The following is a 57,671-nucleotide window of genomic DNA, read 5'->3' on the forward strand; positions in this document are numbered from 1 at the left end:
TTACTTCGACCGGCGGCCGCGGCCGGCCCGGCAGCGTGCTGATCATGCCAAGCGTCTGCTTGAGGAGTTGTCTCAGGAAGGTTACGACGTTACTCGGCTCTTGCCTTCCCCGGCAGCGTAATCCCAGTTCAGCGGTGACGTACAGGCCATTTTGGGAATAGATCAACGGTGATAGTGCCTGGCACGCGAGGAAGGCGGGGCCGGGCAGTGCCCGACCCCGCCTGCGTCCGCTGCTGCGGCCGCCGGAACCGCGCCGCTAGACCACGGCGCCGTCACTCTGCTCGCGGGCCGTGCGCAGCTCCTTGCGCTGCTTGGTGCGCTTCTCGCGGATGACGTGCGGCGGTGGCGTCTTGTCCCACCGCTGCAGCCACGCCGCCAGCGGCGCGGCGACGAACACCGTCGAGAAGACACCCGATATCAGGCCGACCAGCATCGCCACCGAGAAGTCCCGCAGCGACGCTCCGCCGAAGACGGCGAGCGTGGCCAGGATGAACACGCCGCCGATGGTGGTGTTCACCGTTCGCGGGATCGTGTGCAGGATCGCCGTGTTGGCGATCTTCTTGAAGCCCGACTTGCTGTCATTGGCCCATTCGTCGCGCACCCGGTCGAACACCACCACCGAGTCGTTCACCGAGAATCCGATGACGCTCAGGATGGCGGCGAGGAACACGCCGTCGATGGGCCTGCCCAGCCAGCAGAACAGGCCGATCACCAGGGTGATGTCGAAGGCCAGCGCCAGCATCGTCGACAGGCCGAAGGACCAGCGGAACCGCCAGGCCAGGTAGACCATCTGCAGGGCCAGCGCCGCCACGAGGGCGATCAGCGCCCGGTTGCGGAGCTCGTCGCCCATACTCGGGCCGATCTTCTCGTCGGAGAGCCGTTCGACGCCGCCTGCCTGCTCGGCCAGGGCGTCCTGGATGGAAGCGGCCTCCGCGTCGCTGATCGGTCCGGTGCGCACCGCGACGTCGCCGTCGCCCGACTCCTGCACCACCGCGTTGGGGAAGCCGGCGTCGGTGACGGTGTCGCGGGCGGCGGAGACGCTGACATCCTGCTGGGTGGTGAAGTCCATGACCCGGCCGCCGGTGAACTCCACACCGAAGTTGGGCGTGCGGATCAGCACACCGGCCACCGCCACGACGACGATCGCGCCGCCGATGCCCAGCCACAGCTTGGACCGCGACATCAGGTCGGGGTTGCGCCTGGTGAGCCACTCGCGCACCGCGCTGATCCTGGAGATGCCGGTGACGGCGGGGTGGCGGCGGACGACCTTGCGGCGCACCGCCCACTCGACCAGCACGCGGGCGATGACCAGCGCCGAGACCATCGAGGCGATGGTGCCCAGCCCCAGCGTCACACCGAAGCCGCGCACCGTGCCCGAGGCGAAGAAGAACAGCAGCGCCGCGGCGATGAGCGTGGTGATGTTGGTGTCCAGCACCGCGCTCCAGGCCTTCTGCGTGCCGGAGACGAACGCCTTCTGCAGGTTCGGCGGGATGGCCCTGCGGCGCCGGCGCGAGAGGACGCCGGACTCGGCCTGCTCGCTCTCGGCCTCTGTGGCGTCGACCATCCCCGCCGACTTGTTGGCCTGGTAGATCTTCTCCTGGTTCTGGTACTCCTCGCGCGCTCGTTCGAATATCAGCACGTTGGCGTCGATCGCCATGCCGATCGCGAGCACGAACCCGGCCAGGCCGGGCAGGGTGAGCGTCGCGCTCAGCGCCACCAGCGCCGCGTAGGCGATCAGCGTGTAGCAGGCCAGCGCAACGGCGGCCAGGAAGCCGACGAGGCGGTAGGCGACGCAGATGTAGACGCCGGTCAGCAGGATGCCGATTGCGCCGGCGATGAAGCTGGCCTGGATGGCGTCCTCGCCCAGCGTGGGGCCGACGGTCTGGCGCTGCACCTCGGTGACCGGCAGGGGCAGCGAACCGCCCTCGATCAGCACGGCCAGGTCCTGCGCGCTCTCCTGGTCGAAGGAGCTGCTGGTGATGGTCGTGGAGCCGCCCGTCTGGCCGACGTCGCAGGCGGTGTCCTGGTTGACCTCGGGCGAGGAGATGACCTCGTCGTCCAGCACGATGGCGACGCGCCGCTGGGGCTGGCCGGGGTCGTTGCAGGCGGCCTGGCCGGTCAGCTTGGCCCAGGCGTCGGTTCCGCTTCCGCGGAAGTCGACGTTGACCTGCCACTGGGTGTTGGTGGTGGGGTCGAGCACGGCCTCGGCGCTGGCGACCTGGTCGCCCTGGATCCGGGATTCGCCCAACTGGAGCTGGTTGCCCTGTTCGTCGGCCAGCGTGCGAGCGACCTTGCTGGGGTCGGCGGCCTGCTGGCCGGCGCCGGCACCCGCGCCCGCGCCGCCCTGGCCCTGCAGGAGCTGCTGGAGCTCCTCCTGGCTCATGTCGCCCATGCCGCCGCCTCCGGAACCGCCTCCGGAGCCCGAGCCGCCTCCGGAACCGCCCTGTCCGTCGGTCGGTGCGCGGGCCTCGTCGGCCGGCGCGTTGGCGGAGTCGCCCATGGGCGCCTGCACGCCGCTGCCCTGCGAGGGCGCGATGCCCAGTACCGGGTGGAAGGAGAGCTGCGCGGTCTGGCCCAGGATCTCCGCCGCCTCGGTGGGGTCCTGCACGCCGGGCAGTTCGACGATGACGCGGTTCTCGCCGGAGCGCGACATCGTGGCCTCGCTGACGCCGAGGCTGTCGATGCGCTCGCGCAGCACCTGGATCACCTTGTCGGTGTTCTCGGCGTTGGCCTCGGTGCCGTCGCGGCCGTCCTGGGTCTCCAGGATGATCTGTGTGCCTCCGCTGAGGTCGAGCCCCAGCTTCGGCGGGATGAACCATGCGGCGCCGAATGCGCCTATGACGATGGCTAGGGAGAGGATGCCGCGCAGCCAGCGCGTTCCGGCTCCCGTCTGGGTGGACATTGGACTACCTCTTCACGAACGGTCATGCGGCCTCTGCGGCAGGGCGGGGCGCCCTGCCGCGGGTGGACTGGTTCACATGCGTCCGGGGAGCGGCGGCGCCCGGCCGAAGGGCAGCGCGAAGGCCTCGTCCAGACGGGGAGCCTCGACCGAGCCCGGCGGCGGCACCAGCGTCCAGTGGCCGGCGAAGTCGCCGGCCCACGGGAGCACGGGGCTGTAGGCCTCGGGGAGGTCGCGCACCACCGGGCGGTGATCGGCCTTCCACCCCGGAAGGGCGACGGACACCGCGCCCGAGTCGCGTTCGACCAGGAGCGCCCCGTCGGACCCGGAGTCCTTCCCGCCTGCGGCGCTTCGGGAGTCGGCACGGGAGCCGGCGTCCGCGGCGGTGGCGACGGCCAGGGGCGCGTGGCCGGCGGTCCGGGCGGCCAGCGCCGAAGCGCCCGGCGAGAGCGGGGCGCCCACCAGCAGGAGGGCGACGACCGCAAGCGAGGCCAAGACACGGGAAACCGTGGTGACCACCGCCTTAGTCGCACCTGGGTCGCTTGCGGCCGCCAGCGGGCCCGTTGCGGGAATCCGGGCGGAGCACGTGCTCGGGCAGACGACCTTAAACGCCAACACTACCGATGTGCGAGGCCGCCGCTGCAGCCCTGCCCGCAGGCCGCAGACCGAACGCCCGCCGGTGGCCGCGTGCGCTGGATCGGAGCGTGGCAGGGCGCTCGCAGGCGCCCGTCCACAGGTGGTGGGAAAGCGGGTGAATCGGCGCCGCCGCCCCCTTAGGCTTGTGGCATGTCGTCGAAACGCCACATCCTGACCGCGGTGGCCTGGCCCTATGCCAACGGCCCCCGCCACATCGGGCACGTATCCGGGTTCGGTGTCCCCTCCGACGTCTTCGCGCGCTTCCAGCGAATGTCCGGGCACGAGGTCCTGATGGTCAGCGGCACCGACGAGCACGGTACGCCGGTGCAGGTCCTGGCCGACCAGGAGGGTGTCGGCCCGCGCGAGCTCGCCGACCGCTACAACCGGGTCATCGTCGAGGACCTGGTCGCGCTGGGCCTGTCCTACGACCTCTTCACCCGCACCACCACGGGCAACCACTACGCCGTCGCGCAGGAGCTGTTCGCCGGGCTCTACGAGAACGGCTACATCTTCACCCGCACCACCAAGGGCGCCGTCTCGCCCTCGACCGGGCGTACGCTTCCCGACCGCTACATCGAGGGCACCTGCCCCATCTGCGGCTACGGCAACGCGCGCGGCGACCAGTGCGACAACTGCGGCAACCAGCTCGACCCCGTCGACCTGATCGACCCGCGCTCCAAGGTCGACGGCGAGACGCCGGAGTTCGTCGACACCGAGCACTTCATGCTCGACCTGCCGGCCTTCACCCGGGTGCTCGGCGACTGGCTGAAGTCCAAGGGCGGCCAGTGGCGGCCCAACGTACTGAAGTTCTCGCTGAACCTGCTCGACGACCTCCAGCCGCGCGCGGTCACCCGCGACCTCAACTGGGGCGTGCCCATCCCGCTGGAGGACTGGCGCGACAACCCCAACAAGCGGCTCTACGTCTGGTTCGACGCGGTCATCGGCTACCTGTCGGCAGCGGTGGAGTGGGCCCGGCGCACCGGGTCGCCCGAGGCCTGGCGCCGCTGGTGGCAGGAGCCCGACGCCGAGGGCTACTACTTCATGGGCAAGGACAACATCGTCTTCCACTCCGAGATCTGGCCGGCCATGCTCATGGGCTACAGCGGCCAGGGCGACCGCGGCGGCGAGCCCGGCTCGCTCGGTGCGCTGAACCTCCCGACCGAGGTGGTCTCCAGCGAGTTCCTGACCATGGAGGGCCGCAAGTTCTCCTCGTCGCGGCGCGTGGCCGTCTACGTCCGCGACTTCCTGGAGCGCTACTCCGCCGACGCGCTGCGCTACTACATCATCGCGGCCGGGCCCGAGACCCAGGACACCGACTTCACCTGGGCCGAGTTCGTGCGGCGCAACAACGACGAACTGGTCGCCGCCTGGGGCAACCTCGTCAACCGCTCCATTTCCATGGCGGCCAAGTACCTCGGTGAGATCCCCGCAGCCGGCGAGTTCACCGACGACGACCGCCGCGTGCTGGTCGGCTCCGCCGCCGCCTTCGACGCGGTCGGCGAGCACCTGAACCGGTCGCGGTTCAAGGCCGGGCTGCAGGAGACCATGCGCACGATCGCCGAGGCCAACAAGTACATCTCCGAGCAGGCCCCCTGGGCGCTGCGCAAGACCGACCCCGAGCGCATGGCTACTGTGCTGCATGTCGCGCTTCAGCTGGTCAGCGACGCCAAGACGCTGATGACGCCGTTCCTGCCGGGGTCCTCGAACAAGGTCGACGCCATGCTCGGCGGCACCGGGGTCTGGTCGGCCATGCCGCGCATCGAGACCGCCGTCGACACCATCGGCGGCTCCGGCGAGCCCACCGAGTACCCGGTCATCACCGGTGACTACGCCGGCAACCGGGCCGTCTGGACGTCGGTGCCGATCGAACCGGGCACACCGCTGTCGCCGCCGACGCCGCTGTTCACCAAGCTCGACCCCAGCGTGGCCGACGAGGAGGTCGCCCGCCTGGAGCAGGAGGCCGCCGAGTAGCGGTCGGAGGCGCCGGGGAGGCGCCGGGCACGTCGGCGGTCCGCTCGCGCATCGACCCGCTGCAGCCGTGCCGTGTGCCCTGCGCCTGGCGCGGTGCCGGCGACGCTCGGTGCCCCCTGGTACCAGCGGGGCCGCACCGCGGGACGAGCGAGCGAAGGAAAGAGGCCCGATGGGCAAGCGAAGCGGCAGCGCCGTGCGCAACCGGAACGCGCAGACGCCGCCCGAACCGCCGGAGCCGCTGCGCGTGGCCGTCGGCGACAGCCACACGCACATGGACATGCAGAACCCGGAGGTCGGCGCGATCGTCGCGGCCGCCGAGGCGGTCGGTGTCACACCGCTGATGCAGGTCGGGGTGGACGTCTCCTCGTCGCGGTGGGCCGCCGCAATCGCCGACGAGTACCCGGCGGTATGGGCCGCGGCGGCCCTGCACCCCAACGAGGCGCCGCGGATCGTGCACGGCGACGGCGCCCCCGGCGTCGAGGCCGACGACACCGACTGGGCCGGCAAGGCGCGCCCCGCCGGCGGGCAGGCGGCGTTGGAGGAAGCCCTGGCCGAGATCGACCGGCTGGCCGCGCTGCCCCAGGTCCGGGCGGTCGGCGAGACCGGGCTGGACTACTACCGCACCGGCTCCGAAGGCGCGGCCGCGCAGCAGGAGTCGTTCCGGCGGCACATCGGCGTCGCCAAGCGCCACGGGCGGGCGCTGATGATCCACGACCGCGATGCGCACGACGACGTGCTGTCGATCCTCGCCGAGGAGGGCGCGCCGGAGGCCGTGGTCTTCCACTGCTTCTCCGGCGACGCCGAGATGGCCAAGATCTGCGCGGACAACGGCTACTTCATGAGTTTCGCGGGCAACGTCACCTTCGCCAGCGCCGAGCAGCTGCGCGAAGCCGCCGCCCTGGCTCCGCCCGAGCTCGTCCTGGTCGAGACCGACGCTCCGTTCCTGACCCCCAAGCCCTACCGCGGCAGGCCCAACGCGCCCTACCTCGTCCCCTACACCCTGCGCGCCCTCGCCGCGGCCAAGGGCATGGCCGAGGACGAGCTGGCCCGCGCCGTCGCCGCCAACGGCCGCCGCGCGTTCGGCCTGGACTGAGTGCGCGCGCGGGCGCGGTCGGGGCCCGCACCTACCCCGGCCCCTCGGCGCCCAGACCCCATTCGGCCAGCGCTTCGGCGAGCGAGGGTGCGGGGAACCCGGGGTCGCGCGTCGCGCGGCCCGGCGTGCGGTCGAACCGGGGCGCCGGTCCGGGGTAGAGGCGGCCGTCCTTGCGAACGACCGATCCCCGGGCGCTGACGTGCGGGTGGTCGGGCGCCTCCGCCATCGACAGCACCGGCTGCACGCAGGCCTCCGATCCGCCGAAGACCTCCGCCCACTCGTCGCGGGTGCGGGTGCGCAGCTCTGCGGCGAACCGCTCGCGCAGCTTCGGCCAGTTCTCCCGGTCCCACTGGTCGGGCAGCTCGGCACCGGCGAGTCCCAGCCCCTCAAGGAAGGCGGCGTAGAACTGCGGCTCGATGCAGCCCACCGAGACGTGGCGCCCGTCGGCGCACTCGTAGACGTCGTACCAGGGGGCGCCGGTGTCCAGGTAGTTGGTGCCCCGCTCGTCCGACCAGGCGCCGCGCTCGCGGTCCTCGTAGACCATGGACATCAGCAGCGCGCTGCCGTCGACCATCGCGGCGTCCACGACCTGGCCGCGCCCCGAGGCCTGCCGTTCCACCAGGGCGCTGAGGATCCCGGTCACCACGAACATGGTGCCGCCTCCGAAGTCGCCGAGAAGGTTGACGGGCGGGACGGGCGGACCGCCCCGGCGGCCGATGCTGTGCAGTGCGCCGTTGAGCGAGATGTAGTTCATGTCGTGGCCGGAGACCTGCGACAGCGGGCCGTCCTGGCCCCACCCGGTCATGCGCGCGTAGACCAGCCGCGGGTTGAGCTCCAGGCAGGTGTCCGGTCCGAGGCCGCGCCGCTCCATGACGCCGGGGCGGAACCCCTCCAGCAGCACGTCGGCCGACGCGACGAGCTCGCGGGCGGCGGCCGTACCCTCCTCGGACTTCAGGTCGATACCCATCACGGGCCGCCCGGCGCTCATGTGCGGGCGGTCGCCGCGTCCGGCCGCCTCGGCGGCCGCAGGCCGGTCCAGTCGGATGACGGACGCTCCGAGATCGGCGAGCAGCATGGCGGCCATCGGTCCGGGGCCGATCCCGGCGAACTCCACGACGCGGATTCCGTGCAGGGGACCCATGGGCGACCTTCCTGGGGATTCGGGCGGCATGCCAACGCGAACACCGTTCGGTTGCAGGGCTCATTCTGGCGGTGAGCCGCGCGTCGGCGCCACCGAGGGTGCCCTCGCGGCCGCGTCCGCGGGCGCGGACGGATTCGGACGGACCCAAAGCGGGGCCCCGGTCGGTGTGGTACTTTCCGGTAGCAGTCGTGGTCGGCTGCGGCGTGACGCCCCCGACCCGTCGCGAGCAGTGCGCCGAGGACCTCCCGCACCCTGGGCCCGCTCGCCGGAAGAGGCAGCCTCCTGCCAACCCCCTTTTCAAGTCCATGCGCGATCGCGAAGGCCGAGAGCAACGTGCGTAGTCCGTCGAACCGCGGCTCCCACCGCGGCAGCCGCAGGGCACCCGGCAGTCCGGGCCGGCCCGATCGGCCGGGTTCCCCCCAGCCTCCCGCCGGCGCCCCCGAGGCCGCCGCATCCCCCGGACCCGGCCCGAACGAGGGCGATTCCCACGGCCGGTACGACCCCTACGGCCCCGCGGGGGGCGGTCCCTACGAGCCCGGACCCGATCAGGGGCAGACCGCCTCCATGCCCGCCGCCGGCAGCGGGAAGGCGGGCGGCGGCCGTGCGCGCCGGGCCGCGCTGCCCGCCGTGCTGCGCAAGCGCGGTGTGGTGATCGGCGCGGTCGCCGCAGCGGTGCTGCTCGTCGCAGGCGGCGGCACGGCGTTCGCCATGGACCAGCGAATCAGCCTCAACGTCGACGGCGAGCGCAGCACCGTGCACACCTACGGCGCGACGGTGCAGGACGTGCTCGACTCCGCGGGTGTCGACCTGGGCGAGCACGACGCCGTCGCCCCCTCACTGGACACCGAGCTGGGCCAGGGCGACAACGTGCTGGTGCGGTCCGGCCGCGAGCTGACGCTGACGGTCGACGGCGAGCCCGAGAAGCACTGGGTCACCGCGCTGACAGTCGGCGAGGCCCTGAACCAGATCGGCATGGACCCGGAGTCGGTCAAGCTCTCGGCCGACCCCGACAAGTCGATCCCCGCGTCGGGCCTGGAGGTCGAGGCGGCCGCCGCCCGCCGGGTCGTCATCCTGCGCGACCGCGCGCGGATCGAGACCGCGACCACCGCCGGCACGGTCGAGCAGGTCCTGAAGGACAACGGCATCACTCTGGGCGAGCACGACAAGGTCAAGCCCAAGGCGTCCACCGAGCCCACCGACGGCATGGTCGTCGAAGTGACGCAGCTGCTCACCGAACCCAAGACCGAAGAGGTCCCCATCGAGGCGGAGGTCGAGGAGCGCGAGAACCCCGACCTGCCCGAGGGCGAGGAGAAAGTGGTGAAGAAGCCGAAGGACGGCGTCAAGAAGGTCACCACGGCCAAGATCATGGAAAAGGGCGTGAAGACCGACTACGTCGTCAAGGAAGAGGTCGTCAAGAAGCCGGTCAAAGGCATCACCGAGATCGGCACCAAGTCCGAGCCCGAGATCGACTCCTCCGCTGAGGCCTCCAGCCTGAACTGGGCCGCGCTCGCCGAATGCGAGTCGGGCGGCGACCCCACGGCGACCAACCCGGCCGGCTACTACGGCCTCTACCAGTTCTCCATGTCGACCTGGCAGTCCGCCGGCGGCACCGGCAACCCCGCAGAGGCGAGTGCCAGCGAGCAGACCATGCGCGCGCAGAAGCTCTACGACATGGTCGGCGGCAACTGGCAGGGGCAGTGGCCCGAGTGCGGCGTGCACCTGTTCGACTAGTTCGCCCAGCCGGAACGGGCCCGGCCCGGCTCCCCGCCCGCGGGCGGCGGTGATACGCGTGATATCCGGTACCGCCCCGGATTGTCGTGGGGGTCTGGTGAACTAGGAGGGGTGGACTCATCCCCGTATCGTCTTGTGCGGCGTGTGCACGCAGAGGTGCCGCCGCCGCTCCTGGACGACAACCAGCGCCGGGTCGTCGCGCACAAGGGCGGCCCGCTGCTGGTGCTGGCCGGGCCGGGGACCGGCAAGACCACCACCGTCGTCGAGGCGGTGGTGGACCGCATCGAGAACCGCGGTGTCGACCCCGCCCGGATCCTCGTGCTCACCTTCAGCCGCAAGGCCGCTCAGGAGCTGCGCGAGCGCATCACCGCGCGCCTGCGCCGCACCACGCGCGAGCCCCTCGCCCTCACGTTCCACAGCTACGCCTATGCGCTGATCCGGCGCGAGTTCGGACTCCAGGGCGACCATGCACCGCGGCTGCTCTCCGGCCCCGAGCAGCTGATGGAGGTCCGCGAGCTCCTGGCCGGCGAGTCCGCCGACGGCGCCGCCATGTGGCCCGAGCGGCTGCGGCCCGCGCTGGAGACCCGCGGATTCGCCGAGGAGCTGCGCGACTTCCTGATGCGCGCCCAGGAGCGCGGCATCGACTCCGCCGCCCTCGACCGGCTCGGCCGGGAGTACCGTCGCGACGACTGGGTGGCCGCGGGCGACTTCCTGGACCGCTACACCGGCCGCTTCGACGTCGCCCCGGTGCCGACCTTCAACTACGCCGAGCTCGTGCGGGTGGCGGCCAACCTGCTCAACGACCCCGGGGTCCAGGCGCGCGAACGCGCCGCCCGCGAGGTCGTCTTCGTCGACGAGTACCAGGACACCGACCCCGCCCAGGAGGAGCTGCTGTACGCGCTGGCGGGCGAGGGTCGCGACCTGGTGGCGGTCGGGGACCCCGACCAGTCCGTCTACGGCTTCCGCGGCGCCGACGTGCGCAACATCCTCGAGTTCCCGCGGCGCTTCCCCTCGCCCGGCGGCGAGCCCGCCCCGGTCGTGGCACTGCGCACGTGCCGGCGCAGCGGAGCGGGGCTGCTCACGGCCTCGCGCGGGGTGGCCCGCCGCCTGCCCGCCGCCCCGGCCCCCGGGGGCGGCCCGGTGAACGCGCACCGCGCGCTGACGCCGGCGGGCTCCGCCCCCGAGGGCGAGGCGCAGGTGCTGTTGGCCGAGAGCCCGGCGCAGGAGGCCGCGGTCATCGCCGACATCCTGCGCCGCGCGCACCTCATCGACGCAGTGCCGTGGTCGCAGATGGCGGTCCTGGTCCGCTCGGCCAGCAAGCAGCTTCCGACACTGCGCCGCGCGCTGTCGGCCGCCGGGGTCCCCGTGGCGGTGGGCGGCGACGAGATGCCGCTGGCCGTCGAGCCCGTCGTGCGCGCGCTGCTGCTCCTCCTCCGCTGCGCGCTGCGTCCCGAGACCATCGACGAGGCCGCGGCGCACGAACTGCTCACCAGCCATTTCGGCGAGGCCGACACGGTACGGCTGCGCCGGCTCGCCCGCGCGCTGCGCCGCCTCGACCTCGACTACCGCGCGGCACAGCGCCGCGCCGGCGAAGCGCCCGCCGACTCCGGCGAGGGCGGGGACGCTCGCGACGGCCCCGGCGGCGAGGAGCAGGGCCCCGACGCCGCCCCGGAGCCCGAGCCCTCGGACGGGGCCGCGCACGCCCACCCGCGCGGCAGCCGCCCCTCCTCCGCGCTGATCGCCGACGCGCTGCGCGACCCGCGCGAGCTCACCCTCGTCGATCCCGAGGTCGCCGCGCCCGCCCGGCGCATCGCCGGCCACCTCCGGCTGATCCGCGACCGCGCCGCGGCCGGGGGATCGGCCGAGGAGGTGCTGTGGGAGGTGTGGCAGGCCAGCGGACTGTCCGAGCGGCTGCTGCGCGCCAGCCAGGCCGGGGGCAGGCGCGGCGCCGCGGCCGACCGCGACCTGGACGCCGTCGTCGCCGTGTTCGAGAGCGCCGCCCGCTACTGCGACCGGCTGCCGCCCGGTCTGCCGCTGGGCTTCCTGGAGGACCTGGAGGCCCAGGAGATCCCCGCCGACAGCCTCGCCGAGCGCGCGCCCGAGGGCGAGGCCGTGCGCATCCTCACCGCGCACCGGTCCAAGGGCCTGGAGTGGGACCTCACCGTGGTCGCCGGCGTCCAGGAGGGCGACTGGCCCGATCTGCGGCTGCGCGGCTCGCTGCTGGGCGTCGAGCAGCTCGTCGACACCTCGGCGGGCTTCGGCGCGCCGCCCGGCGCGGGCCCCGAGTACGCCGCCGGGGCGGCCGGTGCCGCGGCGGCGTCCAAGCTCCTCGACGAAGAGCGGCGGCTGTTCTACGTCGCCTGCACGCGCGCCCGCCGGCGCCTGGTCGTCACCGCCGTCGGCGGCGACGACACCGAGGAGCGCCCGTCGCGGTTCCTCACCGAGCTCGGCATGGGTGAGCCCGAGCGCGTCAGCACGGGGCGCCGCTGGCTGTCGCTGCCCGCGCTGGTCGCCGACCTGCGGTCTGTGGTCTCCGACCCGCAGCGCCCCGATCCGCTGCGCCGCGCCGCTGCCGCCCACCTCGCGCGGCTCGCCGACGAAGGCGTCCGCGGCGCGGACCCCGCCGAGTGGTATGCGCTGACCGCCGTCTCCGACGACCGCCCGCTGGTCGACGGGGCCGACGAGGGAGCCATCCGCGTCTCGCCGTCCCAGGTGGAGCGGTTCACCACCTGCCAGCTGCGCTGGCTGCTGGAGAACGCCGCCGGAGCCTCCTCGATGGAGGTCACCTCCGCGCTGGGGAGTATCGTGCACGCCGTCGCCGTGCTCGTCGCCGACGGCGCCGCAATGGAGGACGTCCGGCGCAGCATGGACGACATCTGGTCCGAACTGGACTTCGGCGGCCCGTGGTTCGCCGGCAAGGAGCGCGAGCGCGCCGACGAGATGGTGCGCAAGCTGATCGCCTGGCACGAGTCCGGCGAGCGCGAGCTCGTGGTGACCGAGGAGGGGTTCAAGGTCGACATCGGCGGCATCGAGATCACCGGGCGCGTCGACCGGCTGGAGAAGGACGCCCAGGGCCGCGCCGTGGTGGTCGACATCAAGACCGGCAACGGGCGGCCCAAGGACGCCGAGCTCGCGCGCCACCCGCAGCTCGGCGTCTACCAGCTGGCCGTGCTGGAGTCGGCGTTCGCCCAGTTCGGGCTGACCGCGCCCGGCGGAGCCGAGCTGGTGCAGGTCGGCACGAAGGCGTCCTTCAAGCACGGCGCCCGCACCCAGGCGCAGGGCCCGCTGGGCGAGGACCCCGAGCCGGGCTGGTCGGCGGAGCTGGTGCGCGGCGTCGCCGAGGGCATGTCCGGCGCCCGGTTCCAGGCGGTGCGCAACGAGTTCTGCGACTCCTGCGCCGTCCGCTCCAGCTGCCCGGCGCACGACGAGGGGAAGCGCGTGTGACGGCCGCGCAGTACGGGTCCGCGGCGGCGCCCGACACGGGTGCGGCCTTTCCCGGGCGCCGGTTCAACCCGACCGAGCTCGCGCGCCTCCTGGGCCGGACCGAGCCCACCGCCGAGCAGGCCGACGTCATCGCCTCGCCGCTGGAGCCGGGCGTGGTCGTGGCCGGCGCGGGCTCCGGCAAGAGCGAGACCATGGCCGGCCGCGTCGTGTGGCTGGTGGCCAACGGCCTGGTGCGACCCGAGCACGTGCTGGGCCTGACGTTCACCCGCAAGGCGGCGGCCGAGCTGGCCGAGCGGGTGCGCACGCGGCTGGACCAGCTGCGCGAGACCGAGCAGGTACCCGAGGAGGTCCTCGACGGCGACCCCGCGGTCTCCACCTACAACTCCTACGCCGCCCGCCTGGTCGGCGACCACGCCCTGCGCGAGGCGGTCGAGCCCTCCGTCCGGCTCCTCAGCCAGGGGCAGGCCTACCAGCTCGCCGCGCGCATCGTCGCCGACTACGACGGGCCGATGGACGCTGTCACGGTCGGCCCGCGCGAGGTCACCGACCGGGTGCTGGCCTTGGCGGGCGAGCTCGCCGACCATCTGCGCACCCCCGACGACGTGCGCGGCATCGGCGCCTGGATCGGGGAGCGGGTCGCGGCGCTGCCCCGCAAGCCCCTCGCGCCCACGCGCGGCCTGCGCGAGGTGCAGCGGCGCCGCGAGCAGCTGCTGCCGCTGGTGGAGCGCTACATCGCGGCCAAGCGCGACCGCGAGGTCTTGGACTACGGCGACCAGGTCGCGCTGGCGGCGCGCATCGCGACCCGGCACGCGGAGGTCGGGCTGATCGAGCAGAGCCGGTTCCGTGTGGTGCTGCTCGACGAGTACCAGGACACCAGCCACGCCCAGCTCCTGCTGCTGCGGGCGCTCTTCGGCGGCGGCCACCCGGTGACGGCGGTTGGCGATCCCTGCCAGTCGATCTACGGGTGGCGCGGCGCCAGTTCGGGCAACCTCACCAGCTTCCCCACCGACTTCCCCGCCGCGCCGGGGCGGCCGGCGCCGGTGCGCAAGCTGGCGACCAGCTTCCGCAACGGCGAGCGCGTGCTCCAGGTCGCGCGGCGGATCGCCGATCCGCTGCGCGAGGAGAGCGGCTACGTGCCGGTCCTCCACCCCGGTGCGGCCCGGCGCGGCCGCGGCGCGGTGGCCGGCGGGCTCTTTCGCACCGAGACGCAGGAGGCGCGCTGGATCGCCGAGACCGTGCGCGCGGCCATCGACCAGCCCTTCCGCCTCGCCCCCGACGGCGCCGAATGGCCCCCCGGCGAAGGGGGCGAGGGACTGCGCTACAGCGACGTGGCGGTGCTGTGCCGCAAGCGCTCGCAGTTCCCGGTGCTGCGCGAGGCGCTGGAGGACGAGGGGATCCCGGTCGAGGTGGTCGGGCTCGGCGGGCTGATGACGGTGCCCGAGGTCCGCGACGTCATCGCCACGCTGCGGGTCCTGCACGACCCCACCGCCGGAAACGAGCTGGCCCGGCTGCTGACCGGCCCCCGCTGGCGCCTGGGGCCGCGCGACCTCGTCGCGCTGGGCGAGCGGGCGGCCGAGCTCGCGAAGGAGACGCGCCGCGACCTGGCGCCGTCCGCGCAGGAGACCGAGGACGACGATGACGAGGACCTGCTGCGCCGTACCGTCCTCGACCTCACCGCCGAGAGCGGCAGCCTCGTCGACGCGCTGGACGACCCCGGTGCGCCCGAGCACTATTCCCAGACCGGCTACCGGCGGCTGGCCGCCCTCGGCGCGGAGATGCGGGCGCTGCGCCGCGCGGCCGCCCAGTCGCTGCCCGACCTGATCGGCGAGGTCGAGCGCACGCTCGGTCTGGACGTCGAGGTGGCGGCGCGGCCCGGCCGCGACCCCGTCGCCGCCCGCGCCGACCTGGACGCGTTCCTGGACGCGGCGGTGCGGTTCGTCGGGAACAGCGATGACCCCACGCTGGGCACCTTCCTGACATACCTGCGCTCGGCCGAGGACGCAGAGAAGGGGCTGGAGCCGGGCGAGCGGGTCGGCGGCAGCGACACCGTCAAGCTGATGACGGTGCACGCCGCGAAAGGGCTGCAGTGGCCGCTGGTCGCGGTGCCGGGAATGTCAGGCGGCACCTCGTCGCCGGTGTTCCCCACCCGGGCGCGCGACGTCGGCGGCTGGGTCAGCAAGGAGCAGAAGCTGCCGTTCCCGCTGCGCGGCGACGCGGCGGGCCTGCCCAAGCTCGCCGACGTGGACAAGGAGAGCATCGAGGCGTTCGTCGCCGCCGACCGCGACCGCCACCTCATGGAGGAGCGCCGGCTGGCCTACGTCGCGGTGACCCGGGCCTCCTTCGGGCTGCTGTGCTCGGGCCACTGGTGGGGACACGCGAGCTCCGCCCAGCGGGGGCCGTCGGTGTTCCTGGAGGAAGTCCGCGAGGCTTGCGAGCAGGGGGCCGGGCGGGTCGCCGCGTGGGCACCGCAACCCGAGGAGGGCGAGTCCAACCCGCAGACCGTCGAGGCCGAGCCGGTGGCCTGGCCGCGCTCGCCCGAGGAGGACGGCGACGCCGCCGCGCGGCGCCACCGCGACATCCTCGCGGGCGCCGAGCTGGTGGCGCGGGCGCGGCGCGCCCCGGCGGAGGAGGACGCAGGGGACGGGCCCGGAGGCGCAGCGTCGGGCGATGCCGCGGACACCGGCGCCGACGCGGCCGGGGGCGGTGCCGCTCCTGACGGTGGTACGGGCGGTCCGGCCGCCGGCCCCGCCGCGCACGAGGAGACCGAGGGTGAGCGATGGCTCGCCCTGCTCGACCGGGCGCGCATGCCGGCGTCCATGCGGCGCAGCCTCGACGGGTGGCGCCGCGACACCGACCTGCTGCTGGCACACCGCGACTCGGCCCCGGCCGATACGGACGGCACGATCCCCGTCGAACTGCCCGCCCACCTCTCCGTGTCGTCCCTGGTGTCGCTGGCCCGCGACCCATCGGCGCTGGCCCGTCGGATCCGACGCCCGCTCCCGCGACCGCCCGCGCCGCACACCCGGCGCGGGACGGCCTTCCACGCCTGGCTGGAGCAGCGGTTCGGCCAGCAGAGCCTCCTGGGCCCCGGGGAGCTGCCCGGGGCGGCCGACGACGGCGCCGGAGGCGACGAGGACCTGGCCGAGCTGCAGCGGCGGTTCGAGGCAGGCGCGTGGGGCGGGCGCGTCCCGCTCGACGTCGAGGTCCCCTTCGAGACGATCATCGGCGACCGCCTCGTGCGCGGGCGGATGGACGCGGTCTTCCACGACGAGGACGGCGGCACCTACGACGTCGTCGACTGGAAGACCGGCCGCCCGCCCCAGACCGCCGCCGAGCGGAAAGCGGTCGCCGTGCAGCTGGCGGCGTACCGGATCGCCTGGGCCGAGCTGGCCGGGGTTCGGTTGGACGATGTGCAGGCGGCCTTCCACTACGTCCGCGCGCAGGAGACCGTCCGCCCGGCGGACCTGCTCGACGCCGAGGGCCTGGCGGCCCTGCTGGAGGACCTGCCCGGCGAGTGAGGCCGCGGCTGAGGGCGGCTGCCAGGGGGCGCCGGGGCAGGTCGGCGGTCGCGACACCGACTGGCTCGCCCCTTCGGGACCGGGGCAGGTGGGTCGGAGGAGTCGGAATGTCGTAGATCGGCGACAACATGTGGTTCGAAGAGCGGTGAGTTTCGCCGCGTCCGCTGGTCTGCACCGGTAGACCGCACCGACGTGAGGAGCAGCGCCATGACGGAACCGACGATCCGCGAGCCCGAGACCCGTACGGTCGACGCCCCCGGCGCGACCATCCGTTTCGATGTGCGGGGTGACCTGGGCGGGGCGACGGCCGAGGCTCCCGTGCTCATGATGGTCGGCTCGCCGATGGAGGCGAGCGGGTTCACCACGCTGGCGGGATACTTCGGCGACCGCCCCGTTGTGACCTACGACCCGCGCGGCGTGGGGCGCAGCCCCCGCACCGACGGCGCGTCCGAGACCACGCCCCAGGAGCACGCAGAAGACCTGCGCCGGGTGATCGGAGCCCTCGGGGTCGACCGGGTGGACCTGTTCGGCAGCAGCGGCGGCGCGCTCAACGGTCTCGTCCTGGTGTCGCGGCACCCCGAGCGGGTGCGCACGCTGGTGGCCCACGAGCCGCCGGTGGCCGAGGTCCTGCCGGACCGCGAGCAGATCACCGCCGTGTGCGAGGACATCTACGACACCTACCACCGCAGCGGGATGGGGCCGGCGATGGCGAAGTTCATCGCCCTCGTGCAGTTCTCGGGACCGCTGCCCGCGGACTACCCGGACCGGCCCGCACCCGATCCGGCGCAGTTCGGGCTGCCCACCGAGGACGACGGTTCCCGCGACGACCCGCTTCTGGGCCAGAACATCCGCAACGGCCCCGCCAACGTGTTCGACTACGACGCCCTGGCCGCCGCGCCGACCCGGATCGTCCTGGCGGCGGGGCGGGAGTCCGCGGCCGCGATGCCCGGTCGCGCCGCGTTCGGCGTCGCCGAGCGCCTTGGCGTCGAGCCGGTCGTGTTCCCCAGCCACCACGGCGGATTCATGTCCGGTGAGTTCGGTATGGAGGGCGAGCCCGAGGCGTTCGCCGCGACACTGCGGGAGGTCCTGTCCCGGGCCTGACCACGCGGTGCGTGACGGCGGGTCCCGGATCGGAGTCGGGGTATCACCGTTGATCTTGTAGCCATCGTCACTGGAAATCGTTTTTCATCACGATAGCTACAAGATCAACGGGGTTTGGGCCCCGCGGACGCGACCGCGGCGCGCTCGCCCACCGCGATGGCGGAGGTGGCGGCCAGGGCGGCGCTGCCGGGCCGGTAGTACTGCGTGTGGCCGCTGATGTCGCCCGGGTCGAAGCGGACGGCGCCGAACCCCGGGTCCATCGGGTCGGCGCCCAGCCCCACGGGCCCCGCGCGCACGCTGGGCACCCAGCGGATCCAGTCGTCGGGTGCGCGCGTGGTCCACACCCGCGCGCGGATCGCGGCGCCGTCGGTCACGCCCATGCCCGGGCAGGCCAGTGCGACGACGTCGTCGGCCACGTTCGCATGCGCGGCGGCCAGCCCGCACACGGCGGTGCCGTAGCTGTGGCAGGTGAGGGTCACGTGCGCGTCGGCGGGCAGCACCTCGCGCGTGAATCGGACCAGGGCATCCGCGCCGCGGCGGGCCCCTACGATGCCGGCGAGCTCCAGGCTGTGGCCCTGCGGCGGCAGGTAGCCCAGCCACACCACCACGGCGGTCTCGCGCATGGATGCCCGGTCGCGCATCGCCGCGTACAGCGCGCGGCCGTTGGCCAGCGGCACCGTGCCCGGTTCGGCGGGGTTTGCGCGGAAGTTGTCCCGGGTCTGCCCCGCCCCGGGGACGACGACGGCGACGTGCTCGGCGCCGTCGAGGTCGCCCAGCACCTCCACCACGCGCCCGGAGCCGGAGGGGTCCTCCGCCAGGATCCGGTGGCCTTCCACCACTGCGTCGCCGTATTCCAGCGGATCCGGGGGCGGAGACTTCGCCGCGGCGCCGGCACGCGCGCCGCAGCCCAGGCCCACGCAGGCCAGCACTGCGCAGAGCAGCAAGGCAGGTAACCGTCGAATCATGGGGCATGACGCTACGAATCCGGATACCGCAGGCGCGTCACCGCTGAGAGCGAACCGGGGCGTGGTCCCTGCGGGTGACGCACCGGCGCCGCCGCGGTCCGCGCGAGGCTTGCGGAGGGTCCGGACCGCCGCCGAGCGCGTGCCCCACTCCGCGCTCCGCGCGGGGCCGGATCACGGGCGGGGCCCGTCCGGCAGTGCGGGGCGGCTGCACGCGCTCCTCCGGCCCCGCCTCTACACGAGGCCGGTCTCGTAGGCGAACACGACGGCCTGGGTGCGGTCGCGCAGGGAGAGCTTGGTGAGGATGCGGCCGACGTGGGTCTTCACGGTCTGCTCGGCGAGGAACAGCTCGGCGGCGATCTCGGCGTTCGACAGGCCGCGGGCGATGTAGCGCAGCACGTCGGCCTCGCGCGGGGTCAGCGTCTCGACGATCTCCGGCCGCGCGTGGACCTTCTCGCGGCGTCCGCGGGCGATGTCGGCGATCAGCCGCCGGGTGATCGAGGGCGCCAGCAGCGCCTCGCCCTCGGCGACGACCCGCACCGCGGCGCGCAGGTCCTCCACCGGCGCGTCCTTGAGCAGGAAGCCGCTGGCGCCCGCGCCGAGGGCCTCGTAGACGTACTCGTCGAGGTCGAAGGTGGTCAGCATCAGCACCCGGGAACCGCCTTCGCCGCTCTCGCCGACGATCTCGCGGGTGGCCGTGAGCCCGTTCGTCGAGGGCATGCGCACGTCCATCACCACCACGTCGGGGCGGTGCTGGCGGGCCAGGGCCACGGCTTCGCCGCCGTCGGCGGCCTGGGCCAGCACGGAGATGTCCTCGGCCGCGTCGAGCAGTGTGGCGATGCCGTCGCGGACCATGTCCTGGTCGTCGGCGACGATCACGGTGATGGGCACGGAGCCGAGCTTAATCCGGATCGGCGGGGGCGGGGTCCGCCGCGGCGTCCAGCGGAAGCTCGGCCACGACGTCGAACCCGCCGCCTTCGGTGGGCGCCGCCCGCAGCTGCCCGCCGAGCATGGCCACCCGCTCGCGCATGCCGATCAGTCCGTGCCCGCCGGAGTCGAACACGGTGGCGGGCACAGACTCGGGGCGCGCGCCGTCCGCCGCCTCTGCGCCGCCGAGGCCGGGCGGCCCGTTGGCCACGCGCACCGTGAGCGCCTCGGCGGTGCGCGACAGCGCGACGGAGACCGGCGCACCCGGAGCGTGCCGTCCTGCGTTGCTCACCGACTCCTGCACGATCCGGTAGGCGGACAGGTCCACCGCGTCGGGGAGGCCGCGGGCGGCGCCGCCCGCCGCCTCCGGGCCGCCTTCCAGCGTGACGTCCATGGCGGCCCTTCGGGCGTTTGCCACCAGCTCGGGAAGCAGTGCGAGCCCCGGCTGCGGAGCACCCTCGGGCACTTCGTCCTCCTCGCGGAGCAGCCCCACCACGCGCCGCATCTCCGCCAAGGCCTCGCGGGCGGCGTCGCGGATGGTGGTGAAGGTCGCGGCGGGCCCCTGGTGCAGATCGGTGAACTTGTAGGGCGCGGCGTCGGCCTGGATGGCGATCATCGACATGTGGTGGGACACAACGTCGTGCAGTTCGCGTGCGATGCGCGAACGCTCCTCCAGTACGGCCTGGCGGGCGCGGTCGCGGCGGCGCAGGGCGCTCTCCTGCGCGAGCTGCCGCTGAGCCGCGCGCCGGCTGCGGACGTTGTAGCCGAACAGCAGCACCACCGGCACGATCGCGGCGATCCAGAGCGCCTGCCCAGCAGGGGTGCCCACGAGAAGGGAGGCGGCGGCGATGTCGGCTGCGGTGACCACGCCGACCCCGGCGGCGGTCCGGCCCGGGTAGGTGACGGCGACCGCGTAGAGCACGACGGGAAGCGACACCAGCGCGGCGATCGGCCACGGCCAGAAGCTCTCCGACACGAAGCTGCCCCCGACCACCGGGGGCGAGAAGAGTGCGACGGCGACCAGCGAGGCGAACATGCCTGCCGCCGTGATACGCCACGCCAGCAGGGGCGCGACCGGAAGGAGCGCGAACGGGAGGCCGAGCGCGAGGCCGAGGGGGACCGCGGCCATCGGGTCGATGCCGTGAAACTGCACCAGCTGCACTGCGGCCAGGGCCGAGATTCCCACGCCGACCCCGAGCAGCAGGAACCACGCCGTCGCCTCGCGGGGCAGTACAGGCGGCAAGGGGCCCTCGCCGTCCTCGTCGGGGACTTCGCCCTCGCGCGGCAGGAGAATCCACAGCAGCAGGTAGACGGGCACGCCCAGCGGGAAGGCGACCGCCGCGAACAGCACGCGCAGGGTGACTGCCATGGGCTGGGAACCGTGCGCGAACGCCGCGCACACGCCCCCGACGATCCGGCCGTCGGAAGGGCGGACCGCCCCGTGCAGTAGCCGCAGCGGGCCGTGGGGCCGCTCCGCGGGTGTGCGCCATAGGGCGTCGGCCACGGCGCGGGCGACCGACGCCGGGCCCGGCACGCCGCCCGAGCGGCGCGCCCGCGCGGCGGCGCCGCCCTCGCCGCCTTCGCGTGCGGGGGAAGCGGGGTCCGCGGGCAGCGCGCCGCGGGCGGCGCCCTGCGGCACGGCGCCGGCGGACCCCGCACCGACGCTGCGCACGGCGCCGGGGGCGTGGCGCAGCCGGCCGGCGTACTCGCGGCGCATCCGCACGTTGTCGCCGAGCAGAAGGGCCGCGGCCGCGACGACCGCCGACCACGGCGCCGCGGCCGGAACCGCCAGCGCGGCCACCACCGCCATCGCCGCCGTGCACATGCCGGCGGCGACCACCACTGGCCGGGCGTACTGGGTTCCCACAAGGAACAGTACGGCCAGGTAGGCCGGAACGGCTGCGGAGGGAAAGGGCACGAAGTCGGCCGTATACGCCGGCGACGCCACGAGCAGCGCCGCCGTCATCCACCGCCAGGCCAGCAGCACGGAGGTCCGCAGAGCGAGCAGCGGCGCGCCGAGCGCGACCCCCAATGCCGCGGCGACGAAGCCGGGGGCGGCGGCGCTCAGCTCCGCAGCGCTCGCCACGGAGACGGCCAGCGCGGCCGCCGCCGCGAAGAGGATCCCGTCGAACCGTTCGCGCCCCTCGGCGTCCGGTCGCTCGGCTATCCGCACCAGCCACAGCAGCGGGTAGGCGAGCAGGGGCGCCACCGGCCGGGCGAAGCGCCGCCGCACCTCCGCGGCCGGGCGGCCGCGCCGCGCGGCGATCCCGGCGCACACCCCGCCGAGCAGCGGAGGTGCGGCGGCCAGGGAGCCGTCGTCGGGCAGCTGCCGCGCGACGTTGCTCGGACGCTGCCACAGCGCGTCCAGGATCCCGGCCAGCAGCGAGGGGCCGCCTCCTGCCGCGCCCGAGCCGCGCTGCCGGGGGTGTGCACCGGCATCAGCCGATCGCTCTTCGTCGGACATTTCCCGCCCACTGTCGAGACCTCGTACCGGGCCGAGCCGCGCCGATCGCGGCGGAGGCCGCGGTCAAGCTCACCGCAACCCTAGGCCGCCGGTCGCGCCCCGGGCATGGTGCCGAGGTATCACGTCGCCGTGGCTCCGGGGTATCGGCCGGCGGAGGAGCGTGACGCCGTCGCCGGGGCGGTCCTTCGCGAGCCCCGGTGCCCCTCCGTCGGCGAGGGGCGGCTGGGGCTAGGCTCGGATCAGCGGTGATCCGCCGCCAAAGCAGGTCGAGGGAAGGGAAGCGGTCGGGCATGGATGTGCGCGGTTACATCGAAGGGCACCGCGGAGAGTTCGTCGCCGCGCTCAAGGAGTGGGTCGCGATCCCGTCCGTCTCCGCCGATCCCGAGCACCACGGCGACGTGCGCCGCTCGGCGGAGTGGCTGCGCGACCGCCTTGCGGCCACCGGGTTCCCCACCGCGGAGATCTGGGAGACCGGCGGAATGCCCGCCGTCTTCGCCGAATGGCCCGCGGCCGACCCGGGCGCGCCCGTCGTCCTGGTCTACGGTCACCACGACGTGCAGCCGGCGCGCGCGGCCGACGGGTGGGACACCGACCCCTTCGCCGCCGAGGAGCACGGCGACCGGCTGACCGGACGCGGCACCTCCGACGACAAAGGGCAGGTCCTCTTCCACGCCCTGGGTGTGGAGGCGGGCCTCGCGGCCTCCGGCACGGGCGCGCCGCCGGTGACGCTGCGGATGCTCGTCGAGGGCGAGGAGGAGTCCGGCTCGCCGCACTTCGCCGCGCTACTCGAACGCAACCGCGACCGCCTGGCCTGCGACGTCGTGGTGATCTCCGACACCACCATGTGGTCGGGCGACGTTCCCTCGATGTGCGTGGGCATGCGCGGGCTCACCGACTGCGAGATCACCGTCACCGGCCCCGACACCGACGTGCACAGCGGCTCCTTCGGCGGCGCGGTCCCCAACCCCGCCCGGGTGCTGTCCGGCCTCCTCGCCGGGCTGCACGACGATCGCGGGCGGGTGGCCGTACCCGGCTTCTACGACGGTGTGGCGGAGATCGGCGACGAGGAGCGCGCCCTCCTCGCCAAGCTGCCCTTCGACGAGGCCGAGTGGCTGCGCACCGCCGGGAGCCCGACCGCATCCGGCGAGAAGGGCTACAGCACTCTGGAGCGCCTCTGGGTGCGGCCCACCGCCGAGATCAACGGGATGTGGAGCGGTCACACCGGTGCGGGCGCCAAGACGATCGTCCCCCGTTCGGCGCACGCCAAGGTCAGCTTCCGGCTGGTGCCCGGCCAGGAGCCCGCCCACGTGCAGGAGCGGGTGCGCGCGTTCGTCGCCGACCGCGTCCCCGCGGGACTCGGCGCCGAGGTGGCGTTCGGCGGTCCGGGCGTGCGCGCCTGCGCCTCCGACATCGGCTCGCCTGCGGTGCAGGCGGCGCGTTCCGCGATGGAAGAGGCGTTCGGCACCGAGGTGCTGTTCACGCGCGAGGGCGGCAGCGGCCCCGAGGCCGACATCGCCGATGTCCTCGGTGCGCCGCTGGTCTTCCTCGCCGTCGGGCTGGACGAGGACCGCATCCACGCGCCCAACGAGAAGGTCGAGATCCCCTTGCTGCTCAAGGGAGCCGAGAGCGCCGCCCGATTGTGGGACCGCCTGGGCGCACAGCAGGAGCAGTGAGCTCCCGCGAGTCCTGCGGGACCGCCGGGCCGCACACCTGCGGCTGAGCGCCCGCTCCCGTCCCGCCCGGGCGGCGCGCGGACCGCGGCGCCGCGGGGACCGGTCCCCGCCTCCCTATGACGAGAAGAGCCGATGCATTCCTTCGATGAGATCCCAGCCCTGTCCCGCGGCACTGTCGATCAGGCCGGCCATCGGCGCGGCGACGAGGAGTGGCTGGACAAGACCTGGGCCGACCCCGAGACACGCGTGCTGGTCCTGCGGGACGGCGACCCGGCCGACGGCGTCCAGGCGCGCACGGCCCGCCGCTCGCGCGCCCTGGTGGCCGCCGGTGCCGACGGGCCGCACCTGGTCTTCGCCTCGCCCGCCGAGGCCCCCGAGGGCGAGCGGTTCCTGCTCGGAGTCGACGAATCACGGCGGGCGTATTTCGCGGTCCTCGCCGAGCCGGACGCGCAGGTGCCGCAGCCGCCCGGCGCCGAACCCGCATCGCTGCGCGAGGCCGGCGCGCTGCTGGGGGACCGCGACTCCGGCCTGTTCACCCGCGCCGTCGCGCTGGCCCACTGGAACGCCACCCACCGCTTCTGCCCGGCCTGCGGGGCCCCCGCCCGCCCTGCCGCCGCCGGCCATCTGCGGGTGTGCACCCGCGAGGGTACGGAGAACTATCCGCGCACGGACCCGGCCGTGATCATGCTGGTGCACCGCGAAACCGGCGGGACCGAGGAGTGCCTGCTCGGCCACAATCCGCGCTGGCCCGAAGGCCGCTACTCGGTGCTCGCCGGGTTCGTCGAGCCGGGGGAGTCCCTGGAGCAGGCCGTGGTGCGCGAGGTCGCCGAGGAGACCGGCGTGGCCGTGTCCGCCCCGCGGTATCAGGCGTCGCAGCCCTGGCCGTTCCCGCGCAGCCTGATGCTGGGCTACACGGCCCGCGCCACGGGGGAGGCCGAGCGTACGGACGACCAGGAGATCTCCGATGTCCGCTGGTTCACCCGCGCGGCCCTGCGCGAGGCGGTGGAGTCGGGCGAGGTTCTGCTGCCGGGCTCGGTCTCGATCGCCCGCAAGCTCATCGAGCAGTGGTACGGCGGTCGACTGCCCGGGGAGTGGTAGGCGCGTCCTGTGCGGCCCCCGCGGCCTCGTGCGGCCCCGGGCGCGAACCGCCCCCCGGCCGAGCGGCGTGCCGCGGTGCCGCCGTGTCAGCCGCTGCGGCGGGGGGCCGCCTGCGCGGCGGCGCCCTCGGCGGCGAGCTCGCCGGGAAGGGCGGTCAGGGGGTTGGTTGAGCTGGCCACCACTTCGCGGGCCATCTCGGCGACTTTGCGGCCGCGCGAGCGCGACGCCGACCGCAGCAGCTCGAAGGCCTTGCGCGGGGTCATCCCGTGGCGCTCGGAGAGGACGCCGATGGCCTGCTCGGTGACGACGCGGGTGTGCAGCGCGTGCTCCAGTTGCGCGACGGTCAGCCTCAGGCGCGCCTGCTCGTCCTCATCCCCGTCGCCGCCGGACCCGCGCGGGGGAGCGGGCGCCGAGCCGCGCGGCTGCTCCTCGGCGGCCAGCAGGTCGGCGAGCACCATGGCGTTGAGCAGCTCGGGCAGCTCCTCGCCGTTGTTCACCCGCCATCCGCCGGAGGTCCGCCGGATCACACCGGCTACGGCTGCCTCGGCGGCCGTCGCGCCGGCGGCGCTGTTCGACGTCACGTCTTTCCCCATATCCTCACTCCCCCGTGCAGGGCGGCGGCCGCCGCCCGCGTTGGCGGCGGCCCGGCGCAGGGCGCCGGTCGGTCACGAGACCGACGCCGCGAGCTTCTCCTTGACTTGGGCCAGCGACGGGTTGGTCATCGCCGAGCCGTCGGCGAAGACCAGCGTCGGAACCGTCTGGTTGCCGCCGTTGACCCGCATGACGTACTCGGCGGCGTCGGGTGTCTGCTCGATGTCCACCTCGTCGACCCCGATGCCCTCACGCGAGAGCTGGCTCTTCAGCCTCTTGCAGAAGCCGCACCAGGGCGTGGTGTACATCGTGATCGGACCGCCGTTCTGGGTGGTCATCGCCATTTCTCCTTCGACCGTAGGGGCAGGTCCCGACAGTTCGGATCTGCGGGACGCGGCGTGGAACGCCGATCCTTTCCAACGCCGCGCGCCCCGTCGAGCTTCCCGGCGCCGCTTCGTGTCAGCTGGTGGGACGCGAGGGGGCACACCCCGGTTCCGAAAGACTCGCGGTCCCCCGCAGGGCAGCGGCGACCTGCGCCGACGCTCTCGCCGCGGCTGAGGGCGCCCGCGATCCCCCTCCACAGCAGGCGGGTCCGGCTTGGTCGTGCGCGCCGGGCCCCTGAGACTTGAGAGACTGAGCGGGCGGATGTGCTCGGCGCGGCCGGATGTGGCCGCAGCCAACGGAGCCGACCCGACCCGAACCCCACGGCCCGCCCGGCGGCTCCGGTGCCGGAGCCGCAGCGGAATGGAGGCGCAAGCATGGACCCGGACCGCGTGCTGGAGGGTCTCGATCCCGAACAGCTTGAGGCGGCACGCGCCCTGCGCGGCCCCGTGTGCATCCTGGCGGGGGCCGGGACCGGCAAGACGCGCGCCATCACCCACCGCATCGCGCACGCGGTGGCCGCCGGAGTGGTTGCCGAGCAGCAGGTCCTCGCGGTGACCTTCACGACCCGCGCCGCCGGCGAGATGCGCGGGCGGCTGCGCGCCCTGGGCGCCCCGCGGGTGCAGGCGCGCACCTTCCACTCCGCCGCGGTGCGCCAGCTCTCCTACTTCTGGCCGCAGGCGATCGGCGGCCCGATGCCGTCCCTGATCGAGAGCAAGATCCAAGAGGTCGCCCGGGCCGCCCACGCCTGCGGGCTGCAGCTGGACCGGACCGGCCTGCGCGACCTCGCCGGCGAGATCGAGTGGTCCAAGTCCACCCAGGTGCGCCCCTTCGACTACGAGAAGTCCATCGCCAAAGCGGGCCGCACCGCGCCCATGCCCGTGCACGACGTAGCCCGGGCCTACGAGGCCTACGAGGAGCGGTGCCGCGACCGCAACCTGCTCGACTTCGAGTCGATGCTGGAGCTGACCGCGGCCATGATCGCCGAGCACCCCCAGATCGCCGACCGCGTCCGCGACCAGTACCGCTACTTCGTCGTCGACGAGTTCCAGGACGTCAATCCGCTGCAGAAGCTCCTGCTGGACGCCTGGCTGGGCGACCGCGACGACGTCTGCGTGGTGGGCGACCCCAACCAGACGATCTACTCCTTCGCCGGTGCCACCCCCGGTTACCTGACGGGCTTCTCCGCCGCCTATCCGCATTCCACCGTCGTGCGTCTGGTGCGCGACTACCGCTCCACCCCCCAGGTGGTGCGGGTGGCCAACGGCGCGCTCAAGCACGCCCGCGGCGCGGCCGCCGAACACCGCCTGGAGCTCCTGGCCCAGCGCCCGGACGGCCCCGACCCCCTCTACACCGAGTACGACGACGAGCCGGCCGAGGCCACGTCCGTGGCGCGCAAGATCGCGGCGCTGATCGACGCCGGCACACCGGCGCGCGAGATCGCGGTGCTCTTCCGAACCAACGCCCAGTCGGCCGCCTACGAGCAGGCGCTCGCCGACGCCGGGGTTGCCTACACCGTGCGCGGCGCCACCCGGTTCTTCGAGCGCCCCGAGATCCGCCAGGCCGTGCACACGCTGCGCGGTGCGCGCCAGGGCGCGGGGTCCGACCCGCTGGTGCAGACGGTGCGCGACATCCTCGCCCCGCTCGGGCTGACCCCAGAGCCGCCCGAGGGCAGGCAGGCGCGCGAGCGCTGGGAGTCGCTGGCGGCGCTGGCCCAGCTGGCCGAGGACGTCGCCGCCGCTCGGCCCGGCGCGACCATGGACGACTTCGCCGAGGAGTTGGACGCCCGTGTCGCCACCGAGCACGCCCCCGAGTACGAGGGCGTGACCTTGGCGAGCCTGCACTCGGCCAAGGGCCTGGAGTGGGACGCGGTCTTCCTGGTCGGCCTGACCGAAGGGCTCATGCCGATCGTCTTCGCCGAGTCCGCCGAGCAGGTCGAGGAGGAGCGCCGGCTGTTCTACGTCGGCGTCACCCGCGCCCGCGAGCACCTGTCGCTGTCGTGGGCGCTGTCGCGCTCGCCCGGCGGCCGCAAGGGCCGCAAGCCCTCGCGCTTCCTCGACGGCCTCCGCCCGGCCTCGCCGTCGCTGGCCGGCCGCGACAACCGCAGGCAGGCCAAGGTGGTGCGGTGCCGGATCTGCGGGAACACCCTCACCGAGGCCGCCGAGCGCAAGCTCGCGCGGTGCGGCGGCTGCCCGGCCGACTACGACGAGGAACTGCTGGAGCGCCTCAAGGCGTGGCGGCGCGAGACGGCCGAGGAGCAGAAGGTCCCGGCATACGTGATCTTCACCGACGCCACCCTGCAGGCCATCGCTGAGCACGTTCCCGACGACATCGCGCGGCTCTCGCGCATATCCGGCGTGGGGGCGGTCAAGCTGGAGCGCTACGGTGAGGCGGTGCTGGCCCTGTGCGCAGGCAAGGAGCCCGCCGCCGAAGACTGAGGAGGGGTGCCCGATGGGTGGGGACGGACAGAGCAGGCCGACCGAAACCGCCGAGCCGCCCGGTCGGCCGGATCAGCCGGAGCAGCCGGCCCAGAGCGTCGCCGGGCTGCTGGAGATCCTCGATCTGGAGCGCATCGAGGACAACATCTTCCGCGGCCGCAGCCCCGACGGCGGGCCGCAGCGCGTCTTCGGCGGACAGGTCGCCGGCCAGGCCCTGGTCGCCGCGGGCCGAACGGTGCCGGCCGACCGCCGCGTGCACTCGCTGCACGCCTACTTCATCCGGCCGGGCGACCCTTCGGTGCCCATCGTCTACGACGTCGACCGGGTGCGCGACGGCCGCTCGTTCACGACCCGGCGCGTCACCGCGATCCAGCACGGCAAGGCGATCTTCACGCTCTCGGCGTCCTTCCACGCCGACGAATCCGGCCTTGAGCACCGGGTCGCCATGCCCGAGGCGCCGGGCCCCGAAGAGCTGCCGACCATGCGCGAGCGGCTGTACAGCGCCTTCGGCCGGGTGCCGCGCTTCGCCAGCTGGCACCCGATCGAGCTGCGGCCGGTCGGTCCGCTGTCGTTCGAGGTCGAGCGCGACCCCAGCCTCAGCACCACCGACAACCTGGTATGGCTGCGCGTGGGCGGCAGCCTGCCCGACGACCCCATGCTGCACGTCTGCCTGATGACCTATGCCTCGGACATGACGCTGCTGGACACCGTGCTGCTGCGGCACGGGCGCACGTTCTCGGGGATCTCCATGGCCAGCCTCGACCACGCCATGTGGTTCCACCGGCCGTTCCGCGCCGACGAGTGGCTGCTCTACGCCCAGGAGACCCCCGCTGCCGGAGGCGCGCGCGGGCTGGCCCGGGGCCTGGTGTTCACCCGCGAGGGCGACCTCGTGTGCTCGGTGGTGCAAGAGGGTCTGCTGCGGGTGGTCGACCCCGAGGCGTCCGGCGGGTCCTGAGTCCCGCGCCGCCCGCGGTGCGCGCGCAGCACTGCGCCTGCGCCTTCGCCGCGCGCGGCCCGCGGGAAGCCGTCCGGTCTCCGCGGCGAGGCGCCCATAACGTTCTCCCGGCCGCCGGGATTCCCGTCCCCGGCTGGCCGAGTCCGGACGAAACACCTGGTCAAAAATAGGTTGCCGGAGTTGTCGGCCCCACCATAGTGTTGACTCCGTCAGCGCCCGCGCAGGCCGTGGACGAGAGTCCGCTGCCCGACCCAAGAGGGAGGTGTCCCATCTAATGATCACGAGCTACGAAGCCGGTTCCTTCGCCGTTTCCGGCGAGTTCGTCGCCAAGTCCTGGGACACCGTGCGCAACGGCGCCGCATGCGGCCAGCCGCGTCCGGTCGGCGTCCAGGGCGTCTCTTCGGCGAGCGCCCGGCTGACGCGTCCCGGTATGCAGCGGGGGCACGGCTATGCCCTCCTCGCGCGCACCGCGGATATCAGCCGACAGGAATCCGAGTTCGCAGCAGCAACCCAGCGCCCCAAGGGCGTAGTGGGGGAGTGTCCACGGGGCATTCCGGCCTAGCAGCACGACGGCCGGGTGTCTTCCCCGTGGCCGCGGACCCCACACAGGGGCCGCGGCCATTTTGATCTTCAGCGGAGACCGCCCCTCTCGAAGGTGGCAGGAGTGTCTTCCGCCGATCGCAGGTCTTGGCCCCGCAGCCGGACACATGTCCGGCCGAACAGCCGCCAACCGCGTTCGACACCACAGATCAGGGAGGACACCGATGCTTGCGTCGGTCCTGGAGACGTCGAGTTTCGGCGAGATCGAGATCCCCTGCAGGCAGGAGCCCGACCTCTTCTTCGCCGAGGCGCCGGCGGAGGTCGAGGCGGCCAAGGCCATCTGTCGGGACTGCCCGGTCCGCGAGCAGTGCCTGGCCGAGGCCCTGGAGCGTAGGGAGCCGTGGGGAGTCTGGGGCGGTGAGCTGCTCGTCTCCGGTGAGGTCGTGGAGCGCAAGCGCCCGCGCGGCCGTCCCCGGAAGAACCCCGAGCCCGTGGCGGCCTGACCGGCCGCCGCGGCCCGCCGCCGCGGCCTTCGAACGAAGCCGACCCCCGATAAGCCGCACCACCCCGGAAGGACACCCCAGCGATGCTGCTCTACGAGCTCGTCAACCTGCAGATGAACGTCGACCAGCGGCGCGAGCGGCAGCGCCGCCTGCTTGCGGCCCGCCGACTGCGCGCCGTCCAGCGCGAGCGCGAGCGTGCCGAACGGCTGCTCATGGAACTGCCGTGGTCGCGCCTGTGTTGATGTGACCTGTGCGGGGCCGGTCCAGCGCGGACCGGCCCCGCGCCGTACACCCGGCGGCCTCCGTGCTGGCCACAACCGGTCACCTGGTTTTGTCGGAGAGTGCCGCAGGTCACCGCTGATTGCGCTACTTTTCGCGCCCGTGCTGGCGGTACAGACTGGGGATCACTTCCGATAAGGAGCAAAAAGTCGCGACTCGGCCCTGTGGCGTCCGGGGCCCTCTGAGCTAACGTGAAGCTGTGCCTCAGAACACCAAGGTCGAGGTACGCCGAAGTCCCCGCCGACGACGGACGGTGTCCGCCTATCGCGACGGGGACAAGACGGTCGTCCTCGTCCCCGCCACGTTCTCCCGCGCCGAAGAGAAGCGCTGGGTCGACCGAATGCTGGAGCGCCTTGAGGCACGCGAGGAGCGCCGCCGTCCCGACGACGATTCGCTCCTGAGCCGCGCACTCGACCTCGCCGACCGCTACCTTGAGGGCCTGGCCCGTCCCGCGAGCGTGCGCTGGGTCGACAACCAGCAGACCCGCTGGGGTTCCTGCACTCCCGAGAACGGCTCCATCCGGCTGTCGCGGCGCCTCTCCGGCATGCCGTCCTGGGTGGTGGACTACGTGCTGCTGCACGAGCTCGTGCACCTGATCATCCCGCACCACGGGCAGGAGTTCTGGGACCTGGTGCACCGCTACCCCAAGGCCGAGCGCGCGCGCGGTTATCTGGAGGGCGTCAGCGCGGCGCCCCGCCTGGACGCCGGCGACAGCGGCGAGATCGGCGAGGAGGACGACGTCGACGAGGTGGGTGAGGTCGGCGACGTCGGTGAGGCCGATGGCGTCGACTCCGACAGCGCCTGAGCTTGACCCCACCGCCGATCTTGTCCATCGCAAATGGAAATCGTTTCCTCCACGATGGCTACACGATCGACGAAGTCTGGTCTATGAGGGAGCGAATCCCGGCTCCGGGCGGGCGCGCGCCGCCTCCGCCGCCGCGCGGACGAGGGTGCGGCAGGCGTCGTCAGTGGGTTCGGGGATGTCCCCGACGGCGAACCAGCCCAGGTCGGACGACTCGCCGGCGTCGATCGACAGCGGCGCCTCCCGCTGCGCGGCCACCGCGGCGTACTGCACGTCGAGATGCCAGGTGCCGCCGCCGCAGCCCACCCGGTGCCGGTCCAGGCGTACCGGCCCGGGCAGCAGCCGCAGGCCCGACAGCCCCGACTCCTCGGCGGCCTCGCGCAGCGCCGCCGCACCCAAGGAGGCGTCGCCCTCCTCGCAGTGGCCGCCGGTCTGCAGCCACTTGCCGATCTTGCGGTGCAGGGTCAGCACGGCACTCGTGCCGCCCGGGTCGACGATGGCGGCGCTGGCGGTCAGGTGCCCGGCGCCACAGGTGCGCGACATCGCATCGGGATGCCGGTCGAGGTGGTCCAGGTAGAGGCGGCGCAGCTCCTCCTGCGCCGCCTCGGGCGCACGCCAGGCCGCGAGGTCGGAGCGGGCCGCCGCGTGCAGTCGGTCCAGGATCACGCGGGGCCCCCGCCGGAGCCGCCCGCGCCGGTGCCGTCGCCGCGGTCCCCCTTCCCTCCGTCGCGGCCGTCGCCGGAGGAGGGCCCGTCAGAGGAGGTCTCGCCGGAGGAGGGCTGGTCGGAGGAAGCCTCGCCGGGGGAGGGCTGGTCGGAGGCGTCGGTGAACTGGCTGATGTCGATCTCGTCGGCCGCCGAGCCGGCGCGGCCGTGCACGAAAGCGTCGGGGTCGTCCAGGTCCTCGCCCGAGGGCATCAGGTCGGGGTGCTCCCACACGGCGTCGCGGCCCTCGATCCCCCGCGCGTCCTCCAGCGCGGTCCACAGTGCCGCCGCCTCGCGCAGCCGGCGCGGCCGGAGCTCCAGCCCGACCAGCGTCGCGAAGGTGTGCTCGGCGGGCCCGCCGGTGGCCCGGCGGCGGCGCGTGGCCTCGGCCAGCGCGGCCGACTGCGGCAGCCGCTCGGCCACCGCGGCGTCCACAACGACCGACAGCCAGCCCTCGACCAGCGCCAGCGTGGTCTCCAGCCGCGCCAGGGACGCCTTCTGCTGCGGGGTGTCCTGCGGCTGGAAGAGGCCTTCGCCCTCGCTTCCCGAGAGCGCCTCCTGCAGGGCCTCGGGGTTGGCGATGTCGATCTGGCCGAGCTTCTCCTCAAGTCCGCTCATGTCGAAGGACATGCCCCGGGCGTAGTCCTCCACCAGGGTGAACACGTGCGCGCGCAGCCACGGCACGTGCCCGAACAGCCGGTGCAGCGCGACCTCGCGCGCGGCCAGGTAGAGCCGGATCTCGTCCTCGGGGATGCCCAGGCCCTCGCCGAAGGCCGCTACGCCGTCGGGCAGCAGCGCCGCGGTTCCCTCGCCGGCCAGCGGCAGGCCGACGTCGGTCGAGCCCACCACCTCGCCGGCGAGCTCACCGATGGCCTGCCCGGCCTGCTGGCCCACGAGCATGCCGCCCATCTGGCGCACCATGCCCATCAGCGGGCCCGCCATCGACTGCATCTCGTCGGGAAGGTTCTGGCCCATGGACTCCACCAGCCGCCGGGTCAGCGGCTCGCACAGCTTCGACCAGGTCGGCATGGTCTTCTCGACCCACTCCGACCGGCTCCACGCCTGCATGGTGTGCACGCCGGACGGCAGCGACGTGGCCTCGTTGGTCCACAGGTCGGCCAGGCGCAGGGCCTCCTGCACCTTGGCGAAGTCGTGCGCGCCGACGCTGGAGTCGCCCTTCTGCGACACCGCGTGCCGGGCGATGTTCTTGGCCATGTCCCAGTTCACCGAACCGGACTCGGCCTGCTGTCCGCCGGATGATGAGGGCTGTGCCGCCATCATGTCGGCGAACTGGCGCAGCATCTGCGCCATCTGCTGGGGATCGCCGAAGGGGAAGCCGCCCGGCATGCCCGGCTCACCACCGCCGGGGCCGCCACCGCCTGGGCCGCCGCTGCCGGCACCCGAGCCGGAGTCGCCCGATCGGCGCCCGGACTCGTCGTCGGGGTCGTTCGGCATGCTGAAACCAAAAGGTAGGTCGCTCACGATTAGACCTCAGGCAGGATTAGGTTTGTCTCCACTGTCACGTTAGCTGGGAGCCGCCCGGAGTGAATACCGAAACGAGCCAGGTTCGCCCACAGCACACCTCACGTCCCGGGGCGCCGGTGATCGCGGTCACCGGCGCCGCCGAAGGCGTCGGCCGTCTCCTTGTGGAACGCCTGGTCACTGCCGCGGGTTCCGGCGCGGTCGCCGAAGTCGTCGCGATCGGAGGCCACGGCGACGACGCGGCGGAGGTGCCGCCGGGCGCCACCCGGCGCACTGCCGACGTCCGCGACCCCCGGCTCGCGGAATGCCTGCCGGGCGTCGACGTGCTCGTGCACACCGACGACGACCGAACCCTGGAGACCCCGGCCACGCAGCGGCGGGCCGACAACCTGCGCGCCGCCCAGACCGTGCTGACCGCGGCGGCCGCTCGGCGCGTCCCCCGTGTCGTCCTGCTCACCAGCACCATGGTCCACGGCGCCGACCCCGAGAACCCGGTCCCGCTGCCGGAGGACTCCGAGGTGCGCACCGAGACCGGGGCAGGCCTCGTCGGCGACTGGGTGGAGATCGAGGATCTGGCCTGCCGCGCCCGGCGCTCCCACCCCGGCCTCTCGGTGACGGTGGTGCGTCCCGCGCCCCTGGTGGGCCCCGGGCTCGACACCGTGCTCACCCGGCACTTCGCCGCGCCGCGGCTGCTGACCGTCCGCGGTCGCGAGCAGAGCTGGCAGTTCTGCCACGTCGAGGACCTCGCCTCAGCGTTGGAGTACGTGGCGGTGCGCGGCGTCGAGGGCGGCGGCGCGGTCGCGGTCGGCTGCGAGGGGGCCCTGCCCCAGGACGAGGCCGAGGAGATCGCCGGACTTCGCCGCTTCGACGTGCCGGCCAACCTGGTCTTCGGCGCCACCCGGCGGCTGCACAGCGTCGGTCTGACCCCCGCGACGGCCGCGGAGCTGAGGTTCCTGGTCTACCCGTGCGTCGTCGACTGCGCGGCGCTGCGCGAAAGCGGATGGCGCCCGGCCTACGACAACGCCGAAGCGCTGCGGGCCCTGCTGGAGGCGCGCAGCGGCAAGTCCGCCGTGGTCGGCCGCAACGTCGGCCGCAAGGAGGTCACCATCACCGCGGCGAGCGCCGCCGGCGCCGCGGCGGCGGCCATCGGCACCGCGGCCGCGGTGCGCCACCTGCGTAGGCGCCGGGGCCGCTGAACACGGTGCGCCCGCGCCCGCGGGCCGCCGTCGCAGGGCGGCCCCGGAACCGCCGCGCCGCCGCGGAATGCGCATTCGCGCACGGCCGCGGGCCCCGGCTGTTGATACCGTCGGCATGTGGATGCCATCAGCCTGGTAGGACTGCGCGAATCCCCGATCTCGGTCGACGAGGTCCTCGCCGCGGTGGGCGACCCCCGGGCAGGGGGCACGGCCTGCTTCATCGGCACCGTCCGCGACCACGACCACGGGCGCGCCGTCGCTCGCCTGGCCTACTCCGCCCACCCGCGCGGGGAGGCCGAGATGCGCGGCGTCATGGAGAAGGTCGTCGCCGACACCTCCGGCGACGGGCGCCCGGTGTGGCGGGTGGCCGCGCTGCACCGTGTGGGTGAGCTGGAGATCGGCGACACCGCCGTCGTCGCCGCCGCCGCTGCCGGGCACCGCGACGAGGCGTTCGACGCCTGCCGGCGGCTGATCGACGACATCAAGGCCCAGGTGCCCATCTGGAAGCACCAGGTGTTCTCCGACGGCGGCACGGAGTGGGTCGGGGCCGAGTAGGTCAGGTCGGCCGAAGAGCCGCCGAGCGCGCGTAGGCGGCCGTCCGCGGCCGCGGCGGGTCCCGGCGGGGGCCGTCCGCGCGCCCTTTAGGGTGTGCAGCATGTTCCGTCGTGCTATGACCCTGATCGTCGCGGTGCTGCTATTGGCGGGATTCGCGGTGGGAGCGGTGTATCTGCCCGTGCCCTATCTCGTCGCCTCCCCCGGCATCGCGCTGGACACGCTCGGCGAGAGCGAGGGCGAGCGGATCATCCGGATCGACGGGACCCGTAGCTACCGCCACGAGGGCGCGCTGTCCATGGTCACCGTGCAGTACACGGGCGGCCCCGACACGCACATGGACCTGTTCACCGTGCTGGGCGCGTGGCTCTCGCCCACCCAGGCGGTGCTGCCGCAGGAGGCGCTCTTCCCGCCCGACCAGAGCGTCGAGGAGATCACCCGGACCCAGACCGTGGAGATGAACAGCTCGCAGCGCACGGCCACGGCGGCGGCGCTCACCCAGCTGGGCGTCGACTACGAGACGGAGGCCTATGTCGCACAGGTGAAGAAGGGCAAGCCGGCCCAGGGGGAGCTGCGCAAGGGCGACGTGATCGCCCGCGTGGACGGCGAGCCGGTGGCCGGCAAGGACGAGGCTGTGGAGCTCGTCGGCGACCGCCGGCCCGGCGCTGCGGTCTCGCTCACCCTCGACCGCGAAGGCGCGGACGAGCCGGTGAAGGCCGAGGTGGAAACCACTGCCGGCGACGAGGGCGACGCCGTCATCGGCATCCTCGTCGCCGACCGGATGGAGTTCCCCTTCGAGGTCGACATCAGCGTCGGCGAGATCGGCGGGCCCAGCGCCGGGATGATGTTCTCCCTCGGCGTCATCGACCGGCTCAGCCCCGAGGGCCTCACCGGCGGGCACCAGATCGCCGGCACCGGCACCATCACCCCCGAGGGGGAGGTCGGAGGCGTCAGCGGCGTGGCGCAGAAGATGGTCAGCGCCGAGCGGCTCGGCGCCGAGTACTTCTTCGTCGCCGCCGACAGCTGCTCGCAGACCTTCGACTCCGCGGCCACCGGCGAGATCGATGTGGTCAAGGTCGGCGAGCTGGCCGACGCCGTCGACGCGCTGAAGAAGATCCGCAACGGCGAGGAGGCCGGCGACCTGCCGCGCTGCCAGCCGGGGTGAGCCGCCGTGTCAGTCCTCCTCATCCTCCAGCGTGAGCGCGAGCGCCGAGGTCAGCGCCGGAACCAGATCCTCGCCGTTGAGCACCTCGTCCTCGGAGTCGTGGTGGCGCATCCGCAGCGCGGAGTGCCGGCTGCCGTCGCGTAGGACGCCCGCCACCATGCGGACCTCCTCGTTGCCCTCCTGGTTCTGCGCCCACGAGCCGGCGTCGGCGTCGCGGGGCGGCTCCAGCGTGGCGTCGGAGCCCTTCAGCACCAGGCGCTCCATCACCAGGGCGCATCCGGTCACCGCCTCGGGCCAGGCCATCCGGCCCAGCGCCTCCTCCAGCGGCACCTCGCCGGGAAGCGGTTCCTGCTCAACGGGGGTGAGGTCGTCGTCGGAGATGTCGCCGGTCAGGCCCAGCATCTCGGCGAGGGCGGGCTCGCGCTCCATCAGGTCGGTGGTGGGTACCAGCGCGTAGATGCGCACCGGCTGGTCCCAGCCCTGGCCGGCGGCATGGCGCTCGAGTTCCAGGACGGCTTCGCGAATGTTGAAAGACACCCACCCATGGTGGCCGACGGCGGCGACCGGAAGGGCGCGTTCCACGGAGTAAAGTCGCACCACGGGTGGTCCGATGCCCGCCCGACTCCCAGTCGATGTCATCTTGTCACCGCCTGGCGCGGGGTTTCGGGAACCCGGGGACCCCGCAATAAGTTGCCGATACCAATGGGATGCGGTTCCCGGACATCGGGACCGAGTCCCGGATACCGACTGCAGTGCCAACTATGAGGGGGAGGCGTGAGCTTCCGATCGCCCGGCGCACCGTCCGCGCGCATGCCCCGTCGATCCCGGCTGCTCGCGCCTGTCGCGGTGGTCGTGGTCGTCGTCATCGCGGGGTTGCTGACCGCCGCGAACTTCTGGACCGACTACCTGTGGTTCGACTCCGTCGGGTATTCGACCGTCTTCCTCACCGAACTGCGCACCCGTTCGCTGCTGTTCGTCGTCGGCGGCCTGCTCATGGCGGTGGTCGTCGGCGCCAGCATGTTCTTCGCCTACCGCTCCCGGCCGCTGGCGCCGCCCATGAGCCCAGAGCAGCAAGGGCTGGCGCGCTACCGCATGTCGATCGACCCGCGGCGCAAGATCTTCTTCTGGGTGATCGTGGCCGGCCTGGGAGTGCTGACCGGTGCCTCGGCCAGCGGTGAGTGGGGCACCTTCCTGCAGTTCGCCAACGGCGCCTCGTTCGGCGTGAACGATCCGCAGTTCGGCCGCGACATCTCCTTCTACACCTTCACCTACCCGTTCATGCGGGTCGTGCTGGGCTACCTGTTCGCCGCCGTGGTGCTGGCGTTCATCGCCGCCGTGGCCGTGCACTACCTCTACGGCGGCGTCCGGCTGCAGAGCCAGGGGCAGCGCGCCACCCCGGCCGCGCGTGTGCACCTGTCGGTGCTGCTGGGCGTCTTCGTACTGCTGCGGGCGGCCGCGTACTGGCTGGACCAGTACGGGCTGGTGTTCTCCAGCCGCGGCTACACCTTCGGCGCCTCCTACACCGACGTCAACGCGGTGCTGTACGCGGTGATCATCCTGTCGGTGATCTCGGTGGTCTGCGCGCTGCTGTTCTTCGCCAACATCTACGTCCGCAACGTGATGATGCCGGTGGCCAGCCTCGGACTCCTGGTCCTCTCTGCCATCCTCATCGGCGGCGTCTACCCCGCCATCGTGCAGCAGTTCCAGGTCAGCCCGAACGAGCAGCGGCTGGAGCGCCCCTTCATCCAGCGCACGATCGAGGCCACGCGCGCCGCCTACGGCATCGGCGACGCCGAGGTCACCGACTACGACGCCCAGACCGAGCTGACGGCGGAGCAGCTGTCCGAGGAGGCCGCCACCATCCCCAGCGTCCGCCTGGTCGACCCCTCGGTCGTCTCGCAGACGTTCCAGCAGATGCAGCAGGTGCGCGGCTTCTACCAGTTCCCCGAGGTCCTCAGCGTCGACCGCTACGAGGACGAAGAGGGCGACAACGTCGACACGATCATCGCCGCGCGCGAGCTGTCCGGACCGCCTGCCGACCAGGACAACTGGCTGACGCGGCACACCGTCTACACTCACGGCTTCGGCATCGTCGCCGCGGCCGGCAACCAGGTCGACGACCAGGGGCGGCCGGTCTTCACCGAGTACAACATCCCGCCCGAGGGCGAGCTGTCGGAGGTCACGGGCGAGTACGAGCCGCGGATCTACTTCGGCCGCGAGGGCGCCGAGTACGTCATCGTCAACGCCGAGCCCGAGTACGACTTCCCGCTGGGCGGCGGCAGCGACGACGTGACCACGAGCGAGGACGCCGGGGACCCCGAGGGCGACCCCTCGCCGGACAACGCCAACGCGCCGGCCGACGCCCAGGCGGACGCCCAGGGCGACGGCCAGGAGGGCCAGGGCGGCGAAGGCGGCGGCCAGGAGGGCCAGGGCCAGGGCGGCGAAGGCGGCGGCCAGAGTCCTGATGCGCAGAGCCAGGAGCAGGGGGGCGGTGGTGCCAGCCAGGGCAGCGGCCAGCGCACCAACCGCTACCAGGGCGACGGCGGTGTCGAACTGGGCAACTTCTTCAAGCGCATCCTCTACGCGCTGCGCTACCAGGAGCCCGACATCCTGCTGAACAGCGCGATCTCCGACGAATCGCGCATCATCTACGAGCGCGACCCGGCCGACCGGGTGGAGCGGGTGGCCCCGTTCCTCACCGCCGACGGCAAGCCCTACCCGACGATCGTCGACGGCCGCGTCCAGTGGGTGGTGGACGCCTACACGACCACCAACATGTACCCCTACTCCGAGCGGATCGACCTCGCCGACGCGACCGAGGACACGTTCACCCAGAGCACCGACACCGTCAACGCGCTGCCGGGCAACCAGGTGAACTACATCCGCAACTCGGTCAAGGCGACCGTCGACGCCTATGACGGCACGGTCACCCTCTACGGCTGGGACAAGAAGGACCCGGTGCTCAAGACCTGGTCCAACGCCTTCCCCGGGGTGATCACCAAGAAGAGCGAGATCGGCGACGAGTTGAAGTCGCACCTGCGCTACCCCGACGACCTGGTGAAGGTGCAGCGGGAGCTGCTGCGGCGGTACCACATCACCGACGCCGACGCCTTCTACGGCGGTCAGGACTTCTGGAACGTGCCGGCCAACCCGACGACCGACGGCGACAGCCCCGAGCCGCCTTACCGGCAGACCATCCGCTACCCGGGCGAGGACGACGCCGACTTCTCCGTCACCTCGACGTTCGTGCCGCGCGGCCGCGAGAACCTGGCCGGCTTCCTGGCGGTCAACAGCGACGCGACCGAGGAGGACTACGGCAAGCTGCGCATCCTGCAGCTGCCGCAGGACACCGTGGTCATGGGTCCGGGCCAGGTCCAGGCCCAGTTCGCGGCCGACGACGCGATCCGCGACGAGCTGCTGCCGCTCCAGCAGAGCGAGCAGTCGCGGATCATCAACGGCAACCTGCTCACCCTGCCGTTCGCCGACGGTCTGCTCTACGTCGAGCCGCTGTACGTGCGCGCCGAGGGAAGCCAGACCTCCTATCCGCTGCTGCAGAAGGTGATGGTCGGCTTCGGCGAGGAGGTCGCGATCGGCAACAACCTGCAGGAGGCGCTGAACAACCTCTTCGATGGGGACGCACCCCTGCCGGAGAGCGGCGAAGACGACGACGGCGGCGGCGAGCAGGACGGCGGCGGTGGCGGTGCCGGGGGCAACGAGGAGCTCTCCGCAGCGCTCGAGGACGCCGCCCAGGCCTACGAGGACGGCCAGCAGGCCCTGAAGGACGGCGACTTCAGCGCCTACGACGAGGCCAACCAGCGGCTGCAGGACGCTCTGGAGCGAGCCGAGCAGGCCTCAGGCCAGAGCGGCGGCTCCGGTGACGGCGGAGGCGACGGAGGCGGTGGCGGCGGCTCGAACTGAGCCGTCCGTCCGTGCCCGGCCGGCGGCCGCGGCAGGAGGTGGAACCTCCCGCCGCGGCCGCCGGCGTTTCCGCGATGCCGGTCGGTGAATCCGATTTGGTGTTGGGGTAGGGGAGCGATACTGTAGAGGCACACCGACGCGGGGTGGAGCAGTTCGGTAGCTCGCTGGGCTCATAACCCAGAGGTCGCAGGTTCAAATCCTGTCCCCGCTACCACCGAAGGCCGGTGCGGAAGGGAATTCGGTTTCCTTCCGCACCGGTTTTTCTTTTGCTTCCCGAGCCGGTTCCGAACACCTCGAAAACGGGAGCCAGGTCCGGCGAAACCGGGGCCGCGCGCCGTGGGCGCGGCACTGCCCGTTCTCCCGATACGCCCTGCGACCGGGTGCGACGCGTCACCCTCCGGCCCGCGTCGCGCCGGGACCGGCTGGCGAATCCGATTTGGTGTTGGGGTAAGGAAGCGATACTGTGGAAACACACCGACGCGGGGTGGAGCAGTTCGGTAGCTCGCTGGGCTCATAACCCAGAGGTCGCAGGTTCAAATCCTGTCCCCGCTACCACCGAAGGCCGGTGGGAAGGAAGTCCGCTCCTTCCCACCGGCCTTTCGCATTCTCCGCGAAACGCGCACGGTCCCGAACGAGAACACCGGTTCGGGGCGCCGGGCCAGGCGCGTCCATGGAATCCTCCGGCGAGGGCGTGCGCGCGGACGTCGAAGACCGCGTCGCAGCCGTCCCGGACGGGGCGCTCGCGCAGGACCCATGCATGCACGGCCGCGTCGAGCGCGCAGGCGCCGAGCCCCGCCTCCATGGTGCCGGGCGGAATCGGGAGCGTGACCTGCTGGAGGGGATCGGAGACGCCAGCCCAGGCGCGGGCGGACCTTCGCAGGGCGGACTCCAGGTAGTCCTCCGCTGAGGCGCCGATCTCTCCCGTGGGTGCTGTCGGCCGTTCCGCCGCCCCCGCGGACCTGCAGGCGGCGGCCCCGATCCGCGGTCGGCGCTCGCGCGGTAGGCGTGCGGGCCCTCCGGCGACAGGTCCCGCGTGCCCGCGACTCATCGGGCCCGGTACCGCACCAGGCGTCTCCTCCTCGGACCGCAGCCCGCACACCCGCGGTCCTTCACCCTGACGGCCGGGGGGGACCGTGCCGCTCTCGGGGGGAGGCCGCGGCGGCCGCTGCCGGCGGGGCGGGGAGCTAGGCGCCCTTGAAGCCGTCGCAGGCGACGTAGGCGCCCTGGTCCGTGGTCCAGACGACGGTGAAGGCTCCCTCGGCCAGCGAGGCGTCCTCGAAGTCGCCGGGGAAGGCCAGCTCGACCCACGTGTCGCCGGAGATCGACCCGTCGGCCTTGTAGGTCGTGCCGTCGGGAGCCGAGACCGTGGCGGTGACGGGGGCGTCGCCGGCCCCGTTGTTGTTGCGGAGCTTCAGGGGCGCACTCTCGGATACGTCCGTGCGCGGCGCCGCTGTCTCCCAGGCGCCGCGGGCGTTGGCGGTGATCCGGGGGGAGCAGGCGACCTTCTCCGGATCGAAGCGGAGCTCGGCCAGCGCCGAGGGGTCGGCTACCGGCGCCGCGGCGTCGGTACTGGGAGCGACCTGCGACTCCAGCTCCTCCATCGAGGGCCCGGGGTCGGATCCGCACGCGCTCAGCGCGAGGCAGGCCGCCGCGGCGGCGGGGAGCAGCAGACGGAGGGAGGTACGGCTGAGCTGTTGCGACACGAGCCGCAGACTACTACGCCCGGACTGCGTTCGCGTCCCGCAGACGTGCGGGCGGCCCGTCAGGTCAGCCGCAGCGGCGCCGGGCCGCCGCCCGGGGTGGGGCCGCCGTTGAGCTGGGTGAGGACCTCGTCGTGCAAAGTGCCGTTGGTGCACACCAGCGGTCCGCCGTCGGAGAAGGCCTGGCCGCGCAGGTCCGTCGCGCGGCCTCCCGCCTCCTCCAGGATGACGGGCAGCGGAGCCGCGTCCCACAGCGAGAGCTCCGGCTCGGCGGCGATGTCCACCGAGCCCTCGGCGACCATCACGTGCGACCAGAAGTCACCGTAGGCCCGGGTGCGCCATACCGAGCGGGTCAGCCCCAGGAAGCTGTCCAGGCGCTGCTGGTCCTCCCACTCCGACATCTCCGAGAACGACAGCGACGCGTCCCCCAGCGCCGACACCCGCGAGACCGTGCAGCGCGTCGCCTTGGTCAGACTGCGCCCGCTCCAGGTGCCCCCGCCCTGCGAGGCCCACCAGCGGCGGGTCAGCGCCGGCGCGGAGACGACCCCGACCACCGGCCGGTCGGCTTCGAGCAGGGCGATCAGCGTCGCCCAGACGGGCACGCCGCGCACGTAGTTCTTGGTGCCGTCGATGGGGTCGAGGACCCAGACCCGGTGGCTGACACCGGTCCGGCCGTACTCCTCTCCCACCACGGCGTCGCGCGGCCGGGCGCGGGAGAGCACCCCGCGCAGGGTCTCTTCGACGGAGCGATCGGCCTCGGTGACGGGCGTCAGGTCGGGCTTGGTGTCGACCTTCAGGTCGAGCGCCCGAAAGTGCTTCAGGGAGATGTCATCGGCCGCGTCGGCGAGGACGTGGGCAAGACGCAGATCATCGTCAAAGGACGCCATGGCGGCTTACGCTACCCTTCCGGGGCCCGGAGCGGACTACCGGCGCCCTGCGGGATCGGAGAAATCGCGAGACTGTCGTGACAGTATGGCGCCATGGAGCGGTCGAACGGGCAGCGCACCCCTCGCGCCGCCGCTTCGGGCACACGGACCCGGCTGCTGGACGCCGCCTATGTCGAGGTCGTGGCCGGGCGCTGGGCGCGGATGCGGATGGCCGACATCGCCGCAGTCGCGGGAGTGTCGCGCCAGACCCTCTACAACGAGTTCGGCAGCAAAGAGGGCCTGCTGCAGGCCGTGGTCGTGCGCGAGGCAGGGCGGTTCCTCGACGGGGTGATGGACATCCTCGCCGGATCCACCGGCGACCCCGCCCATGCGGTCGCCGAAGCGGCCCGCTGGACCCTGACCGCGTCGGCAGACGACCCGCTGCTGGGCGCGATCATCACCGGCGACTCCGAACTCCTGCCGGTGCTGACCACGCGCGCGGCGCCGCTGCACGTCGAGCTCGGGTCGCGGATGACCGAATACCTTCGCGGGCGCCTGCCCGGCTGGGGCGCCGAGCGCGCCGAGGCGGTGGCCGAAGTGGCCCTACGGCTCACACTTTCCTACGTGCTGCTGCCCACCGAGCCCGACCAGGCCGCCGAACGCGTCCAGCTGGCGGTGCGCAGCATGGTCGCCGCGTCCCGGGAGCCCGCCCGCGAAGGACACCCGGGACGGTGAGACCGGTGCCGGTCGGCAGCCGCTGCCGGGTGCCGGCGCTTTCCGCGACCGCGGCTTCCCGCAGCGCGGCGGCGGGGCGCCCCGCCCCGCGTGTCAGTGCCGCTCGTCCTCGTCGTCGCGGCTGCTCAGCAGGCGGCGCAGCGAGGCCACGCGGTCGGCGTCCAGCCTGCCCTCGGCGATCTCGGCGTCCAGGGCGCAGCCGGGCGCGCCCTCGGTGTGGGGGCAACCGGGAGGGCACTCGGCCGCCGCATCGTCGAGGTCGGGGAAGCCCCCCACCACGTCGCCGGGGCTGACGTGGGCCAGCCCGAAGCTGCGCACGCCCGGTGTGTCGATGATCCAGCCGTCCTCGAAGGGCAGCGCGACGGCCGAGGTGGAGGTGTGCCTGCCCCGCCCGGTGACCGGGTTGACGTCGCCGACCGAGCGCTCGGCGTCGGGAACGAGCCGGTTCACCAGGGTCGACTTGCCCACCCCCGAGTAGCCGACCAAGACGCTCGTCCGGCCCGCCAGGCGCTCGTGCAGCGCGCTCAGTTCGCCTGTGCGGCTGGTGACGACGTGGGGCACGTCCAGCCCTGCGTAGGTGCTCAGCAGCTCGCCGGGCTCGGCCAGGTCGGCCTTCGTCAGGCACAGCAGCGGGTCCAGTCCGGCGTCGAACGCGGCCACGAGGCAGCGGTCGACGAAGCGCGGCCGGGGCTCGGGGTCGGCCAGCGAGCACACGATGGCCAACTGGTCGGCGTTGGCCACGATGACCCGCTCGACCGGGTCGGTGTCGTCGGCGGTGCGGCGCAGCACCGAGGCCCGCTCCTCGACGCGCACGACCCGTGCCAGGGTGTCGGGGAGCCCGGACAGGTCGCCGACCAGCGCCACCCGGTCGCCGACCACGATGCTGCCGCGGCCGAGCTCGCGGGCCTTCATCGCCACCACCTGGCGGCCGTCGACCAGGCAGCGGTAGCGGCCGCGGTCGACGGCGGTGACGAACCCGCCGCGGGCGTTCTCGTGCTTGGGGCGGATGCGGGTGCGCGGACGAGAGCCGCCGCGCGGGCGGACGCGGACGTCGTCCTCGTCCAGGTCGCGCCGCCCGCCCTTCACCGCGTCACCTCGGCCCAGAGCTCGGGGAAGCCGGGCAGCGTCTTGGCCGTCGTGGCGATGTTCTCCACCTCCACTCCGCCGACCGCGAGGCCGATCACCGCGCCCGATGTGGCCATGCGGTGGTCGTCGTAGCTGTGGAACACGCCGGAGTGCAGGGGCCGCGGCCGGACCGCGAGGCCGTCGGGCAACTCCTCGGCGTCGCCGCCCAGCGCGTTGATCTCGCGCACCAGCGCCGCGATGCGGTCGGTCTCGTGCCGCCGCAGGTGGGCGATGCCGGTCAGCCGCGACGGGCCGGACGCCAGCGCCGCGACCGCGGCGATCGTGGGCGTGAGCTCGCCGACCTCGCGCAGGTCGGCGATGATCCCGCGGATCTCGCCGGTGCCGCGCAGTGTCAACCCGTCGGGGCCGGCGGCGACCTCGCCGCCCATGCGCGCGAACAGGCCGCGCAGCGCGTCGCCCGGCTGGGCAGTGCGCTCGGGCCAGCCCGCCACGGTCACGCGGCCGCCGGTGACCAGCGCGGCCGCCAGAAAGGGGGCGGCGTTGGACAGGTCGGGCTCGACCACGACCTCGCCGGCCTTCACCGGGCCCGGCGCCACCCGCCACACGTCGGGCACCGAGGTGTCGACGGACACTCCGGCGGCGCGCAGCATCTCCACAGTCATGTCCAGGTGCGGCCGGGAGGGCACCGGAGAGCCGTCGTGGCGGACCTCCACGCCGTGCTCGAAGCGGGCGCCGCTGAGCAGCAGCGCAGAGACGAACTGGGAGGAGCCCGAGGCGTCCAGGCGCACGGTGCCGCCGCGCACGCCGCCGGTTCCGCGGACGGCCAGCGGCAGCGCCCCGCGGCCGCCGTCGTCGATGTCGGCGCCCAACGAGCGCATCGCCTCCAGCAGCGGGCCCACCGGGCGCTCGCGCGCCCGCGGGTCGCCGTCGAAGGAGACCTCGCCGTCGGCCAGGGCCGCCAGCGGCGGCAGGAAGCGCATGACCGTGCCCGCGTTGCCGACGTCCACGTGCGCGGGCCCGCGCGGGGGTGCGGGCGCGACCTCCCAGTCGCCGTCCGAGCCGCCGGAGGCCACTCCGATGCCCAGCGCGCGCAGGGATGCGGCCATCAGTTCGGTGTCGCGGCTGCGCAGCGGCCGGCGCACCGTGGCGGGGTCCTCCGAGAGCGCCGCCAGGACCAGCGCGCGGTTGGTCATGGACTTGGAACCCGGCAGGGTGACCGTGGCGTCCACGGGCGTGCGGGCGGTGGGTGCGGGCCAGTGCTGCGCGGATTCGGGCATGTCTCCAAGGTTATCCGGCACCCGCGGACCGCGCCGTCGGGCGCGGCGCCGCCGGAGCCGGTTCCGGCGGGAGGGGCGGCGCGGCCAAGACGCTGTGGGGGAGGATGCCGGAGTAAGCTTCGCCCCGCCGTGCCGGCGGCACACGCGAGCAGAGGAGGCCCCGATGGCCGACAAGGTCCACCACTACCGGGTCAGCGTCCGCTGGACGGGCAACACCGGTGAGGGAACCGCCGGCTACCGCTCCTTCGAGCGCTCCCACGACGTCGAGGCCGAGGGCAGGCCCGTGCTGAAGGGCTCGGCCGACTCCGCGTTCCGCGGCGACCCCGAGCGGTGGAATCCGGAGGACTTCCTGGTCGGCGCACTGAGCGAGTGCCACATGCTCTCCTACCTCGCCCTGGCCCCGGCGGCGGGGGTCGACGTCGTCGCCTACACCGACACCGCCACGGCCGCCATGACCACCCACCGCGACGGCTCGGGGGAGTTCGACGAGGCCGTGCTGCATCCCGTGGTGACCGTCGCCGAGGCGGGCATGGCCGAGGCGGCGCGGAGCCTGCACGAGAAGGCGCACGAGAAGTGCTTCATCGCGCGCTCGGTGAACTTCCCGGTGCGCAACGAGCCGGAGATCCGCGTCGCCGGCGCCGGGTGACCGCGAGGGCGGCGGCGGAGCGCGCGCCCCACTGTCCGTGCCCGCCGCTAAGCTTGCGCGCATGTGCGGTCGATACGCCCAAGCCCGCAACCGGCACGAGCTCCAGCTCGCGTTCGACTTCCCCGAGGCCGACGAAGGCGCGGCCCCGGCTGAGGGCGCGTCCGACCTGAGGGCCCGGCCCCCGCTGGAGGAGCTGGAGCCCGACTACAACGTCGCGCCGGGAAAGTCCGTCTACGTCGTGCTGGGCACCGCCCCCGGCGAGGCCGCCGCCGGCGCGGAGTACCGCGGACCGCGCGCCCTGGGCACCATGCGCTGGGGGCTCGTGCCGTCCTGGGCCAAGGACCCCGGCGTCGGCTACAAGATGATCAACGCGCGCAGCGAGACCGCGGCCGAGAAACCCGCCTACCGCAATGCGTTCGCCCGCCGGCGCTGCCTCATCCCCGCCGACGCCTACTACGAGTGGCAGTTGCTGCCCGAGGACCGGCCGGGCGAGGCCGAGGCGGGAACCTCCCCGGTCACCGACTCCGCCCACAAGCGCCGCAAGGCCCGGTCGCGCAAGCGCCCCTACGCCATCCGCTACGCCGACGGCTCTCCCCTCGCGTTCGCCGGGCTCTTCGAGCGCTGGCGCGATCCCACGCGCCCCGAGGGCGACCCCGCGGCGTGGCTGTGGAGCTGCACCGTCGTCACGACGCAGGCGGCACCCGAGCTGAGCGGCATCCACGAGCGCATGCCCGTGGTGGTCCCGCCGCCGCTGTGGCAGGTGTGGCTCGACCCGGCCTCCGGCCCCGCCGACCTGCACCGCGCCCTCGCGGCCACTCCGGTGCGGGAGTTCTCGGTCACTCCGGTCGGCACGGCCGTCAACAGCGTCCGCAACAACGGCCCCGAACTGCTCGACCCCGCCCCCGAGCCGCCGGAACCGGCCGGCGACCAGGGCGCCACGCTGTTCTGACGTCAGCCGTCGGGGCGGTCCGGTGCCGCCCGCAGCGCCGGTCGGCACCCCGCCGCCTCTGGAACCGGCGCGCACCCCGTAGGTAGGGTGGCCCCGATCACCGGATCGCCGCCGGGCCGGACGCGGGTCGGCGGTGCACCGTGACGGCGGTGCCGGATCCGTGTTCGCGACACAGGCAACGACACCGACGACAACGTCGCGTCGAGCCGCGGGGGCCGTCGCCCCTTCGGCCGATCCGACGACACCAACACCAACCGCGGGAGCTCGCGCCATGGCGGGCTGAGAGGGCGGCTGCCCCGAGAACGGGGCGGGTGCCGCCGACCGCAGAACCTGTTCGGGTAATTCCGACGTAGGGAGGCGTGCCTTGACGGCGCTCGACGACCGTAGTGTCCAGCCCACCGTGACCTCCGGTCCCATCATGGGATCGCAGAAGGTCTACCGAGAGGTTACCGACCCCGACTCCGGACGGACGCTGCGCGTTCCGCACCGGCGGGTGGGTCTGGACAATGGCAGCCACATCGACCTGTACGACACCTCCGGCCCCTACACAGACACCGACGCAGCGCGCGGAATCGACGTCCACGCCGGTCTGGAGCGCATGCGCGAGGAGTGGCTCCGCGACCGCGAACCGGTGGACGGCGCCGTCACCCAGGCGGCCTACGCCAAGGCCGGCGTGATCACGCCCGAGATGCGCTACATCGCCGAGCGCGAGGGGATGGCCCCCGAGTTCGTGCGCTCGGAGGTGGCCGTCGGCCGCGCGGTCATCCCGGCCAACCGCCGCCACCCCGAGTCCGAGCCGATGATCATCGGCAAGGGCTTCCTGGTGAAGGTCAACGCCAACATCGGCAACTCCGCGGTGACCTCCTCGGTCGCCGAGGAGGTCGAGAAGATGGTCTGGGCCACCCGCTGGGGGGCCGACACGCTCATGGACCTGTCCACCGGCAAGCGCATCCACGAGACCCGGGAGTGGATCATCCGCAATTCCCCGGTCCCCGTGGGCACCGTGCCCATCTACCAGGCTCTGGAGAAGGTCGACGGTGATCCCGCTTCGCTGACCTGGGAGATCTACCGCGACACCGTCATCGAGCAGGCCGAGCAGGGCGTGGACTACATGACGGTGCACGCCGGCGTGCTCCTGCGCTACGTCCCGCTGACCGCCCGCCGCGTCACCGGGATCGTCTCGCGCGGCGGCTCGATCATGGCGGCGTGGTGCCTCGCCCACCACGAGGAGAGCTTCCTCTACACCCGCTTCGAGGAGCTCTGCGAGATCTTCCGCCGCTACGACATCACCTTCTCGCTCGGTGACGGCCTGCGGCCCGGCTCCATCGCCGACGCCAACGACGAGGCCCAGTTCGCCGAGCTGCGCACGCTGGGCGAGCTGACCCACATCGCCCGCGCCCACGACGTGCAGGTGATGATCGAGGGTCCCGGGCACGTCCCGCTGCACAAGATCGCCGAGAACGTGCGGCTGGAGGAGGAGCTCTGCGGGGAGGCGCCCTTCTACACTCTGGGCCCGCTGGCCACCGACATCGCGCCGGGCTACGACCACATCACCTCGGCCATCGGTGCGGCGCAGATCGCCTGGCACGGCACCGCGATGCTGTGCTACGTCACCCCCAAGGAGCACCTGGGCCTGCCCGACCGGGACGACGTCAAGACCGGCGTCATCACCTACAAGCTGGCCGCTCACTCCGCGGACCTGGCCAAGGGCCACCCCCGGGCACAGGAGTGGGACGACACGCTCTCGACGGCCCGCTTCGAGTTCCGCTGGCAGGACCAGTTCCACCTGGCCCTCGACCCCGAGACCGCCCAGTCGTTCCACGACCAGACGCTGCCGGCCGAGCCCGCCAAGACCGCGCACTTCTGCTCGATGTGCGGTCCCAAGTTCTGCTCCATGAAGATCACCCAGGACGTCCGCAGGTACGCCGAGGAGAACGGCCTTTCCACGGTGGCCGCCATCGACAAGGGCATGCGGGACAAGTCCGAGGAGTTCGCCGACCGCGGCAAGCGGGTCTACCTGCCGATGGCCGACGACTCCGACCGAACCGACGGTTCCGAGCGGCCCGAGCACGCCGCTCGGACCGAGTAGGCGAGCGGGACCGCGGGCCGGGCCTCCGGCCCGCGCCCGGGGCCCGAACGGGGCCGGCACCGCGCGGCGGTGCCGGCCCCGGCGCGTGCGCCCGCCCGCCGTCGCCGTGCGCCTGTGTTCAGCGTGGCTGCGGCGGCGTGATCATGTTGGGCTTGCGGGCGCTCGCCAGCAGGTGCACGCCCACATAGTCGTCGGACTCCCCCGCCCGCAGCTCCATCTCGACCAGCCTTCCCAGCGCCTGGGAGTCGCGGGCGAGCATCACCTCGACGGTGGAGGCCGAGAGCACGGTACGCGGCCGGATCCAGTCGAGTTCCAGGCCGACGTCGGTGACGACCTCGCCGATCTGCTCGGCGGTGAAGCACCTCGTGATCGAGCCGTCGGGCCAGGGCACCAGCAGCACGTCGGCCCGCGGTGCGAAGCTCAGCTCGGGCCAGCAGTCCTGCTCGGCCAGCAGCGCCATACCCAGCACGACCGAGTCGACGCACAGCAGCACCCGGCCGCCCGGCCGCAGCACGCGGGCGATCTCGCCCAGCGAGGCCTCGGTGGCCAGGTGGCGCGACAGCACCCGGTTGTCGGCGAGCACGCCGTCGAAGGCGCCGCTGGTGAACTCCGACAAGAAGGTGGTGTCGCCGACCACGGGCTGCAGGCGCCCCGGCGAGCGCCGCCGCGCCGCCGGAACGTGCCCGTTGACCAGGGTGAGCTGGCGGCGCGGCCGAAGTTCGGCCGAAGGCAGCAGGGTGACCACGTCGTGTCCGTCGGCCACCGCCCGCGGCGCGCCGCGGAAGTCGGGCCCGGACAGGTCGAGGATGCGCCCTGGCTCCTCGGGCAGCCATCGGGCGAGCTGAGCGTCCGCCACAGCCCAGTAGAACCGCCAGTAGGCGGACAGGGAGTCGCTGGTCGCGAAGTGCGCGGCGGCCGAACGCGCTGGGCGGGAATCAGGCACGGCCTCGGCGGTCTCGTGTTCCGGCGGGCGGGACGCGGAGTTGGAGGACGGTCGCACGCATGCTCCTCTCCCACGTCTGTGTTGAAGGTTTTACCCTCACTCTTGCACGGGTCACCCCCGCGGGTGCGCCGAAACGGCGGTTGTGTGCCGCGCGCAACCGCCCCGACCGGTGGAATCAGCCGGGGCGGGGCGTTGTTGGCATGCACATCACTACCCGGCAGGCCGGATGCGGACCTCGGAAACACGCCGCGGCGCTTCGGGACCGGCTCCGGCTCCTGCGGCCAGACGAGGAGAACAAAGGCAGGTCAATGCCTACTGCTACCTGTGACTTAGACGAACCGCGCACGGGCGTCCCGGCGCCCGGCGATGTGCCCTCCGCGGGTGCGGCGTCGTATCGTGAGGCTACGGTTGCCCCACGGGAGGCCAGCACAAGGAGGCAGGCGGGCTTGAATCAGGGCCAGGAGACACTCGACGAGCAGGGCGCTCGGTTCGAGCGGGACGTGCTTCCGTTCTTGGACCAGCTTTATTCGGCGGCGCTGCGGATGACCCGCAACCCCTCCGACGCAGAGGACCTCGTCCAGGAGACGTTCGCCAAGGCGTTCGGCTCGTTCCACCAGTTCAAGGAAGGGACGAACCTCAAGGCCTGGCTGTATCGGATCCTCACCAACACGTTCATCAACTCCTACCGCAAGAAGCAGCGCGAGCCCCGGCAGGCCGGTACCGAGGACGTCGAGGACTGGCAGCTCGCGCAGGCGGCGTCGCACTCCTCCTCCGGGCTGAAGTCAGCCGAGGCCGAGGCGCTGGAGCACCTGCCCGACACCGACGTCAAGCGGGCATTGCAGGATCTGCCCGAGGACTTCCGCATCGCCGTCTATCTCGCCGACGTCGAGGGCTTCGCCTACAAGGAGGTCGCCGAGATCATGGAGACTCCGATCGGCACGGTCATGTCGCGGCTGCACCGCGGTAGGCGGCAGCTGCGCTCGATGCTGGAGGAGTACGCGCTGGAGCGCGGCATTCTGGATTCGGAGGACGGCGAGGGTATCGCGGTAGAGGCGTCCAACAGCGGGTTGAGTCGGAGGGACCAGCGATGAGCTGCGGAGGAGAGCACGCTACCCCGTGTAGCGAGGTGCTGGCGAAGGTCTACTCCTACATCGACGGGGAGCTCGAAGAGGGCAACTGCGCCGAGATCCGCGAGCACCTCGACGAGTGCGGTCCCTGCCTGGCCGAGTACGGCTTGGAGGAAGTCGTCAAGAAGCTCGTGGCCAGGCACTGCGGCGCCGATCCGGTACCCGGCGACCTGCGCTCGAAAGTCCTGCACCGCATCGAGGCGGCGCGGTCCGACCTCCAGGTGCGCGAAAGCGCGGAGGCGGACTAGGCCCGTGATGGGAGCCCGGCACATCACCGTTGATCTTGTAGCTATCGCAAATGGAAATCGTTTTCCTTCACGATAGCTACAAGATCAACGGGGTTCGGGACGGGCCAGCATCGGTGGCCGGGATCCGACCGGAGAGTGCACGGCGCGCTCGGCGGTGAGTCGGTCCCGGCGCGAGCGCGCCGAGCGAGGCCTTCCGGCGGCGGGTCAGCGGGCGCACTCTCCGCTGAACCCGACAATGCGGTCGATATTGCATCGAACAAGTTCTGCACTGGCGAAAAGCCGCGGAACCATTGAATTGTGACGTGTCCGGCGGTCGGTCTGCCCGGCTGCCGGACACATGTGTTTTCGGCCGGGCGCGGCGACACCGCCGCGCGTATCGACGGGATGCGCCGACGTCCGGGTTTTGGTCGCCGGGCAGGCGTGTGCGGCCGGCGCGCGCGGCTCGACACGCCCGGAGCCGCCGGGATTCAGGTCAAGAAATGGTCGCATTCTATTGTAGACGATATACGGAATGCTGTTCCGTCTTGCTCACGTTATGTGGTCATCAGTGGTGGCGGGTGCTGCGCGGGTTCACGGAAGATCCGGTACTGCGGCGTGCGGAGTTTGGTCGGCGTGTATCCGAACGGCTTCGGAGAGTAATCGAAGCGACTACGATACTCCTTCGGAATTCCGTCATCCGAAAACGGAATGCCAGAGAGCGGTCGGCTGCGGCCCGTGGATCGGGTCAGGGAAATCAGGCCCCTCGTGCGGGCCGTTAAACTGGTCGCCATATCCACCGTATGGGGTAATTCGCACAGCGCACCGGGGGTTCCCGGCCACATGGGCCGGGATGGGTGCGCGACCGGAAAACAGGGGGGCTGCCGTGGGTTGGCTCATTTCCGAAATGGTGCACCAGGGAATCATCACGACCGGTGCACTGGCCTGCGCGAACGGGTGGTGCTGGTGGTAGAACGGAATCGATGAAACCATGGTGGTTCGGTCGGCTTTGGGGTGGGAGGTACCAGGAATTGCGTGCCCTTCCGGGAGCGGCCCGGCTCTACATCGGGCTCGTGTTCCTCAGCGCCCTCGCCGTGGTCGGGCTCGGCCCCTTCACCGGGATCGACCCGGCCACGCTCGCGCTGGTCGTGGTGCTCTACGTGGTCACCGAGTCGATCAGCACCACCATGCACAACGGCAAGGCAGGGGTCTCGCCGGGTGCAGCGGCGTCGCTGGCCGCGGTCGTACTGGTCGGTCCGGTCGGCGCGGCCGCCGGCGCCCTGTGCTCGGCGCCCTTCGTGCTGCGCCGCCAGAACGTCGTCAAGCGGATGTTCAACGGCGGCCAGCTCGCTCTGGTGGGCTACGCCACCGGACACGCGTTCCTGGCCCTGGGCGGCGAGGTCGGCCCGCCTGACCGGGCCGACTTCCCGTGGATCCTCGTGCCCTTCTGCGCGGCGCTGGTCGTCTACGGCGTGGGCAACTCCGTGCTGGTGGGCCTGCTGATGTGGTGCCTGGGCGAGGTCCGCCTGGCCCCGCCGCGGCGCGTCCGCTGGCGCACGCTGGCCACCCTGGAGCTGGCGTCGCTGGGCTACGGCATGCTCGGGCTCTTCATCGCCGTGGTGTGGGGGGTGATCGGGGCGCCGGCGATCCTTCTGGTGCTCCTCCCGCTGTTCATCGCCCGCTGGGCCTTCGACCAGTGCCTGGCCGAGCAGCGCGCGCACGAGGCCACCCTGGCCACGCTGTGCCAGGCCGTCGAGACCAAGGACTACTACACCCGCGGGCACTGCATGCGGGTGTCCAAGGGCGCGGGCATGATCGCCCAGCAGCTGGGCATGCCCGCCGAGCGCGTGCAGACCATCCGCTATGCCGGGATGCTGCACGACGTCGGCAAGCTCGGCGTGCCCACCAAGGTGCTGCAGAAGCCCGACAAGCTCACCGAGGAGGAGTTCGCCGCCATCCAGCTGCATCCCATGCGCGGCTACGAGATCGTCCGCGAGATCGGCTTCCTGGACGAGGCGCTCGGCGGGATCATGCACCACCACGAGCGCATGGACGGGCGCGGCTACCCGATGGGCCTGGCCGGCACCGACATCCCCGAGTTCGGGCGGATCATCTCCGTCGCCGACGCCTTCGACTGCATGACCTCTACGCGTTCCTACCGCAAGGCGCGCACGGTCGAGGAGGCCTTCGCCGAGCTGCGGCGCGGCGCCGGCACCCAGTTCGACCCCGCGATGGTGGCGGCGCTGATCACCGCCGTCGACCGCGACGGCTGGGAGTTGCCCGACGCTGTCGAACCGCCCGGCGACGGCTCGGCGGTGGTCGCCCAGCAAGACCACGACGACCCGAGCGTCCCACTGCGCGTGGTGCGGGAGGCCGAGCGGTGATCACCGAGGAGTTCTACAGCATGCGCGCGCCTCGCCGCGCGGGGGCCTGGCGGCTTCTCGACGAGCCGATGCGCGTCCTTGTGATCGTCGTCGCCGCCGCCTTCGCCGCCGGTTCGCTGCTGTGGACCCTGGTCACCGGGTTCGGCGACGCGCAGACGGCGCTGGCCTTCGGCGTTCTGATCGCCCTGGGCGAGCTGGCCCGCATCACACTGCCGGGCAACCGCGAGGTCGCGCCCGTCGCCTCGGCCGGCGCCATCGGCTACACGTTCCTGCTCAACATCGGCGGCGACCACGTCCACCACTCGGGCTGGCAGGTCCTGGCGGTGGTCACCGTCGGCTTCGCGTTGGGCGAGCTGCCGCACATCGCCGCCGGACGCACACCCGAGTGGAGCGACCTCGCCCGCCGGATGATGGTCATCGTGGTGATCACGCTGGCGTTCCGGCCCTTCGCCGGCGACCTTTCACCCGGCGCCGAGGAGTCGCAGTGGTGGCCGGCGCTGCTCCTGATGGCCGTGCTGGTGCTGGCCGGGTGGCTGACCGACGCCGTCATCGCCGCGGCCATCCGCGCCGAGCGGCTGCGCGCCCGCCTCACCGTCGCCTTCCGCGACGAGCTGCGGGCCCACGCCGGCCTCGGCATGGCCATCGGCTCCTCGGGCATCCTCATCGCGCTGGCGAGCACCATAACCGGCCTGGCGGGCCTGCTGGTGTTCACCGCGCCCTTGCTGGTCACCCAGGTGGCCTTCCGCCGCTTCGCCGAGGTCCGGCTCACCTATCTGCAGACCGTGCGGGCCCTTTCGCGGGTCACCGAGGTGGGGGGCTACGTCGCCACCGGCCACTCGCGCCGCGTCAGCAGGCTGGCCAAGTCGATCGGCTGCGAGCTGGGCATGCGCGAGTCCGACCTGCTGGAGCTGGAGTACGCCGCGCTGATGCACGATATCGGCCAGCTGTCGCTGCGCGACCCCATCGCCAGCGGCGCCACCGTCTTCGCGCTGCCGCGGGAGCAGCGGCGCATCGCCGAGCTCGGCGCGGCGGTGATCCGCGAGACCGGCGTGCTCGACTCGGTGGCGGAGCTCGTGCGCCGCCAGTGCGAGCCCCACGGCGGCGACGGCGACGACGGCCCGCCGCCGCAGGGCAGCCGGGTCATCAAGGTCGCCAACGCGGTGGACGACCTCGTCGGCGAGTCCGGGGACCCCGAGCGCGTGCAGGCGGTGCTGGAGCGCCTGCGCATGGACGGCTTCGGCGAGTACGACCCCGAGGTCGTCGAGGCCGCCGCGCGCGCCATCGAGCGCGCCTCGTGCCGCTGGTGATCCGGCGCGGGTCTCCGGGAGGGACCCCGACCCCGTTGATCTTGTAGCTATCGTGAGTTAGAACGATTTCCATTCACGATAGCTACAAGATCAACGGCGATGGGGGGCCGGGCCTTGCCCGGGTGCAGGGGCGGGTTCGGCCGCGACGACCGGGGTGAGCTGGGCAGAGACCACGTAGGCGACGGTGACCGCCACGATGACCAGCGGCATCACGGCCAGGCCGTCGGAGAACAGCAGCAGCGTCGCCAGCATCACCGATGTCAGCGGCAGCCTGAGCATCACGACCGACATCGCACCGATGCCCATCGCGACGCCGGCTACCAGCGACAGCCCCACGAGATGCGACAGCAGCACCCCTCCTGCCGCGCCCAGGAACATGGCGGGAAACGTCGGGCCGCCCCGGAAACCGCTCAAGGAAGCGGTGTAGGCGAGGCCCTTGCAGGCGATGAGGAGCAGCAGGGACGCGACCGAGTACTCGGCGCTGTGCGCTATGAGCGGACCCACGGCGGTTTCGCCCGAGAACAGCACCTGCGACGAAGGCTTCCCGGTGCCCGCGGTGTAGGTCATGGCCAGCAGGGCGATGATCAGTCCCAATAGCGGCGTCACCAGTAGCAGGTGCCGCTGCGCGAACGGCTGTATCGCCTTCGCCAGGCGGCGGATCGCCGTCCCGAGGAGGGCCGCTGCGACGCCTATGGCAATGGCCCAGGCGAACTCGGCGACGTCGGGACGACTGTAGTCGGGCACGTCCGGAAGCCGCAGGGAGAACGTGCCCAGTCCCGTCCAGGAATCGAGGCCGATGAAGATCAGCGATCCCGTACCGGCGCCCAGCAAGCCCGGGACCAGCACCAGGCTGAGCACCGATCCGCCCAGGCCCGCCGCTTCCATCAGCAGGAACGCCCCAAGAATGGGGGAACCCAGCAGGGTGCTGACAGCGGCGAAACTACCGGAGGCCGCGACCACGGACAGGAGTTGCGGCGGCGCGTCCCGCTTGGCCAGGCGCACCGCCAGGACCGCCAGCCCACCCCCGAGGGTGATCAGTGGAGCCTCCGGTCCCAGCACCGCGCCGGCGCTCAACGTGGCCAGGGCGGCCAGCGCCACGCCGGGAAGCTCGCGGAGTACCGGCGCTCCCTGCGCCTTGAATCCCTCTGTCGGGGGCTCCCCGCCCGCCCCCGGCAGGTACCGTATCGCGGCTCCCACCAGCGCTCCCGCCACCACCAGCACGGGAACCGGCCACCACACGGGCGCGCCGGCGAAGCCCAGCACCTTGGGCAGATCGGCGAAGACCCACGTCTGCAGCTTCTCCGTCAGGGCGAGGAACCCGAACGCCGCCGCCGACACGGGCACGCCCAGGGCGCCCGCGATGAGCAGTAGCCCCACGTAGCGGCGACTGCGCAGCATGGCTGCCGGATCGAGGGACTCGGTCACTACACCTGCGTTCCGGAGTATGGGCGGACCTCAGGCCGGTCCGGCCCTCGGATCACGTTTCACCTGCCCGAACGGGTCCGAGACTATCCCCGCAGAGGCGGGGGCCCCCGGAGAAGCCGCTGCTGGGGGGCGTGTCGGCACGATCGCGCCCGGTTCTCCGACGCCGCCGTGCTGCTGCGCTGCACCCGTTCAGCGGGCGGCGATGCGGCCAGAGCCCCCGGAGGAAGCCGGAACTGTGACCTTGCCCGCCGTGGTGGAGCGGCTTCGGCGCAGCTCCGCTGCGGTAGGTTCGGCTGCCATGGCCATCCCCGAAGGGCTGCTGGGCAGCGCCGACCTGCTGGTCGGTACGCAGGACACCGCCCTCGCGCTGGGCAGCGGCGACGCCGAGGTGCTCGGGACGCCGCGCGTGCTCGCGCTGGCCGAGGCCGCCACCGTCGCCGCGACGGAGGGCCGGCTCGACGAGGGCGCCACGACCGTGGGCACCGAGATCGCGCTGTCCCACCTGGCCGCCTCGGCCGTGGGAGCCCGCGTGCGCGCCGAAGCCCGGCTGAGCCGGGTCGACGGGCGGCGGCTGCTCTTCGACGTGGCCGTCTCGCAGGAGGGCGGGCAGGGCACCGCACTGGCCCGCGGGACCGTCGAGCGGGTCGTGGTGGACCGCGCGCGCTTCACCGCCGCCGCGCGGCCCTGACACCGGTCGCGCGGCGCCCTCAGACGCCCATCGTCTTGCGCGGGTAGACGTTCCCGGGATC

General features: G+C 72.9%; 45 protein-coding genes and 2 tRNA genes (1 of these 47 running past the window's edge). 29 read left to right on the top strand and 18 right to left on the bottom strand.

What is annotated here, in order from left to right; all coding sequences use genetic code 11:
• Nucleotides 1-256: 256 nt before the first annotated feature.
• Together secD and RM446_RS05120 are read right to left on the bottom strand one after the other, a co-directional pair.
• Nucleotides 257-2,902: a protein translocase subunit SecD gene (gene secD / locus RM446_RS05115; protein WP_311543947.1), complete on the bottom strand. Its 2,646-nt coding sequence runs from the start codon at nt 2,900-2,902 to the stop codon at nt 257-259.
• Between the two features lie 72 nt (nt 2,903-2,974).
• Nucleotides 2,975-3,418, bottom strand: coding sequence for a hypothetical protein (locus tag RM446_RS05120; protein WP_311543948.1), 444 nt, complete (start codon nt 3,416-3,418; stop codon nt 2,975-2,977).
• A 267-nt stretch (nt 3,419-3,685) separates the two neighbouring features.
• Between RM446_RS05120 and metG the strand changes: the two genes are divergently transcribed.
• Together metG and RM446_RS05130 are read left to right on the top strand one after the other, a co-directional pair.
• On the top strand, nt 3,686-5,506 hold the full coding sequence (metG, locus tag RM446_RS05125) for a methionine--tRNA ligase (RefSeq protein ID WP_311543949.1): 1,821 nt from the start codon (nt 3,686-3,688) through the stop codon (nt 5,504-5,506).
• 169 nt (nt 5,507-5,675) lie between these two features.
• Nucleotides 5,676-6,599 carry a TatD family hydrolase gene (locus RM446_RS05130; protein WP_311543950.1) on the top strand — a complete coding sequence of 308 codons (924 nt, stop codon included), beginning with the start codon at nt 5,676-5,678 and terminating at the stop codon, nt 6,597-6,599.
• 31 nt (nt 6,600-6,630) lie between these two features.
• Here RM446_RS05130 and RM446_RS05135 read toward each other — a convergent pair whose 3' ends face one another.
• Nucleotides 6,631-7,740, bottom strand: a complete 1,110-nt coding sequence (locus tag RM446_RS05135) for a CaiB/BaiF CoA transferase family protein (protein WP_311543951.1) — start codon at nt 7,738-7,740, stop codon at nt 6,631-6,633.
• A 564-nt stretch (nt 7,741-8,304) separates the two neighbouring features.
• On the opposite strand from RM446_RS05135, the gene RM446_RS05140 reads away from it, so the two are divergent.
• The 4 genes from RM446_RS05140 (at nt 8,305) to RM446_RS05155 (ending at nt 17,534) form a co-directional block, all read left to right on the top strand.
• Nucleotides 8,305-9,471 (top strand): ubiquitin-like domain-containing protein, encoded by a 1,167-nt coding sequence (locus RM446_RS05140; protein WP_311543952.1) that lies wholly within the window; start codon nt 8,305-8,307, stop codon nt 9,469-9,471.
• A gap of 135 nt (nt 9,472-9,606) precedes the next feature.
• On the top strand, nt 9,607-12,915 hold the full coding sequence (locus RM446_RS05145; protein ID WP_311543953.1) for an ATP-dependent helicase: 3,309 nt from the start codon (nt 9,607-9,609) through the stop codon (nt 12,913-12,915).
• Nucleotides 12,912-16,433, top strand: a complete 3,522-nt coding sequence (locus RM446_RS05150; RefSeq protein WP_398694483.1) for a UvrD-helicase domain-containing protein — start codon at nt 12,912-12,914, stop codon at nt 16,431-16,433. Before RM446_RS05145 ends, RM446_RS05150 begins: the two co-directional genes overlap by 4 nt.
• 207 nt (nt 16,434-16,640) lie before the next feature.
• The gene (locus RM446_RS05155) at nt 16,641-17,534 is read left to right on the top strand and encodes an alpha/beta fold hydrolase (RefSeq protein WP_311543954.1); all 894 of its coding nucleotides are present in this window, start codon (nt 16,641-16,643) and stop codon (nt 17,532-17,534) included.
• 104 nt (nt 17,535-17,638) lie between these two features.
• Here RM446_RS05155 and RM446_RS05160 read toward each other — a convergent pair whose 3' ends face one another.
• The 3 genes from RM446_RS05160 to RM446_RS05170 all read right to left on the bottom strand — a co-directional run bounded on the left by RM446_RS05160 (nt 17,639) and on the right by RM446_RS05170 (nt 21,887).
• Entirely contained in the window at nt 17,639-18,478 is an 840-nt protein-coding gene (locus RM446_RS05160) for an alpha/beta hydrolase (RefSeq protein ID WP_311543955.1), read from the bottom strand.
• A 252-nt stretch (nt 18,479-18,730) separates the two neighbouring features.
• Complete coding sequence (locus tag RM446_RS05165) at nt 18,731-19,387, bottom strand: response regulator transcription factor (protein ID WP_311543956.1); 657 nt, start codon at nt 19,385-19,387, stop codon at nt 18,731-18,733.
• 10 nt (nt 19,388-19,397) lie between these two features.
• Nucleotides 19,398-21,887, bottom strand: coding sequence for a histidine kinase (locus RM446_RS05170; protein WP_311543957.1), 2,490 nt, complete (start codon nt 21,885-21,887; stop codon nt 19,398-19,400).
• A 290-nt stretch (nt 21,888-22,177) separates the two neighbouring features.
• On the opposite strand from RM446_RS05170, the gene RM446_RS05175 reads away from it, so the two are divergent.
• Together RM446_RS05175 and nudC are read left to right on the top strand one after the other, a co-directional pair.
• Nucleotides 22,178-23,560 carry a M20/M25/M40 family metallo-hydrolase gene (locus RM446_RS05175; protein WP_311543958.1) on the top strand — a complete coding sequence of 461 codons (1,383 nt, stop codon included), beginning with the start codon at nt 22,178-22,180 and terminating at the stop codon, nt 23,558-23,560.
• A gap of 132 nt (nt 23,561-23,692) precedes the next feature.
• On the top strand, nt 23,693-24,658 hold the full coding sequence (gene nudC, locus RM446_RS05180; protein ID WP_311543959.1) for an NAD(+) diphosphatase: 966 nt from the start codon (nt 23,693-23,695) through the stop codon (nt 24,656-24,658).
• 86 nt (nt 24,659-24,744) lie between these two features.
• Here the strand turns inward: nudC and RM446_RS05185 are convergent, their stop codons facing one another.
• Entirely contained in the window at nt 24,745-25,251 is a 507-nt protein-coding gene (locus RM446_RS05185) for an ANTAR domain-containing protein (protein ID WP_398694488.1), read from the bottom strand.
• A 72-nt stretch (nt 25,252-25,323) separates the two neighbouring features.
• Nucleotides 25,324-25,587: a mycoredoxin gene (locus RM446_RS05190; protein ID WP_311543961.1), complete on the bottom strand. Its 264-nt coding sequence runs from the start codon at nt 25,585-25,587 to the stop codon at nt 25,324-25,326.
• 420 nt (nt 25,588-26,007) lie between these two features.
• Between RM446_RS05190 and RM446_RS05195 the strand changes: the two genes are divergently transcribed.
• The 6 genes from RM446_RS05195 (at nt 26,008) to RM446_RS05220 (ending at nt 31,150) form a co-directional block, all read left to right on the top strand.
• Entirely contained in the window at nt 26,008-28,068 is a 2,061-nt protein-coding gene (locus RM446_RS05195) for an ATP-dependent DNA helicase UvrD2 (protein ID WP_311543962.1), read from the top strand.
• A gap of 13 nt (nt 28,069-28,081) precedes the next feature.
• Nucleotides 28,082-29,023 (top strand): acyl-CoA thioesterase II, encoded by a 942-nt coding sequence (gene tesB, locus RM446_RS05200; RefSeq protein WP_311543963.1) that lies wholly within the window; start codon nt 28,082-28,084, stop codon nt 29,021-29,023.
• Nucleotides 29,024-29,297: 274 nt separating this feature from the next.
• The gene (locus tag RM446_RS05205; protein ID WP_311543964.1) at nt 29,298-29,585 is read left to right on the top strand and encodes a hypothetical protein; all 288 of its coding nucleotides are present in this window, start codon (nt 29,298-29,300) and stop codon (nt 29,583-29,585) included.
• Between the two features lie 202 nt (nt 29,586-29,787).
• Nucleotides 29,788-30,066: a WhiB family transcriptional regulator gene (locus RM446_RS05210; protein ID WP_311543965.1), complete on the top strand. Its 279-nt coding sequence runs from the start codon at nt 29,788-29,790 to the stop codon at nt 30,064-30,066.
• An 83-nt stretch (nt 30,067-30,149) separates the two neighbouring features.
• The gene (locus tag RM446_RS05215) at nt 30,150-30,308 is read left to right on the top strand and encodes a hypothetical protein (protein WP_311543966.1); all 159 of its coding nucleotides are present in this window, start codon (nt 30,150-30,152) and stop codon (nt 30,306-30,308) included.
• Nucleotides 30,309-30,544: 236 nt separating this feature from the next.
• The gene (locus RM446_RS05220; protein ID WP_311543967.1) at nt 30,545-31,150 is read left to right on the top strand and encodes a M48 metallopeptidase family protein; all 606 of its coding nucleotides are present in this window, start codon (nt 30,545-30,547) and stop codon (nt 31,148-31,150) included.
• A gap of 81 nt (nt 31,151-31,231) precedes the next feature.
• On the opposite strand, the gene RM446_RS05225 is transcribed toward RM446_RS05220, so the two are convergent.
• Nucleotides 31,232-31,813 (bottom strand): NUDIX domain-containing protein, encoded by a 582-nt coding sequence (locus RM446_RS05225; protein WP_311543968.1) that lies wholly within the window; start codon nt 31,811-31,813, stop codon nt 31,232-31,234.
• Nucleotides 31,810-33,333 carry a zinc-dependent metalloprotease gene (locus RM446_RS05230; RefSeq protein WP_311543969.1) on the bottom strand — a complete coding sequence of 508 codons (1,524 nt, stop codon included), beginning with the start codon at nt 33,331-33,333 and terminating at the stop codon, nt 31,810-31,812. The genes RM446_RS05225 and RM446_RS05230 overlap by 4 nt, the downstream gene beginning before the upstream one ends.
• A gap of 119 nt (nt 33,334-33,452) precedes the next feature.
• On the opposite strand from RM446_RS05230, the gene RM446_RS05235 reads away from it, so the two are divergent.
• The 3 genes from RM446_RS05235 (at nt 33,453) to RM446_RS05245 (ending at nt 36,246) form a co-directional block, all read left to right on the top strand.
• The gene (locus tag RM446_RS05235) at nt 33,453-34,529 is read left to right on the top strand and encodes an NAD-dependent epimerase/dehydratase family protein (protein ID WP_311544222.1); all 1,077 of its coding nucleotides are present in this window, start codon (nt 33,453-33,455) and stop codon (nt 34,527-34,529) included.
• Between the two features lie 117 nt (nt 34,530-34,646).
• Nucleotides 34,647-35,084 (top strand): molybdenum cofactor biosynthesis protein MoaE, encoded by a 438-nt coding sequence (locus RM446_RS05240; RefSeq protein WP_311543970.1) that lies wholly within the window; start codon nt 34,647-34,649, stop codon nt 35,082-35,084.
• 100 nt (nt 35,085-35,184) lie between these two features.
• Entirely contained in the window at nt 35,185-36,246 is a 1,062-nt protein-coding gene (locus RM446_RS05245; RefSeq protein WP_311543971.1) for a YlbL family protein, read from the top strand.
• A gap of 9 nt (nt 36,247-36,255) precedes the next feature.
• Here RM446_RS05245 and RM446_RS05250 read toward each other — a convergent pair whose 3' ends face one another.
• On the bottom strand, nt 36,256-36,783 hold the full coding sequence (locus tag RM446_RS05250; RefSeq protein ID WP_311543972.1) for a PPA1309 family protein: 528 nt from the start codon (nt 36,781-36,783) through the stop codon (nt 36,256-36,258).
• Between the two features lie 273 nt (nt 36,784-37,056).
• Between RM446_RS05250 and RM446_RS05255 the strand changes: the two genes are divergently transcribed.
• The 3 genes from RM446_RS05255 to RM446_RS05265 all read left to right on the top strand — a co-directional run bounded on the left by RM446_RS05255 (nt 37,057) and on the right by RM446_RS05265 (nt 40,719).
• The gene (locus RM446_RS05255) at nt 37,057-40,164 is read left to right on the top strand and encodes a UPF0182 family membrane protein (RefSeq protein WP_311543973.1); all 3,108 of its coding nucleotides are present in this window, start codon (nt 37,057-37,059) and stop codon (nt 40,162-40,164) included.
• Nucleotides 40,165-40,301: 137 nt separating this feature from the next.
• A tRNA-Met gene (locus RM446_RS05260) sits at nt 40,302-40,378 on the top strand.
• Between the two features lie 264 nt (nt 40,379-40,642).
• Nucleotides 40,643-40,719 (top strand) — tRNA-Met (locus tag RM446_RS05265).
• A gap of 629 nt (nt 40,720-41,348) precedes the next feature.
• Here the strand turns inward: RM446_RS05265 and RM446_RS05270 are convergent.
• Complete coding sequence (locus tag RM446_RS05270; RefSeq protein WP_311543974.1) at nt 41,349-41,867, bottom strand: hypothetical protein; 519 nt, start codon at nt 41,865-41,867, stop codon at nt 41,349-41,351.
• A 59-nt stretch (nt 41,868-41,926) separates the two neighbouring features.
• Complete coding sequence (gene hisN / locus RM446_RS05275) at nt 41,927-42,751, bottom strand: histidinol-phosphatase (RefSeq protein ID WP_311543975.1); 825 nt, start codon at nt 42,749-42,751, stop codon at nt 41,927-41,929.
• 93 nt (nt 42,752-42,844) lie between these two features.
• Here hisN and RM446_RS05280 point away from each other — a divergent pair, with 93 nt between their 5' ends.
• On the top strand, nt 42,845-43,465 hold the full coding sequence (locus RM446_RS05280; RefSeq protein WP_311543976.1) for a TetR/AcrR family transcriptional regulator: 621 nt from the start codon (nt 42,845-42,847) through the stop codon (nt 43,463-43,465).
• Between the two features lie 93 nt (nt 43,466-43,558).
• Here RM446_RS05280 and rsgA read toward each other — a convergent pair whose 3' ends face one another.
• Both rsgA and aroA read right to left on the bottom strand, forming a co-directional pair.
• Nucleotides 43,559-44,551: a ribosome small subunit-dependent GTPase A gene (rsgA, locus tag RM446_RS05285; protein ID WP_311543977.1), complete on the bottom strand. Its 993-nt coding sequence runs from the start codon at nt 44,549-44,551 to the stop codon at nt 43,559-43,561.
• Nucleotides 44,548-45,828: a 3-phosphoshikimate 1-carboxyvinyltransferase gene (gene aroA / locus RM446_RS05290; RefSeq protein WP_311543978.1), complete on the bottom strand. Its 1,281-nt coding sequence runs from the start codon at nt 45,826-45,828 to the stop codon at nt 44,548-44,550. Before aroA ends, rsgA begins: the two co-directional genes overlap by 4 nt.
• 163 nt (nt 45,829-45,991) lie before the next feature.
• On the opposite strand from aroA, the gene RM446_RS05295 reads away from it, so the two are divergent.
• The 3 genes from RM446_RS05295 to thiC all read left to right on the top strand — a co-directional run bounded on the left by RM446_RS05295 (nt 45,992) and on the right by thiC (nt 49,512).
• Nucleotides 45,992-46,474: an OsmC family protein gene (locus RM446_RS05295; protein ID WP_311543979.1), complete on the top strand. Its 483-nt coding sequence runs from the start codon at nt 45,992-45,994 to the stop codon at nt 46,472-46,474.
• 61 nt (nt 46,475-46,535) lie between these two features.
• Nucleotides 46,536-47,423 (top strand): SOS response-associated peptidase, encoded by an 888-nt coding sequence (locus tag RM446_RS05300; RefSeq protein ID WP_311543980.1) that lies wholly within the window; start codon nt 46,536-46,538, stop codon nt 47,421-47,423.
• 364 nt (nt 47,424-47,787) lie between these two features.
• A complete protein-coding gene (gene thiC, locus RM446_RS05305; protein WP_311543981.1) occupies nt 47,788-49,512 on the top strand; it encodes a phosphomethylpyrimidine synthase ThiC in 1,725 nt (574 codons plus the stop codon).
• Between the two features lie 118 nt (nt 49,513-49,630).
• Here the strand turns inward: thiC and RM446_RS05310 are convergent, their stop codons facing one another.
• Nucleotides 49,631-50,455, bottom strand: a complete 825-nt coding sequence (locus RM446_RS05310) for a class I SAM-dependent methyltransferase (RefSeq protein ID WP_311544224.1) — start codon at nt 50,453-50,455, stop codon at nt 49,631-49,633.
• A gap of 446 nt (nt 50,456-50,901) precedes the next feature.
• Between RM446_RS05310 and RM446_RS05315 the strand changes: the two genes are divergently transcribed.
• The 4 genes from RM446_RS05315 (at nt 50,902) to RM446_RS05330 (ending at nt 55,497) form a co-directional block, all read left to right on the top strand.
• Entirely contained in the window at nt 50,902-51,546 is a 645-nt protein-coding gene (locus RM446_RS05315; protein ID WP_311543982.1) for a sigma-70 family RNA polymerase sigma factor, read from the top strand.
• Nucleotides 51,543-51,830, top strand: coding sequence for a mycothiol system anti-sigma-R factor (rsrA, locus tag RM446_RS05320; RefSeq protein WP_311543983.1), 288 nt, complete (start codon nt 51,543-51,545; stop codon nt 51,828-51,830). Before RM446_RS05315 ends, rsrA begins: the two co-directional genes overlap by 4 nt.
• 1,007 nt (nt 51,831-52,837) lie before the next feature.
• Nucleotides 52,838-54,190, top strand: coding sequence for an HD-GYP domain-containing protein (locus tag RM446_RS05325; RefSeq protein ID WP_311543984.1), 1,353 nt, complete (start codon nt 52,838-52,840; stop codon nt 54,188-54,190).
• A 20-nt stretch (nt 54,191-54,210) separates the two neighbouring features.
• The gene (locus RM446_RS05330) at nt 54,211-55,497 is read left to right on the top strand and encodes an HD-GYP domain-containing protein (protein ID WP_398694593.1); all 1,287 of its coding nucleotides are present in this window, start codon (nt 54,211-54,213) and stop codon (nt 55,495-55,497) included.
• Between the two features lie 90 nt (nt 55,498-55,587).
• Here RM446_RS05330 and RM446_RS05335 read toward each other — a convergent pair whose 3' ends face one another.
• Nucleotides 55,588-56,922, bottom strand: coding sequence for a chloride channel protein (locus RM446_RS05335; RefSeq protein WP_311543985.1), 1,335 nt, complete (start codon nt 56,920-56,922; stop codon nt 55,588-55,590).
• 235 nt (nt 56,923-57,157) lie between these two features.
• Between RM446_RS05335 and RM446_RS05340 the strand changes: the two genes are divergently transcribed.
• Entirely contained in the window at nt 57,158-57,610 is a 453-nt protein-coding gene (locus RM446_RS05340; protein WP_311543986.1) for a thioesterase family protein, read from the top strand.
• 19 nt (nt 57,611-57,629) lie between these two features.
• Here the strand turns inward: RM446_RS05340 and RM446_RS05345 are convergent, their stop codons facing one another.
• On the bottom strand, nt 57,630-57,671 hold the end of the coding sequence (locus RM446_RS05345) for an acetolactate synthase (protein WP_311543987.1). Its footprint extends 1,638 nt past the window's final position; the window shows 42 of its 1,680 coding nt (coding positions 1,639-1,680); the start codon falls outside the window, past its right edge; it ends in the stop codon at nt 57,630-57,632.

The organism is Streptomonospora wellingtoniae (genome assembly GCF_031845375.1).
Lineage (GTDB): Bacteria > Actinomycetota > Actinomycetes > Streptosporangiales > Streptosporangiaceae > Streptomonospora > Streptomonospora wellingtoniae.

Coding starts and splice junctions, on each gene's coding strand:
- tesB (WP_311543963.1), top strand. CDS start 28,082: ATGGGTGGGGACGGACAGAGCAGGCCGACCGAAACCGCCGAGCCGCCC.
- RM446_RS05190 (WP_311543961.1), bottom strand. CDS start 25,587: ATGACCACCCAGAACGGCGGTCCGATCACGATGTACACCACGCCCTGG.
- RM446_RS05300 (WP_311543980.1), top strand. CDS start 46,536: ATGTGCGGTCGATACGCCCAAGCCCGCAACCGGCACGAGCTCCAGCTC.
- nudC (WP_311543959.1), top strand. CDS start 23,693: ATGCATTCCTTCGATGAGATCCCAGCCCTGTCCCGCGGCACTGTCGAT.
- RM446_RS05280 (WP_311543976.1), top strand. CDS start 42,845: ATGGAGCGGTCGAACGGGCAGCGCACCCCTCGCGCCGCCGCTTCGGGC.
- RM446_RS05330 (WP_398694593.1), top strand. CDS start 54,211: ATGCGCGCGCCTCGCCGCGCGGGGGCCTGGCGGCTTCTCGACGAGCCG.
- RM446_RS05295 (WP_311543979.1), top strand. CDS start 45,992: ATGGCCGACAAGGTCCACCACTACCGGGTCAGCGTCCGCTGGACGGGC.
- RM446_RS05245 (WP_311543971.1), top strand. CDS start 35,185: ATGTTCCGTCGTGCTATGACCCTGATCGTCGCGGTGCTGCTATTGGCG.
- RM446_RS05205 (WP_311543964.1), top strand. CDS start 29,298: ATGATCACGAGCTACGAAGCCGGTTCCTTCGCCGTTTCCGGCGAGTTC.
- RM446_RS05140 (WP_311543952.1), top strand. CDS start 8,305: ATGCCCGCCGCCGGCAGCGGGAAGGCGGGCGGCGGCCGTGCGCGCCGG.
- secD (WP_311543947.1), bottom strand. CDS start 2,902: ATGTCCACCCAGACGGGAGCCGGAACGCGCTGGCTGCGCGGCATCCTC.
- RM446_RS05170 (WP_311543957.1), bottom strand. CDS start 21,887: ATGTCCGACGAAGAGCGATCGGCTGATGCCGGTGCACACCCCCGGCAG.
- RM446_RS05255 (WP_311543973.1), top strand. CDS start 37,057: ATGCCCCGTCGATCCCGGCTGCTCGCGCCTGTCGCGGTGGTCGTGGTC.
- RM446_RS05175 (WP_311543958.1), top strand. CDS start 22,178: ATGGATGTGCGCGGTTACATCGAAGGGCACCGCGGAGAGTTCGTCGCC.
- RM446_RS05215 (WP_311543966.1), top strand. CDS start 30,150: ATGCTGCTCTACGAGCTCGTCAACCTGCAGATGAACGTCGACCAGCGG.
- hisN (WP_311543975.1), bottom strand. CDS start 42,751: ATGGCGTCCTTTGACGATGATCTGCGTCTTGCCCACGTCCTCGCCGAC.
- aroA (WP_311543978.1), bottom strand. CDS start 45,828: ATGCCCGAATCCGCGCAGCACTGGCCCGCACCCACCGCCCGCACGCCC.
- RM446_RS05155 (WP_311543954.1), top strand. CDS start 16,641: ATGACGGAACCGACGATCCGCGAGCCCGAGACCCGTACGGTCGACGCC.
- metG (WP_311543949.1), top strand. CDS start 3,686: ATGTCGTCGAAACGCCACATCCTGACCGCGGTGGCCTGGCCCTATGCC.
- rsrA (WP_311543983.1), top strand. CDS start 51,543: ATGAGCTGCGGAGGAGAGCACGCTACCCCGTGTAGCGAGGTGCTGGCG.
- RM446_RS05185 (WP_398694488.1), bottom strand. CDS start 25,251: ATGGGGAAAGACGTGACGTCGAACAGCGCCGCCGGCGCGACGGCCGCC.
- RM446_RS05135 (WP_311543951.1), bottom strand. CDS start 7,740: ATGGGTCCCCTGCACGGAATCCGCGTCGTGGAGTTCGCCGGGATCGGC.
- RM446_RS05130 (WP_311543950.1), top strand. CDS start 5,676: ATGGGCAAGCGAAGCGGCAGCGCCGTGCGCAACCGGAACGCGCAGACG.
- RM446_RS05195 (WP_311543962.1), top strand. CDS start 26,008: ATGGACCCGGACCGCGTGCTGGAGGGTCTCGATCCCGAACAGCTTGAG.
- RM446_RS05210 (WP_311543965.1), top strand. CDS start 29,788: ATGCTTGCGTCGGTCCTGGAGACGTCGAGTTTCGGCGAGATCGAGATC.